This is a genomic window from Gemmobacter sp. 24YEA27 (assembly GCF_030052995.1).
In the GTDB taxonomy this organism is placed as follows: domain Bacteria; phylum Pseudomonadota; class Alphaproteobacteria; order Rhodobacterales; family Rhodobacteraceae; genus Pseudogemmobacter.
In genome coordinates, this window is record NZ_JASJPW010000002.1 from 396,795 (window position 1) to 454,465 (window position 57,671).

The following is a 57,671-nucleotide window of genomic DNA, read 5'->3' on the forward strand; positions in this document are numbered from 1 at the left end:
AAACATGGTTGCCATGGCCGGGATCGAGATCCCCCTGACAGCTTTGCGGCGCCAGGTCGCCAGCGCGGTCAACCTGATCGTGCAGGTCAACCGTTTGCAGGATGGCAGCCGCAAAGTGACCTCGATCACCGAAGTGACGGGCTGCGAAGGCGATGTCCTCACCATGCAGGAGCTGTTCTATTTCGAACATAGCGGCGTGACCCCCGATGGCCGTGTCGAAGGGCATTTCGCCGCGACCGGGGTACGCTCGGACTCGTCTGACCGCTTCCGCCGCTGGGGGATCACCCTGCCACCCGACCTTTACGGGGTGTGACGATGAGCCTTGCTCTCATTTTCTCGCTTTTGGTCGGAGCAGGGCTGGGGCTGATTGTCGTTGCAATTTTCTATAGCCGCGTGCTGCGCCGCCGCGCCTTTTTGCAAGCCGTCATCGCGCGCTTTTCAGGCCGGTCCGCAACCGGCGGGGATGAGCCCGCCCCGGATCATGTGGCACTGCGGCGCGACGGGCCGCCATCCTGGTGGCGTCCTCTGCTGCCCGGCAAATGGGACGACGTCAATATGGCGGCCTTCACCGCCGAAATGCGGCGGATTGCCCTTGTCCTGACGCTGACCATCACGACCCTGGTGATGATTTTGTTCAACGCGCTTCTGAACATCAATATCCTGATTGGCGCGGTGGCCGGGCTGCTGCTGTCAGCGGTCGTATGGTATTTCTGGATGAAGATGCGCAGCAACAAACGATTGCTCCGCATCGAGGAAGGAGTGCCAGAGGCGCTCGATATGATCGTGCGCTCGCTCCGGGTCGGTCTGCCGGTCAGCACCGCGCTCCAGGTTGTCGGCCAGGAGCTGATCGGTCCGCTGGCCGAAGAATTTGGCGAGACCTCGCGCCGGATCAGCTATGGCCAGGAGCCGGTATCTGCATTGCGCGAAATGGCAGATCGCTGCAGGAACCAGAGCCTGAGGTTTCTGGCTGCTGCTGTGGCGCTGCAATCATCGACAGGTGGCAATCTGGCCGAAGTGCTTGAGCGTCTTTGCTCCATCGCGCGGGGCCGGCAACAGTTGCAGCGCAAAGTACGCTCGATCACGGCCGAAGCGAAGTGGTCGGGACGGTTCCTGTCCTTCTTCCCGATCGGCGCCACGGTGATGCTGCTGGCCATCAACCCGGACTATTTCTCCGAGATCTCTGACAAACCCTTCTTCATTCCCATGCTCTGCGTTGTCGCCGGCCTGTTGTTCATGAACATGCTGTTCATGCGCTGGCTCGTGAAGATCGAGTAAGGCGGGTGGCGAATATGACAGAGGGCAATGAATGATCGCAATCAGCTCCTGGATCCTGTTGGGAAGCTTCATCGGCTGCGCGCTGATGTTCGCGATGGCCCTTCTGTTGTTGCAGCGTGCCCCTGCGGCACCGGCGGCGGCACCGGCGAAGCCTGTCCCGGATATGCCCCTTGTCATGGCCGAGTCAGAGTCCGACAATTCCGAGATCCGCAGACAGTTGTTCCAGGCCGGCTTTCACCATCCGAAAGCCGTGCGCTGGTTTCTTTATGCCAAGGTCGGTTTCACGATTGTCGCGCTGCTTCTTTCGCTGATCCTGCTGCGTGTGGTACCGCAGTTGCGGGATCTGGAGCCACTGCCACAACTGGGCTTCCAGCTGGTTATGGCGGTGCTGGGCTATTTCATCCCCGTGATGATCGTCGAGAGACGGCGCACCGCCTGGCTGAAGCGGATCGAGATCGCGCTGCCGGATGCGCTGGATTTCATGCTTATCTGCGTCGAGGCAGGGCAATCCACCGATATAGCGGTTATGCGTGTCGCAGAGGAGCTCGCCCCGGTCCACCCGGACCTCTCCGCAGGCCTCGTCAACCTGACCGAAGCGCTGGCCGCCGGGGCAGACCGCCAGGAAGCCTGGCTGAAACTGGTCTATGAAACCGGCAACCAGGATCTTCGACAGCTCGCAAATATCATTCTGCAATCCTCGACCATGGGCACGCCGGTCGCCCAGACCCTGCGCGTATTCAGCGCAGACCTCCGCGACCAGCGCGTCCGAAAAATTGAAGAACGTGCCAATGTGCTGCCGACCAAGATGACGCTTGGCACGATGATGTTTACCGTACCGCCGCTTTTGATCCTGCTGCTGGCCCCGGCCATCTACCGGATCGTCTCTTCATTCTGACCTGGACTGCGGACCTGACATAAATGCCAATGCCGACAACGCAAATCAGCCGCCACAAATTCCGCTGGGTATCCGCGCTCTGCCTGGTCCTCACGCCATGCCTCGGGGCCCAGCTTGTATTGGGCGGTCGCCCCATGCTTGCGGTCCCGGATCTGTTGCTGACCAGCGTCATGGTCTGGTCGACCATCGTCCATTTTGTTCTGGCCGGGCTTTTCACGGGACATGGTCGGGTGATCGGGGTCCCGACGATCCTTGCTTCCTTTATCGGCCTCGCCCTTTTGCCGGGAATGCCGCTTGTGCCATGGCTCAGTTTCCCCAATACATCGGCCTATTCAACCACCGATACCCTCACCGCCATATTCTTCTGGCTTTCCGGCATCGGGGCGGTGCTGATCAGCAGGTCGTCCTGGGCGCTGATACCAAACCGGCTCAGCGGTTTCAGCCTGGCGCTTCGCAACCCGGTGCATCTGACAGCGACAGCGCTGGTTCTGGCCTGCTGCTTCCTGCTGGCCACATCCTTGCGCCCGCTCATCGCCGGCGAGCTTCCACGGCTCGCCTCGGTCTCGGGGCCTTTGTTGACGCGCTTTACGCGCTGACCGCCGCGGCGCTGGCCCTGCAGGGGATGGAGGTTCTGCGCGAAACCGATTCCGACAACCGCCCGGCGCCACTCATGGTGGTGCTCGCCTTTCTGAGCGCCCTTGCCGCGCTTGCCTTTGTGATGGCGCTGCCCGAACTCGCGCCTTCCGGTCAGGTCGGGGGGGTCGGGACAGTGCTTCTCACCGCAACACTGGCAAGTGTGGTCCTGTTCCGCCGCCCTGCCCTGCTGCTCTGGGCCGGCATCCTTCTGACTGCCGCAACCCTGGCCTTCAACGCCTCGCAAACGGTTGGAGGCCCGGTTCTGCAATCCGTATTCCTGGTCCTGCTGATTGCGGTCCTTTTCAGCATTGGCCAGCCAACAGCCGGGGCAACGATCCTGTGGGCAATGCAGGCCTGCCTCCGGTGGCCGTTACCCGGCAGTTCCACAAGGCGGCCCAGGCCTGGATCGTCCGCGTCAATCTTGACGACCGCACACTGCGCTTTGCCGGTGGCAGCGGCGAGAGCCTTGGATATGGCGACCTCGTCCGGTTCGACGAGGCCTTTTCGGGGTCGGATTTCTCGGGCCTGATCGACCTGGTCCAGGTGCTGCGCAGCGACAGCAAGCGACCGGCTTCCCCGTCAGGATCCAGCTGACCCGTGGCGGAAAAGATCCCGAGAAGAACACAACGCCGCGGCTCATGACATTCGAAGCCCATGTGCTGAGCAAATCCGCCCCGGAAGCCTGGCTTGCACTGGTCAGCCAGGAGCGTGAAAAAGATCTGTCCGGCCGGCTCGCCCGTTACGAACAGCTGCTCGGAGAGGCGATCCTGCGTGAAGAGCGCCTGCTCTCCATCGCCTCGCATGAATTGCGCACCCCGATCGCCATCCTTTCCATGCTGGGCGAAGAGCTCAAATCCGGCACCGAATGGGAGGATATCGGCGCGGGTTACGAAAGAACCCTGGACCGGATTATCGCAATTCTTGATGATCTTCGGGCGGGCAGCGGTACGGGCGCCAGCCATATCGCCAATGCCGGCTTTACCATCCGTGAGATGGCGCAGCAGGTGCTCGACATCTTCTCGACGGTCGCGGTCAGCAATGGGATCAATCTGACATTCACCCCGGGAAGGACAGCGATACCCTTTTGCAAAGCGATCACAATCGGGTCTTCATCGCATTGTCAAAACTTGCCCATAATGCGATCATTCACTCCCGCGGCAGGGATGTAACGATCGACGCCTTCGTGACCAGGGGGACCGAAGACGAGCGTATCGTAACCTGGCAGGTTGCGGATGACGGAATCGGCGTTGAACCCGACCGGCGTGAGAAGATTTTCGAGCCCTTTGAATCCAGTGCAGACAATCCTGACGAACGGCCCGGTCTCGGGCTTTATACCGCCCGTAAAGCAATCCGGCTGATGGGCGGAGATCTGACCCTTAACGATGACGGCAATGGCAGCCGGTTTGTTCTGACCCATCCGGCCCGGATGGCACGCCAACTGGTACAGCCGGAGCAAAAGGTAATCTCAATGAATGACATCACTCCGCTCTATGAGGATCGCAGCGTCCTGCTGGTCGAGGATAACAAGCTGGTCGGCGAAATCACCGTAACCAGATTGCGCAAGCTGTTCAGACAGGTTGACTGGGCGGAAAGCGGTGATGCCGGGCTGAAGCTGTTCCGTGAAAACAAATATGACATGGTGGTCGTCGACCAGTTGCTGCCGGGCCTGATCGGAAGCGAACTGGTGCGCGAAATACGGCAGACAGAGAAAACCATGCCGATTATTGGGATCACGGCCTCGACGCTTGGGTCGGAATGCCGCGATCTGGAAGAGGCAGGCGCCAATTATGCGCTTGAGAAACCTCTGAGCTTCGGCCAGCTCAAAAGCCTCGCTGACGAGTTTTTCGGTGATGTGGCAAAGGCGGGGGCATGACCTGACCCCGGCTGGTCAGCCGATAGCAAAGCCGCAAACGCAGCTTTTTTCAGGAAAATATAAACTTAAGGTTGTATTCTGCAACTTTAAGCGTAGGACTTATTCGGGGGCGTAGATTTCGTGGTTTACGTGATGGCTGCGCTGAAACGATTTCTCACGGACGCCTCCGGCGCCCTGTCGATTCTTTTTGTCATTCTGATGCCTCTCCTGATGCTGATCGGTGGGGCGGCGACCGATGTTTCGCTTCTGAACGCGCAGAAAAGGTTTACCCAGTCTCAGGCCGACCTCGCCGCACTCAGTGCGTCGCGCTATCTCCCGGATCCGGTGGCAACCCGCCAGGCCGCGCGGGAGGTTGTTTTGCACAATGGCAAATATGGGCAGATCACCCTTGCCGATGCCGATATCCGCATCGGACGCTATGATCCGGTCAGCGGCGTCTTTACCCAGGCGCCAAATCAGGCGCGGCCGGAATTTGCCAGCGCGGTTCACGTCATTGTGCCATCACAGTTCCGCCCGTTTCTGCTGTCGCCGATCTTAAGTGACGAGAACATCATCATCAAACGCGCAGCGATCGGGGTGCAGCGGGGAGTCGTTGCTTTCACATTGCGCAACCGGCTTCTGTCTCTGCACACGGACCGCGCAGTGCTCGGGCGGGTGCTGGGGCCATTGGGCCTTGGGCTGAATACCGAAGTGCTGGGCTATATGGGCCTCGCCACCACAAAAGTCAGCCTCAACAACATGCTCGGCCTCATTGCCGGAACCGAGGTCGGGCTTGACGTGTTGAGCTTCAACGATGTTCTCAATCTCCAGGTCAGCCGTCTGGCTCTGCTGAACCATCTGGTGACGCTCGGCGGGCTTGCCAGGATCGACATTAATCCAACGGCGGTCGGGACCGGGCCGTTGACCCTCGGCCAGATCGTGGGGGCGTCACCGGGCCTGCTGGGTCTGACCGCCGGTGATATTCTTCCTGACATCAAGCTGAATGTCTTTGATCTTGTGATGGCAATGGCCGGGCTGGCCGCAGACCCGAAACAGCGGCTGAGTGTAGACCTGCCGATCAATCTCGGGAATCTGGCGAATATTTCCGTCTCGCTTGGCCTGATCAGACCGCCTGTGATTGCCGTGGGCTATGTCGGAGACACACCGCCGCCGAAGGCCTCGGTGGCACAGGTGGATGCGCTGGTCCTGGCAAATGTTCTGGACCTCGGCGGAACCGGTCTTCTGCGCGTCGCACTGAATGTTGCGGCCGCTACAGCAACGGCCGTGCCGGTCAGTCTGAATTGCAGCGCCACGGCGCCTTCGGACCAGCTGGCCGTGTTTTCGGTCCAGACCGCGCCTGCGGAACTGGCCCTTCGTGTGGGCCTGCTGGACAGCAGGGCCGGCGTAGACCCAAAGGATATGGAGAGGGTCAGGGTCGGCGGCGGAACACAGCAGGTGGCAATCCGGCTCAGCGAACTTGGCAAACCGGTCCCTGTCAAAAATCCGCTGACACTTTCCGGCTTGCTCAGGGATACGTCCAGCTTTCTTGAAACCGTAAGAAAGGATCTGCAGGATCAGGTGAAGAAGTGCAGCGCGCCGCTTGGCTTCCTGTTGTGTCCTCTGCTCGGGCTGGTCAACCTTACCCTTTCGGTGCTGCTCGGAGTCCTTGGCGCGCTTGTGGACAGCCTGGGATACTTTCTCGCAGCGCTCGGCGTCGACCAGTTCCTGCAAAGGCTGCTTGATCTCCTGGGCATAGGGGTCGCGCAGGCAGATATCATCCTCGACAGCTATGCCTGTGGCGCAGCCCTCGCCCGGTAACGCCCGGACCAGTCCAGCCAGAAAGTCCGTTTGACCGCCCGTGGAGACCACGCGGGCGGTCTTCCGTTTTGGCAGGGCGCCGCGGCGCCACATTCTTGACGCAATCGAAAAAAACCCGCCACAAAAAAGACAGACGACCCCAGGATACATACTTTAGATGTTCGAGAATCAAAAGATAATTAATGCTCCCATAAGGAGAGGTCCGTGCTGAGACTGATCAAAAGCCGTGCAGCAAGCGAGCGCCCGGCAGAGAGCGCGATGATTATGCGCGTTCCTCCTGCCGCGGAGACTGAATCAAATGTGGCTTACAGTCTGAAAACCTCGTCACTGATCGACGCGCCGCTCTGCCCCAAGGGTCTGATCCTGATGTGCGGCCAGATGGGCTCGCTCTCGCGCGATCTGAGTGAGTGGTCGGAAAGGATGCGGGCGGTGGTCATGGTGGTTTCAGAGAACAGCATGACATTCGACTGGTTGCGGGAATATGCGCCGAAGCTTGATTTCCTGCTGGTCGATTCTGATTACCTTGGCGACACCGAGGCCACGATTGATTTTTGCATGCAGGTGCGCCGGGCCACGCCGAGGCTGCCCCTGATCCTGGTCTCAAGCGAAATCCGGTCCCATGACTTTACCTGTGAGCGGATGATGGCCTGTGATGTGACGCTGAAACCTCCGCTGCTGCATACGGCCCTGACGCTGGGCGTACAGGCTGCGTATCAGAACAACGACTATTATCAGACATCGCGCTGAATGCTCGGTGCCTGAGGCCCCCCTCCATAAGGCGTCTCGGCGCGGGCGCCAGTGGGGCCGGGCAACTCCTGATCAGCAGACCCGGCATATTCCGACCCTGGACCCTGCCCGAGGCCCCTGGGAAAAAGCTCGCCACAAAAAGCCCTGCCGCACAGATGTCGGCAGGGCTTTCGGTTTCCTGATCCACGACAGTCAGGCAGGGTCTCAGACTGTTGTCACAGCCGTCTCACCTGCCGGATGATCCTATGCTTACCAACAGGCGAAGGCGAGCGAGGTTCTGGTCGGAGAGACTTCCTTCGCCACAACCCATTGAGCTTGCTGCTGCTTTTTCGCACAAGCCTGTGTTGCAAGCGGCTGAGCCGCAGTCACGAGCCGCTCGAACGAGGTCCTGGCAGGCGCTTCAACAGAGATCCTGATCAGGTCGGCGTCCTTTTCAGCAGGCATACTGGAGACGCATCCGGAAACAAACATGCACCCGATTATGGCAAGTTTATACTTCACTGTGCAGCACCTTTCTGATTACATACTATATGATATATCCATAGTTCTTTAGCGTCAATAACTATTGAATTATAGTCCGTTAGGCTGTATTGCCACTCTGCGAGGCCATGGTCTGCTAACGGCCAGATCGACGAAGACGAAGGAATTGTCTGCGGTTAGCAGCAGCGGCTTGCCAGGCGCCGGCCATTCTTCAGCGTGTCGGACCAGGGCGCAGCGGTCTATGGCCTGCCTCATCGGGCCCCTGCCCCGGCGTGACCCCGGTTCTCATCGGCAGGCCCGCGCCGTTTTCGATTGCCTGTCTCTTGTATGGCCCGCCTCCCCGTCGCATGATCGGGTGAACAGACCGGAGCCAAGATGACGTCTGACAGCCCCCGTGACCATATCTCTTGCCTGATCCTCAGGGTTGCTCTTCGGGACCGGGTTGCGTTCGATATGCTCTACAACTCAACCTCTGCGAAACTTTTTGGCACCTGCCTTCGTGTCTTGAAAGACAGGGCAGAGGCCGAGGAGGCGGTGCAGGAGGTGTTCATCAAGATCTGGCTCAGGGCGGACAGGTTTGCGGTGACCGGGCAAAGCCCGATGTCCTGGCTGATCGCGGTCGCCCGGCATCAGGCCATCGACCGGCTGCGCGTCAGGCGGGAAGCGGCCTCAGCGATCGATGATGTGGCGCTGGAAATCAGCGATCCGGCCCCGGGACCCGAGGCCCGCGCCGTTGCAGCCGGAGCGCGGCGGCAGCTTGACGACTGTCTGGGTGAACTGGAGGCGGGCCGGGCTGATGCGGTGCGCTCGGCCTATCTGGAGGGCGACAGCTATGCCGATCTGGCCGCCCGCCATGATGTGCCGCTGAACACGATGCGAACCTGGCTGAGACGCAGCCTTATGCGGCTGAAGGAGTGTCTGCAAAGATGAGCGACACCGATATGGACAAGGATTTCACCGAAGGCGGCGACGAGCTGCTGGCCGCCGAATTCGTGCTGGGCGGCTTGCCCGTTGCGCTGCAGGCCGAGCTTGCCCGCCGGGTCGAAACCGACACGGGTTTTGCCCGGCTTGTGGCGGAATGGGAGGAGCGGCTGTCTCCGATGGCCGAAGGGTTCGTCCCGGCCGACCTGCCGCCCGCCGTGAAACGCGCCCTGGATCTGCGGCTTTTCGGAAACATGCCCGCCCGGCCCGGGATCTGGGCAAGTCTCGCGCTCTGGCGCGGGCTCGCGGGGATTGCGACCGTGGCTTTTCTTGCCGCGGTGACCCTGCCGGCCCTTTCCCCCCAGTGGCAACGGACCGGCTTGCCGCGTCTCTGACCGCCGAAGGCAGCAGCGTGACCTATCTGGTGCTTTATGACTCAGCCACCGGCAGCGTCAGCCTTGCCCATATGACCGGCGATCCGGTCGAGGGGCGCGACTTCCAGCTCTGGATCGCGCGGGGGGCCGAAGCGCCCGTCTCGCTTGGTGTGATCCCGGCAGGCGTTTCTACCCGGGTCGGAACCACCGACCAGATCCGCGCCCTGATGACCACTTCCGCACATATGGCAATCAGTCTGGAGCCGCCCGGCGGCTCTCCCACCGGGCAGCCGACAGGGCCGGTGCTTGCCGTGGGCGACCTTCTCGACATCTGATACCGGTCGTCAGCGCGGGACAGATTTCAGGCCGGCATTCGGGCTTTTTTTAAAAAAAACGCACCGGCCTGAAACTTTCTGCAACCCGCATCCGTGACTTCCTGTGTCCCCCGATCACCGGGATCGACATTTCCGGGAGGAAGTCAGATGAAGACCCTTACCAAAGCAGTCATCGCCGGTTGTTTCGCGCTGGCAACAGCCGGGGCGGCACTGGCCCAGGACAATCCAAAAGTCGGCGGCGCTGCGATGTTCGCTGACAAAAACATCGTCGAGAACGCGATGAACTCGGCTGACCACACAACGCTGGTGGCCGCTGTGAAGGCGGCGGGCCTTGCCGAGACGCTGCAGGGCGAAGGGCCCTTCACCGTCTTCGCCCCCACCAATGCCGCTTTCGAGGCTCTGCCTGCGGGAACCGTTGAGACCCTGCTGAAACCCGAGAACAAAGAGATGCTGGTCAAGGTGCTGACCTGCCATGTCGTAGGTGCCAAAGCGCTGGCAGCCGATGTGCAGAAGATGGTGGCCGATGACGGCGGCAAGCATGTGATCGAAACGCTTGGCGGCTGCAAAATCACCGCCGAGGCCAAAGACGGCATGGTTACCCTGACCGACGAAACCGGCGGTGTGGCCAATGTCACCATCGCCGACGTGATCCAGTCCAATGGCGTGATCCACGTCATCGACAAGGTTCTGCTGCCGAAGGGCTGATCTCTCCGGCACAGCCCGGGCCATGTCTCGCGCGGTCTCTCCCTCCCGCACGGACATGGCCCGTTATCGCCGGGATGACCGGCAAACCCAAACCAAAGAAGGAATTTTTCGATGAATGCGATCAAATCGGTCACTGCGGGCCTCTTGCTCTCTGCGCTCGCCGCACCGGCCATGGCTGCGACAGTTGTCGGCCTTTCGGGTGAAAACGAGTTGCACTGGCTCGACACCGAAAGCTGGACGCGCACCGGCGGCGTCACCGTGACCGGCGTCGAGGGGCGTCTGCTCGGCATTGATGTGCGCCCGGCGGATGGGATGCTTTACGGGGTCTTTGCCGATGGCACCCTCGCCACCATCGATCCGCAAAGCGGCGTGGCGACCCGCGTCAGCACATTGGCCACCAGATTGGCAGATGGCGTCCCGGCCACCGTTGATTTCAACCCGGTTGCCGACAAATTGCGGGTGATGGGCAGTGACGGCACCAGCCTGCGCGTGACGGTCGAAACCGGCGAAGTGGTGACCGATGGCAGCCACGCTTATGCCGATGGCACTGCCCCGAACATCATCGCCGGCGCCTATACCAATTCCTACAAGGGCAGCGAGAAAACGCAGCTCTTCAACATCGACGGCGCTGCCGGCTGGCTGGTGCTGCAAGACCCGCCAAATGACGGCACGCTGAACCCGGTGGGGGAAATCGGCGTGAAGCCGACCGAGGCCGGGTTCGACATCGCCTCGGATGGCAAGGGCGGCAATGAAGCCTGGCTCGTTGTCGAAGGGGGCTTCCATTCGGTCAACCTGGAGACCGGGGCCACAACAGAGGCAGGCCGCATCGACGGCGCGAATGTCCGTGACATCGCCATCCTGCCCAGCATGTAAGTAACCAGTGCAAGAGTTCAGTACTGTATGAGTGACGCGGCCCGGAGCTTAAGGCTTTCGGGCCGCTTGCATTCTCCTGGATCGGCATGCCGGCACCATCCACGGTCCCGGCGTCACAAAAAAGGGCCGCATCAGATGCGGCCCAGGTCTCGGGATGCGCCTTGGTTACTGTCTTACCAGGTCCTCCATGCTCAGATTTCCGCTGCTGGCGCGCGCCTCTGCACGGGCCGCAACCAGAAATTCGCTGCGATCAGACGCACAGGCGAGGCAGATCGGCTCATGGCCGGCGGAAGGGTCTCGGTCCATCTCATGCGCGATATAGGCCTGATGGCAATGGTGGCAGCGAATGCGGGCCTGCCAGGGATCGTCGACCTCCTTGCGCGGATCACCTGGCCGTTCCTCGACAAACCAGTTGCGTTGCGCGACCATCAGCGAGGCGGCATAGATCACCACCGCGATCCCCAGCGTGACCGGAGGCGCCCAGACCCCGCCGAAACTGCCGCCGAAGACCATCATCAGGCAGCCGGTGGCCGAGGCAATGACCCAGGCGCCAAGGCCGCCGGGATTGACCATCGGCACCCTGCCCGGCCGGAACTCCAGCTGATCCGCCCTGATGCCGCGCAGACTGCACCAGGCGATATGGGTCATAGCGACGCCCACCCAGGCCACGATGATCACGCCCTGGAATTGCAGCGTCAGCAGCAGATAGCCAAAGACATTGGTCAGCATCACAAGGAAGATGACCACCGTCATGATTCCGACCCAGACCGTGCGCGGCCAGGAAATCTTGAAGGCCCGCGCGAAGAAGTTCTGCATATTGGTCGAGGAAAGATAGAAATTGATGGTGTTGATCCGGGTCTGACTGGCCCAGACCAGCAGCACGCCGAAAGGCCCCATCAGCGCGACAATGCCGATGATCGCCGAGGTCTCGCTCAACTCGCCTTCAATCGGGATGGTGAAGGTGATGAACATGCCGACCGCGCCATTGATCAGCAGCGTGACCACATAGAAGGGAATGCCAAAGGTGATACGTCCGTTGAAGGGCGCGTCTTCTTTGCGACCAAAGCGGGCGACATCCCAGGTCATCATCACCACGACCCAGACGCCCATATAGACCGTGAAGGCGAACCACCAGCCAGGGACACCGACATCGACGCCACCAACAGGCATCTGGGTCAGCCAGGCCCCGGAATATCCATGTTTCGCGGTCGCCCAGATCACACAGGCGACCAGCCCGAACACATAAAGCGGCAGCAGGATGCCATTGATCCGGTCAAGCCAGGTCCTGACACCGCGCATGACGAGGGGCGCGCTGTAAAGGCAGACGATGAAATACCAGAGGCTGATCGGCCCCCAAAGTAATCCTGCAGCGCGATAGCCACGATCGAGCCTTCGGCGATGGCATAATAGGTGATCGTGACCCCAAACAGCAGCGCGGCGAAGGTGGCGCCGACCTGGCCGAACACCGCGCGGGAAAACAGGGCGACGCTGGTGCCGCTGCGGGCGGCGAAGCGCGCTGCAATGCCGCAAAGGATGCCGTAGACGATGGTCGAAAGCGCGATCCCGATCAGGGTGTTGATGGTGCCGACCGTCAGCGCGACCATACTGCCGACCACCACCCAGAACATCGCGCTCATCAGCCCGAACCAGGCCATCGAGAGCGAGAAGCGTGAACTTCGCCACGAGGGCGGCACGATATGCAGCGAGAAATCTTCCGCTGCGGCCTCGCGCAGCACCTCGGGCTCGTCATGGAAGATGATATCGGGGGCAGGATATGTTCTGGCAGGGCTCATGAATTCCAGCTCCTCATGGGGTTTCTCTGAAATCGGAAAACCGGCTGTAAGCAGAGAAAAGGTGTCGCCTGACGGGTCGTCAGGCCAGGTGCCACAAGTCATTCGCGAGCTGCCCTGACCAGGTTTCGCCCCTGGTCACTCAGGGCGGGCAGACTGGCTAAATCCCCTGAGGCCGCAGCGGAAAACCGGTATCCGTCTGAATTTGGTGTCGTCTGGCAGATCAGGTCTAAAACAGGGCGGCGGATGATCCCGCCGCCCTGGGTAGTGATGCGTTTTTCAGGCGGCAGCTTTCAGCCGTTCGCCGGCCTCCTCGCTCAGCACGGCGAGCGTTTTGCCCCAATAGGGCAGGACGCGGCGCTTCATCATTTCGCGGAACTGGGCGGTTGTATTGGCGAGCAGCTCGCCATTGCCCCAGTCCAGGATGACGCCATATTGCCGGACACAGTCCATCTCGTTGAACTCGCCCGCGCGGTAGCGCGCCGCGACTTCGGCGGGATCGGCGTCGAGCCAGCCGGGGCGCTCGGCGGCGATCCGGGCGCGTTCGGCCTGAGTTGCGGCCTCGTCGACCTCATATTGCGCGAGATCGGCATCGACGACGCGGATGACCACGCCATAGTCGATCCGTGCCCGCCGGACGCTGACATATTCGTCGGCCACATCCTCGCAGACCAGTGCCGGATCGCGCAGCAAGGGGTCGCCCACGCCCCCTCCCCCGGCCGAAGGGCGGGTAAAGACATCATCAAGCTCGATCGGCAGGTTCGAGAAGATCGAGCCGAGATAGCGCTCGCGCTCTGTCCCCTTGTTCAGCCAGACGCCATGCGGGATCGAGGGCAGACCGCCCCACATCCCCCAGGTGACCGAGCGTTCGCGGTCGCAGCAATACGAGACGACGATGCGTTCGCCCTCAAAGACCGAGCCGCCTTTTTCGGCGCCAAGCCCGCCGCGGGATTCGCCGGGTCCGGCGGAATCCTGCACGAAATCATGGCATTTGGTCAGCACGGGGGCGAGGCGCTCCTGGCCCTCCAGCGGCTGGATGCCGTATTGCGCGCCAAAGACCGGAGCAGTGGCGTTAAAGCCGTCGCGCCCGTTGCGGCCGCCCCAGCCGCCCGCCATCCAGTCATACCACATGAAATAGGGCTTGCCCTCGATCCTGGTATCCCGCCCGCCGACCAGCAGATATTCAAGATTGAAGGCGCAGCCCATGGTGCGTTCGGGCATGATATCGGCCCAGAGCCCGAAGACCGAATTCATCAGCTTCTCGAACGGGCCGGAACAGAAACCGGCGCAGGGGCTGGGCCAGTTGGCATTCACCACCGTCCCCGGCTCGCCCACATTGACGGTGACCGCGCGGTAGAGGCCCGAATTCAGCGGCAGATCCGGGAACTGGTATTTCGTGCCCGCCACGATCCCCGCGAAAGACCCGCCATAGGCCGCGTTGAGGAAGGTCGAGATCTGCGGATGCGAACCGGAGAGGTCGTAATGGGCATGATTGCCCTCGATGGTGAACTTGATCTTGATCGGGATCAGCCCCTCTTCGAGCTTGGGATCCTGGTCGATATAATCCTCGGCATACCAGGTGCCGTCGGGCAGTTCGGCCAGGCGCTGACGCATCAGCACCTCGACCCAGTCCTGCACTTCGCGGAAGGCGATCTTGATCGTCTCGACACCATATTTGCCGCAAAGCCGCAGGATCTCGCGTTCGGCCACGGCGGTCGCCTCGGCCTGGGCCTGCATATCCCCGATCACATCACCGGGGTTGCGGGTGTTATTGGCGATCATCTTCGCCACATCTTCCAGCCAGACACCCTTGCTCCAGACGCGGGTCGGCGTGATGCGAAGCCCTTCGCCCATATGGTCAAGCGCGGTGATGTTGAACGAGCCCGGCGTCGCCCCCCCCATATCGGCCCAGTGACCATTGGCCTGGGACCAGCCGATCAGCTCGCCCTCATAAAACATCGGGCGCAGGATGCGGGTATCGTTGAAATGGCTGCCGCCGCGGAACGGATCATTGATGATGAAGACGTCACCGGGATGGATATCGCCCGCGAAATCCTCGATCACTGCCTTGCAGGTGTAATGCAGCGTGCCGACATGGGCCGCGATATCGCCGGTGCCCTGCATCACCAGATTGCCCTCGGGATCGCTGAGGCCGGACGAAAAGTCGCGGCAATAGATCACGAAGGAATAGCAGGTGCGCAAAAGCTGCTCGGCCATCTGGTCAACGATATTGACGAAGGCATTGCGCAGCACCTCAAAGGTGATCGGATCAAGCTGCGATTTGAACTCGGTCATCCGCTGTTCGGGTGGCGGCGGGAACTGGATGCCCTTGTCGGAAAGGCTGAGAGATTGTTTTTTGCCGGTCATGCCGGGATCCTCCTGATGTTGGGGTGGGCGGGCGCTTATGCCGCGCCGAGCCGGATCTGGATGTTGAGCCATTCGTCGATATAGGCCTCGTCACCGGGCGGGATGACGGTGGTCGAATCGAGCTGGTCGATGACGGCGGGGCCTTTGATGGTGACGCCGGCCGGCAGGGTTTCACGGTCGTAAAGCGCGGTGGTCAGCGCGGTCGGATGATCGTGGAACCAGGCCTCGCGGGTGCCTTTGGGAACTGCTTTCGCATTGGGATCGATGGTGATCTTCGGGAAAGACGGCTTCGGCGTGACGCCAATGGCGCGCACCGTCAGGCGGTAGATCTCGACCGGGAAATCCTCGCGGCGGAAGTTATGCGCCTTTTCATATTCGCTGTGGAAGATCGCCAGCGGCTCCTCAACCGAGGTGATTTCCCCCGGCACCGGCACCGCGAGCGAGCGCCACTGACCCCGGTAACGCATGTCGATAAAGCGCTGGAAGGTCATATCCCCCGCTTTCACGCCGTCCCTTTCCAGCCGGTCACGGCCTTCCAGCTCCAGCTTGCGGAACCCGGCCTCGACATCTGCGGGCTTCGCGCTGGCGGCATCCTCGAAATACATCTGGGTGACGTCATGCTGCACATCGACCAGCATACAGCCCACCGCCGAAGTCACGCCGGGATTGGGCGGCACGATGACCACGGGGATATTGAGTTCGCGCGCGATATCAACACCATGCAGCGGGCCCGCCCCCCGAAAGCCACCAGCGCAAAATCGCGCGGGTCATGGCCGCGGGCAATCGAGATCAGCCGCACCGCATCGGCCATATTGGCATTGGCAACGCGCAAAGTGGCAAGCGAGGCCTCGACCAGATCCAGCTTCAGCGGATCGGCGATCTTGTGCATCGCCGTCAGTGCTGCATCGCGGTTGAGGGATTTCTTGCCCCCCGCCAGCGTGGTGCCGACCCGGCCAAGGATGATATTGGCATCCGTATTGGTCGGCTCAGTTCCGCCCGCCGCATAGCAGGCCGGCCCCGGCACAGAACCCGCCGATTGCGGCCCGTTGCGCAAAGACCCCGCCTTGTCGAGCCAGGAGATCGAACCCCCGCCCGCGCCGATGGTCAGCACTTCGATCGAGGGGAAACAGATCGGATGGCCCCAGTCGACCTCCCATTTATCGGTCATGCGGATATTGCCGGCCTCGGCCAGCGAGATATCCGCCGAGGTGCCGCCCATATCGAGCCCGATGGAGTTCTGATAGCCGCAAAGCTCGGCGAAATATTTGCTGGCGATGGCGCCGGCGGCAATGCCCGAGGCCGCAAGCCGCGCGGCATATTTCTCGGCCGTGGCCGGCGTCATCACCCCGCCGCCGGAATGGAGCAAAAGCACATCCGCCTCATAGCCCGCTTCCGAGGTTCTGCGCGCAATATCGCGGGCATAGGGGCGGATGATCGGGGCAAGAATGGTATTGGCGACCGTGGTCGAGAACCGGTCATCCTCAAAGATCTCGGGATGGGTTTCATGCGAAGTCGAGATTGCAATATCCGGCCCCAGAACTTCGGCAAGGATCTCCGCCATGCGCAATTCATGCGCGCCATTCACATAGGCATTGATGAAACAGACCGCGACCGCATGAACCTCGCGCTTTTTCAGGATGCGCGCAATTTCCCGGGCGCGGTCCTCATCCAGAGGTTCCAGAACCTCACCACGGAAATTGATCCGTTCTTTCACCGCAAACCGGTCACGGCGGCGCACATAAGGCGGCGTACCCTCTTTATAGGCATCCCAGGGGTCTTCGCGGGTGCCTCGCCCGATTTCCAGAACATCGCGGAACCCTTCGGTCGTCACCATGGCCACCGGCTTGAAATTGCGGGTGATCAGCGCGTTGGTGGCCACCGTGGTGCCATGGGTGAAAAGCTCGACATCCGCCCAGTCGATATTGGCGGCCTCGGCGCCATTCATAATCGCGTCAATCGGGTTCTTTGTGCTGGGAACTTTCGCAACTGTCTGATTTCCGTTCTCATCCAGAACAAAAACATCCGTAAATGTCCCGCCAACATCAATGGCAAGGCGCGTGCGCGCCCGTTGCGGTGCCGGGCCCGCGCCCGCTCCGTCCATGCTCATCATGCAATTCCTTTGATCTGAGCCCCGCAATACGGTCCGCGTCATGCGGAATCGCAATGCGAATGGCTGCATCTGAGTTTTATTCTGAGAGGGAGATTGTCACCCGCCGCATCCGGCATCTGGTGATTTGGCATTCTTTGTTGAATGCGCCCTATAAGACTACGCGATGAATATATGCATCTCCAAGTGATTTTTTACGAGGATGCAGTGGCAAAACAAGATTTGATTAATGCAGTTAAAACAAAGAGGTGATTTCTGGCGAACCGTGCTGCACTGCAAAAACCAGCCTGGGTTTTCGAATTATACAGACGCATATTTCCGGCATGGGTAAGTCATCGCATCGCCGGCCGGCAGCTCAGGAGGAAAAAACGAATCAGGCAGATTTATCGGTCAGGCTTTCATCATGCGCAGCCGCCCCGGCAAGACAAAGCGCCTGCCAGTCCGGCTTGTCGGAGAGCCTCATCGCGGCACCGCTGTCGCTCCAGCCGAGGCGGATGAGAACCTCGCTGGAGATGGCTTCGACGGTGGTCCGCCGCTTCATCGCAAGTTCCCGCAAGACGGCGTAAGCCACTTTTTCCGGGTAACCCTCCGCCAGCATGACCGCCAGTTTCGCGCGCTCGACCACACGGCAGGATTCCAGCTTTGCCTGCGCCCGTTCAAGGTTGAGACTTATGCGCTGTTCGCGCCGGTGATTGTTCACCGCAGCCAGCAGGTTTGTAAGAATCCCGAAGGGCCGTATCGGCAATCCGATCACGGCATTGACCCGCATATGCAGCAGCCGGTCGATGGAAAGCGGGTTCTCGTAGTCAATGACCGCAATGAGAACGGCAGAGGGGGTGTCGGCCTGCCAGTGAAATGTCTGACCGCTCTCGGTGACACGGTCGACCATCACGAAAATGATATCAATATCAGTTGGATAGTTCTGCGGCGGCGGCCATATCTCCTGGACCTGACAGCCTATTCTTTCCAGGTGCGATTTCAGCGCGAGGCCATCACTGTCCTGGGGCTGAACAAGCAGAAAGCTCAGGGATCTCAGATCCCTGATCAGAAAGGGCTGCTCTTTTTCGCTGGCAAAAGGCTCGCTTCGTCCAGGCCGCATTTCAGATCCTCTTCCCCGAAGAACGTTCACTGAATACGATTGTACAAGATCACTTGTCACCCACCGGCTGGCCGGCTCATTGCCTCAGGCCGGAGATCCGGGGCAAAGGTGTTGAGGGCGGTGCCGTATCGGAGAAAACGCCAGCGTCACCGACAAATTCATAGGTCGTACGATACGGGTCCGGGCGGACGGCGCAATTGGTCTCGGCAACGATATCGAACTGGCCATCGTCGCGTGCCACCCCAACCTTTGGCCAGACATAGCAATGCGCATTCAGGGCGTCGAGGCTGACAAGCCCTTGCGGCGCGTCAAACGAGGCGCCAAGGATCCCCGACCGGATCGAACCGAGATTGTCCGGATCGCCGCCACGCATGGCCTGGGCCACCACATGCGCCTGGGTATAGGCCGCATCCCAGCACATATTCGCATAGGGCTCCTCATTGCGCCGCGTCCTGAAACGCGCAAGGCAGGACTGGTTGGTCACATTTGCCTGCGACGCGAAATAGCTTGCGGCAGTGATATGGCCAGCTGCTGCCGATGCTCCGATGTCCCGTAAATCCGCCTCACTCGTCGTCAGGCTCGCAACCATCATTCGTCTGGCATCAAGGCCACTCCCGACATAGGCCTCGTAGAAATTCCGGTTCGCCTCGCCAACGAAATTATTGAAGATTATATCAGGGCTGGCTTTCCTGATCCTTCTGATAAGGGCGTCAAAGTGAATAGGGGTGGCCATATCGTCAAGATAGGTTTCACCCACGATCTCGCCACCTCCGGATCGGATCAGATCGCCCATGATACGTCCGGATTCACGCGGCCATACGTAATCTGAACCAACAATGTAAAGCCGGGGCGCCGGATCTTTCAGAAGATAACGGGCCAGAAAAACGCTGTTCTGGTTTGGGACGGCGCCAAAATACACGATGTTCTCAGAATACTCAAAGCCCTCATATTGTGCGGCATAGCACAAAAGGGCCGACTGTCTGTCCACCACGCTCAAAACCGCTTTCCGCTGGCTTGATGTGTAGCACCCCAGAATGACCCGGACCTTATCTTCTGAAACAAGTCCCTCCGCCAGTTGCTGATAGGCCGCTGGATCGCCCATAGGGTCACGAATTACGGGGCACAGCTCACGGCCATTGATACCGCCGCTGGCATTAATTTCCTCTATGGCGAATTCCGTCGCTGCAAGCATGCTGCGCTCGGTTACGGCGGTGCGCCCTGTTCCGGAAAACAGAACACCTATATGAATCGGCTGGTCGCTTGTCATTCGGAGCAAACCTTTCCGGGGGGGAAACGGGCGATCTCATGCAATCATAAGCCCGCGGAACCGGGCAATGCTGGCCGGTTAAATGCAAGTGTAGGGGAGCGCAGCAGATGGGTCAATATAACTTTGACGCACTGCCGCGCATGAAGAACACCGGATGTGCCGGAGACTGTTCTTTATTGGCCGAGGCTGTGTCAAAACTCAGCGGTGGGATCTGTCTGAGGATGGCTTTCCGAGTTGCCCAGCTTTTCGTCGTCAGTTCTTCCTTTTTCGCGGTTGCCGGCCTGATGGGCCTCTCCAGACGCATCGCTGCGCCTGGAAGTGGGACATCTGAACCCCGATCAGGCCGGGATAGCCTGCATCAGTTGCCGGATGCCGATCAGGGAGACGACCCGCTTGATGTTATAGGCCAGAACGTTCAGGGTCATTTCGGTGCGGACGTTTTTCAGCGTTCGGGTCAGGAAATGGGTGTGCCCCATCCATGCCTTGATCGTGCCGAAGGGGTGTTCGACGGTGCAGCGGCGCAGGGTCATCGGATCGGTGTCCCGGCTCAGCCTTTCGCGCATCGCGTCGATCAGATGCTCGTGCTCCCAGCGGGTGATGCGGCGTTCCGTGCCGGTGGTGCATCTGCTTTGCAACGGGCAGGTCTGGCACTCGTTGATCCAGTATCGCCGGACCTGAACGCCACGCTCCTCGGTGGTGTAGCGGTAGATGAGCTCTTCGCCAGCCGGGCAAACATAGACGTCGCGTTCCGTGTCATAGGCAAAGTCGGCCTTCACATACATACCCTTAACCGCATTTCCCGAAGTGGTTGGGCGCGGCACGGTCGTGGTGATGCCCGCCTCATGGCAGGCGAGGATCTCGGGGCCGCTGAAGTAACCCTTGTCGGCGATGGCATGCAGATCGTCGCGGTGGAGGGCCTCCCTGGCTGCGATCACCATCGGGCTGAGCTGGTCGCGGTCGAAGCCCTGATTGGTGACTTCATGCGCAACAATGATGTGGCTCTCTGTATCGACGGCGGTCTGGACGTTGTAGCCCACCATACCGCTGTGCCGGGCGCTGGTCGCCATGGCGCGGGCATCGGGGTCGGTCAGGGAAATCTGGCCATCCGGGACATCGGCCAAGGCCTTGTCCATTACCTTCAATCGAGCGATCTCTTGCCGGATACGGCCATATCTGCGGGCAAGGTGCAGTGCTTTCGCGGCGTGGGCCTCGCCCTCTTCCTGCCGGTCAATGCGCTCCATCTCATTGATATAGCGGTCTACATCTGCCTCAAGATGGGCGAGACGGCTCGCGATCTTGTTCTTCGTGAAGTTCCTGTCACGATTGTTGACGGCCTTGAACTTGCTCCCGTCGATGGCCACGCAATCGCCCTTCAGCACCCCGATCCGGCGACACAATTCCACGAACTGGGCGCAGGTCCTGCGGATCGCGGGACCATTCGTGCGGCGGAACTCGGCGATGGTCTTGTGGTCTGGCACCAGCCTGCCGATCAGCCACATCACCTCGACATTGCGTCCCGCCTCGCGTTCCAGTCGACGGCTCGACGGGATCCGGTTCAGATAGCCATAAATGAACAGCTTCAGCGGCACCGCAGGATGATACCCCGGTCGACCTGTGCGTGCCGAGGTCGAGCGCACGAAACCAAGGTCAGACAGATCAAGCTCATCGACGAACAGATCTACAACGCGGACAAGATCATCTTCGCCGATCCAGTCCTCCAGCCGCTCCGGGAAAAGCACTGTCTGGCTGCGCTGAACGCCCTCGATGAAACCCGCCGTGCTGATCCCCCGCTACCGAGAAAGCATAGCATGCCACCGAGTTTTGACACACCCTCGGTCCATGTCTCAAAGCCTGGCGGGAAAGGGTGTATTCGGCGACATAGCCCCTCCCTCCGGCATTGTACCCGACCGGTATTGTTGCCGAAGCCCCCCGCAGGGGCCCCTGCCCTTCTAAAAAACTCCATTTATTATCAATCTGTTAATTATCACCCAAGTGCCCGCGCCATCTCGCGCATCACCCGTTCGACAATCTCACGCGAGGCCGCGCGGCCTCCAAGCCGGATTGACCAGCCTTTCGCGTCCTCCTGCGCCTCTAGCCGGAACCCGGAAGGCGACAGCACAGGCGCCAGCACGTCGCGCTTTGGTCGTCCGCCGCGTTTCGGATCTGCCACCTTGGGCGCAAGACCGGCCAGAGCCCGATCCAGCAGCGTCGCCTCTTCCTCGGGATTGGCTGGCGTGGTCAGGGCGAGTGCCTCGCGCAAGGCGCCCTCTGCGCCCTCGCGCAGCGCCGTGGCGAGCCGCAGCCCGTCCTTCTCACGCAACTGTTCGGGGAAGGAAAGCATATCGCCGAGCTCTTCGAAGATCAGCGCGAAGGAGCGGATCTTTGACCGTTTTCCCTTCGAGGCCACCGGGAACAGGGCCTCAACCGCCGCCTCTACATTGGGGAAAGCACCTTGCTGCGCCGCCAGCACCGCGATGCGACCGCGCTCGAACTGGCTGAGACCGGCGCGGACCTCATTCTCTTCGACCATGGCGGCAATCGGCCCGCCGAGGGTCTCGGGGTCACGCAGCACCGCGCGGATGCGGTCGTAACGGGGATCACCGCTCAGCGCCCGGAGCGCCCGGACCGCCATCAGACGCCGATAGCCCGACAAAAGCCCATAGCCCCCGGAGGGCAGCGCGAAGACCTCGACCGGCAGGCGGAGCCCGTTCTTCGCGATTGAAAGCTTCAGCTCCTCCATCTCCTCGGCCCCGATCGAGCTGCGGTCGCGCACCAGGGCATCGGCCTCGATCCCGTCGGTCGCAAGATCGAGCATCACCAGCCCCTGCCCCTGCGCCTCTCGCCAGGCGCTGGCGTCCTGCCGGTCCCGCGCGACCTCGGCCCGCTCGGCCGCCGGTCGTGGATCCAGCGCCGCCGCCGCTTCGGCCGCAACCGTGGCAATCGGGGCTACTGTCGGCCGCGGCAGCGAGGTTTCGCGGCGAAACTCTTCTTCGACGCGGTTGATGTCTTCGGCCGATGGCGGCACAAGCGTTCTGCGTTTTGCCATGGTCTTAACCCTCCCCATCCGCAGTGGTGCCCGCTTTGGCCAGCTGTTGATCCCTCCACCAGGTGCCAAGGATCAGCTCTTTCACCTCGGCCCAGGTGCGATCGAACGTCTCGCGCCCGCGCACCCAGGTGTCACGGTTATAGTCGCGGTAATCGGTCTCATAGATGCCCGAAACCTGCTCGCCGGCCTGGCCGACCATCGCCGTCACCTCCTGCCGGTAGGTGGTCATAAAATCGCCAAACCAGGCCTGAACGACATTCGCGAGATCGGTCTGTTGCGCTGCATCGAACCGGGTGATCAGCGCCCGGACGGCATCCCATTCGAACCGCATCTCGGGCAGGCCAGAGCCACGTCGCGCCCGGTTCTCGCCCTCTTCGATCGAGGCGAAGGTGGAATAGATCATGTCAAAGAACCGCCCCGTCGAATCGAATTCGAGGAAGGACGCCCCGAGCGGCACCAGAAGGATATCGGCGGCGGCAAGGGCATTGATCGTCAGATAACCAAGCGCCGGCGGGGTATCGAGCAGCACGAGATCATATTCATCCAGCAACCCGCCTTCCGTAAGCGCGTTCGACAGCGCATCCCAAAGCTGCCAGGATCTGAGCTGCATCCGCCAGACCGGCACCTGGAACTCGGCCCAGTACAGGTTCAGCTGCGCGCCAATCAGGTCGATATTCGGCCAATGGGTCTTTTGCACCAGGTTTCGCGGCGAAACCTTCAGCGCCTCGGTCAGGGTTTCATCAAAGGTAAACGGCGCGTCCCCATTGGCAACACGCACCTCGTTTTCCTCCTGCAGCCGCAACGCATAGTCACGGGCGAGCAGCGGGAAGACCGTCTTCCATTCATCCTCGACCTTACCGCCCATGATCGAGGTCATCGAGCCCTGGCTGTCGAGGTCGATCACCAGAACCTTATAGCCATCGAGCGCGGCTGACATGGCCAGATGCGCGGCGGTCGAGGTCTTGCCGACGCCGCCCTTGAAATTCGCAATTGCGACGACTTTGGCGGGCAGGCCCTCGGGGCGCCAGGCGCGGTATTCACGACCCCGCGCGCCTTCAGCTGCGAAATGGTCGCGCAGCGCCAGCACCTCTTCGAGCGTGAACCATTTGGAACCACCCTCCCCTTCGCCCTGCGGCAGTTCCGGGTTCAGCCGCAGGACGCGCCGCAGATGGGCAGAATTGACCGGGATCAGATAGCGGCAGACTTCCCAGGTTGAGAACCGGCGCAGTCGCTTTTTGCCATCCGGCGCATAGCCCCGCTTCGCCAGATCATCGCGACCCCGGCTGGCGAAAGCGGCAGCCTTGGCAAAGCGCGCGGTATCGATTGGATCCGCCAGCCTTGCCGCGGCCTGGGCCGGGTCGATGTTGAAATAGGGGGGAGATCCGTCTTGCCCGGAAGCACTGGTTTCTGTGCCATTCTTTGCCTGTATGTTCGCAGTTTATGCTGATATTGCCCGAACTATGGCACATCATGGGTGAGAAGGGAATCATTCCTGTCCATCTGATCACTGATCTTTCTGGATTTTATCGAAAAGAGAGAACAAAGCGGTCTCTGTTTCATGATCTTTTTTCGCTTTAGAGTCTTTACCAGGTCACTAATCCTGCAAAAACAGTGTCTTCTGGCAGGATGGGTGCCCCTATACGGGGTGATGGGTATCCGGTTTCAGGACATTAGGTATCCGTTTGCGGGAAGAGAGGTGCCGATTCTCGGGCGAGGACGGAGTTTTGTGGATAAGTGACCCATAAATGGCAGGCATAGAGCCTGTTTCTCCGAATCATCCACAGGCCGGACGTCATCTGGCAGGGATGCTTCCTGCAAACGGATACCTTTCCGGAAGCGGCAGGATAGCTCAGGTTCCCGTTTACGGTTCGGCCTTCCGGCTTGGCCTGAGGGTTCCCGTCCGGTTCTTGCATTTGGATACCTTTTGCCGGATGATCCCGCCATAACAATAGCGACAGACGGGATTCGGCGATGGGCCGGGCGTCTGCGCAATGACCGGATTACAGATCCGGCGCTGAGCGAGGGCAGGCCGATGCAGATCCCGGAACGGGTCACAGAAGACAGGGTTTCAGACAGGACTGGACCAGAGGACATTCCGCGTGACCGGCTGAGCGGTCCGCTCAGGCGTGGCGCGGTGAAGAAGCATGTGGCGGCGATCCATGTCTCGGGGAAGCTGAGCCTGCTTCAGCGCAAGCTGTCGAACGTGCTCCTCCTCAATGCCTATGACACCCTGACCTCGCAGCCGCGCCATCAGATCGATGCGCGCACGCTGTGCCTGATGATCGGCTATAATTCGAATGATATGGAGACGCTGAAAGCGTCTCTGCGCGGGCTGGCCGAGACGGTTGCGGAATGGGACATGCTTGACGCCGATGGTCAGCAGGAATGGGGGGTCTCGGCGCTGCTGGCCTATGCCAAGCTCAAGGGCGGCATTTGCGAATATGCCTATTCGCCGGCGCTGGCGGAAAAGCTGCATGACCCCAAGGTCTTCGCGCTGATCAATCTCAACATCCAGCGGCGGTTCACCTCGGGCCATGCACTGGCGCTCTATGAGAATTGCTACCGCTTTATCCGCACCGGTTCGACCGGCTGGTGGTCGCTGGATATTTTCCGCCGGCTGATGGGGGTGGCGGACAGCCCCTATTATGATGAGTTCAAGCATCTGAACGCCAAGATCATCAAGCCTGCGGTGAGTGAGGTGAACAAGACGTCGAATATCGTGGTGACCCCGGATTTTCGCAAAATGGGCCGCCAGGTGACGGAGATCCGGTTTCTGATCGCCGAAAACCCGCAGCTTGCGATCCTTGATATGGATGACGGCGAGGGGCATCGCAATTCAGATGCCTATGCGCGGCTCAGGGCGCTTGGGGTCTCGGACCGACTGGCGCGGCAATGGATACAGGAACATGGCGAGGATCATCTGCGCCAGAAGCTTGACTATGTGGCGGGGCAGGGGGGCGTCAGGAACGCGGTCGGCTATCTGTCGAAAGTGCTGAAGGAAGGCGCCGCGAAAGATGCGGCGGAGGTTTCGCCGCGAAACCTTACCGCAGCGGGCGCGCTTTCGCCGAGGGCGCAACGGCTCGCGAGGATCCAGGCGCTGGCCCAGGCGCGGACACCGACGCAGCGTGATGCGGACCGCCGGCTGTTTCAGGCGCGGCTTGACGGTGCTGCCCGAGATGATTTTGAACGTCATGGCTGGATGTCGGCGCTGAACGCTGCTGCTATTCTTGTGTTTTGGGAAGAGGTCTCGCCCGGGGCCTTTGACGGCATCGCAGGAGGGGCAGAGTGAGCGCACGGTCTTTCATCTCGCGCGGGGTGGCCCATATCGACGTGCCGCATCAGGGGGCGCCGGTCTCGGTCGGGTTTGTGCTATTGCCGCAATTCACCATGCTGGCCTTCACCTCGGCGGTGGAGCCTTTGCGGGTGGCAAACCAGCTGGCAGGGAAGACGCTGTTCGAATGGGCGGTCTGGTCGTCTGAGGGCGAGCAGGTCACGGCGTCGAACGGGATGCGGGTCGGGGTCGATGGCGGGCTGCCGCCCGAGGCCCCTTCGGGCTATGTGCTGATCTGCGCCGGGACCGAGCCGGAGATGACGACGACGCGGCGGATGTCTGACTGGATCCGGGTGCAATGGCGGCGTGGCCGGACCGTGGGGAGCCTGTGCACCGGGGCCTATACGCTGGCGAAAGCGGGGATCCTCAAGGACCGGCAGTTCACGCTGCATTGGGAAAACATTCCCGGGTTTGTCGAGACCTATCCGGAGCTGGAGCCGCTGCGCCGGGTATTTTGCATCGACAACCGGGTGATCACCTGTGCCGGCGGCATCGCCTCGGCTGAACTGGTGGTCAAGCTGATCTCGGAACATTACGGGCCGGCTTTGGCGCAGGCGGTGATGGATATGTGCCTGCTGACCCATATGCGGCGCGAAAGCGATGATCAGATGACCTCGCTCGCGTCGCGTCTGGGCACGCGGAACGAGCATGTCGTCAAGGCCGTGGCCTGGCTGGAGGGGCGGCTGTCAGAGGATTTCCTGCTGGAGGAATGTGCCGATCATGTGGGTGTCACGCCGCGCCAGATCCAGCGGTTGTTCCGCCGCTATCTTGGCGTGACGCCGGTGCAATATCTGAACGGGCTGCGGCTGTCGCATGGCAGGCTTTTGCTGTCCGAGACCAATATGACGGTGATGGAAGTGGCCGTGGCCTGTGGCTATGTTTCCTCGTCGCATTTCGCGCGCAGCTTCCGTCAGAAATATGGCGTTTCGCCGAACAAGTATTCACATTTCCCGGCGGGGCGCGCAGCGAACTGCCGGTATAGTCCGGGGCTGCACCCGCCACAGGGGGCGGAGGGCGGAGGGAAAAATCTGCTAAACCCGGTGATTACCTGACAGGGGTCGCAATTCTGCCACTGGTGTCGTAAATTGCGCTGTGACCTGGCAGAATATGCGCTGACTTCAGGAAAAAGGACTCACCGGCCGACAGAAGGGCAGGGCGGGAAACCGTCAGCATCCGGGACGACGTCGGACGGCATTATCCAATCTGCAGACATGAGCGGTATCGTCTGGAGATCCTTCAAACAAACCGCAACCGGGAGATGACCATGAAAAAATCCGTCGCAACTGTCGCGCTGTCGCTGGGGCTCGGCCTTGGCGCCACGGCGGCTTTCGCTGATTGCGGTGATGTGACCATCGCAAGCATGAACTGGCAAAGTGCCGAAGTGCTGGCAGCACTGGATGCGATCATCCTGTCCGAGGGCTATGGCTGCAACGCGACCGTGATTTCGGGCGATACCGTGCCGACCATCACCTCGATGGTGGAACGCGGCCAGCCCGATATCGCACCCGAAGGCTGGGTTGATCTCGTCCCGGAAGTGATCGAGCGCGGCACCGAAGAGGGCCGTCTGGTGAAAGGCGCGCTGGCACTGTCGGATGGCGCGGTACAGGGCTGGTGGATCCCGAAATATCTCGCGGATGCGAACCCGGATATCAAGACCATCGATGATGCGCTGGCGCATCCGGACCTGTTCCCCGATTCTGAAGACCCGTCCAAGGGTGCGGTCTTCAACGGCCCGCAGGGCTGGGGGGGTACGGTTGTGACCACGCAGCTTTTCAAGGCCTATGGCGGCGAAGAAAAGGGCTTCAAGCTGATCGACACCGGTTCGGCGGCAGGGCTCGACGGCTCCATCGCGCGGGCTTACGAGAACAAGCAGGGCTGGGTCGGCTATTACTGGGCCCCGACCGCGCTCTTGGGCAAATACGAGATGGTCAAGCTGGAGCATGGCGTCCCTTATGACGCCGAGGCCTGGACGTCGTGCAACGCGAATGCCGATTGCGCCGATCCGCAAAAGAATGACTGGCCGGGTGATACCGTCCAGACCATCATGACCTCGAAATTCGCCGAAAGCGCTCCGGCCGAGGTGAAGGCCTATCTCGACACCCGCTCCTGGTCGAATGCGACCGTCAACGGGCTGATGGCCTGGATGACCGACAACCAGGCGACCGGCGATGACGGCGCGCGTCATTTCCTCAAAGAGAATGAGGAGATCTGGACGAAATGGGTGAGCCCCGAGGCTGCGGAAAAGATCAAGGCCGCGCTCTGAGCCTCTGACCGGCGGCCGTGATGCCGCCGGATCCTGCCCGCGCCGGTTAACACCGGCGCGCGCGCATTCATATCTTTTAAGATCAACAGGTCCGCTAAGGACCGGCCACCCGTTAATCACGGCATCTGACAGGGACACCAGGATGGATTGGCTGACCAAATTCCCCACCATGGAAACAAGCGCGCTGCGAGATCTGCGCAAGGGGATAGACGAGAATTTCCGCGCCTTTACCCGCGCATGGGGCGATACATTCGAATGGCTCTTCGAGCCGCTGCGGCTGTTCCTGATCTGGTCGGAAAACCTGATGCTGAAGACACCCTGGCCGATTGTGCTGCTGGTGATCGCGCTGATCGCCTGGTTTGCCAGCCGCAGCTGGAAGATCACGGCTTTTGCTGTGGTCTCGCTGCTGGCGATCGGCTGGTTCGGCATGTGGGATGACACGATGCGGACCATCTCGATGATCTTCGTCTGTACGGTGGTGGCGATTGCGGTCGGGATCCCGGTCGGGATCCTGATGGCGCGCTCGAACCGGATGCAGGCAGTGGTCAACCCGGTGCTGGACGTCATGCAGACCATGCCGAGTTTCGTCTATCTGATCCCGGTCGTCATGCTCCTGGGGATCGGGCGGGTGCCGGGGGTGATCGCGGTGGTGATCTATGCCATCCCGCCGATCATCCGCCTGACGAACCTTGGCATCCGCATGGTCGACAAGGATGTGCTCGAGGCGGCGGATGCCTTTGGCTCATCTTCCTGGCAAAAGCTGAAAAACGTACAGATGCCGCTGGCCCTGCCGACCATCATGGCCGGGATCAACCAGACGATCATGATGGCGCTGGCCATGGTGGTGATCGCGGCAATGATCGGGGTACAGGGGCTGGGTCAGCCGGTGCTGCAGGCGATCAACAACCAGTATTTCTCGATCGGGCTTTTCAATGGTTTTGCCATCGTCTGCATCGCCATCCTCTTCGACCGCGTGAGCCAGGCTTACGGGCGCCGTCTGCAAAAGCATCTGGAGATCGTTCATGGGTGATACTTCTGCAATCGGCATCGAGATCCGCAAGCTTTATAAGATCTTCGGCCCGCATGCGGCTGATATGGTCGCCCGGGTCGAGGCGGGCATGACCAAGACCGAGCTGAATGAGAAACACGGCCATGTTCTGGGGCTGAAGGATATCAATATCTCGATGCCCGCCGGCGGCATCCAGGTGATCATGGGGCTTTCAGGGTCGGGGAAATCGACGCTGATCCGCCATATCAACCGGCTGATCGACCCGACTTCGGGCGAGGTGGTGGTCGGCGGCGATGATGTCGTCAAAATGAACCCGGATCAGTTGCGCCGGTTCCGGCGGCACCAGACGGCGATGGTGTTTCAGAAATTCGCGCTGCTGCCGCACCGGAATGTGCTGGAAAACACCGTCTACGGGCTCGAGGTTCAGGGTCTGGACCGCGCGGATCAGGTGAAATCCGCGACCATGTGGCTGGAACGCGTCGGGCTGAAAGGGTTCGAGAAAAAATACCCCAACCAGCTTTCGGGCGGCATGCAGCAACGCGTGGGCCTCGCCCGCGCGCTGGCAAATGACGCGCCGATCCTTCTGATGGACGAGGCGTTTTCTGCGCTCGACCCGCTGATCCGGGTGGATATGCAGACGATCCTGCTGGATCTGCAAAAGGACATCCGCAAGACCATCGTCTTCATCACCCATGATCTTGATGAAGCGCTGCGGCTAGGCGACCGCATTGCGATCCTGCGCGACGGCAATATGGTGCAGCAGGGCACGGGCCAGGAGATCGTGATGACCCCCGCCGATGACTATATCGAAAGCTTCGTCGAACACGTCAATCGCGGCAGGGTGATCCGGGTCGAAACCGTGATGCAGAAGGGCGCGGAAACCGGTGGCCTCGCGACCATCCCGGCCACCGCGCTCCTCGAAGATGCGGCAAAGCAGCTGATCGCCGGCAATGCCGCCCGCCTCGCGGTCACCGACCCGTCAGGGCGCCCACTCGGCACTGTCGATATGGCAGCGATCACCCGCGGCATGTTCCCGACCCGGGCCGCCGCCTGAGCTCTTTCATCTGTCCTTAAATATCCCGGGGGAGGGGGCCGTAAGGCCCCCCGGGGGCAGAGCCCCCGAACCCGGCTTCCAGACCCGCCCGGCTCAGCGGAAGACATCAACCGAGATGTAACTCCCGACACCGCCCTGGCCCCAGATCTGCACCTGGACCACCGCGCCGCCATTAACGATGGCCGCGCGCGCGCCTTTGGTCATAGTGCCGCCCATCAGCATCTTCTCCATCGCATCGCGGTTCTTCACATCGCCGAAAAAGCTGTCCCATTCATCGCCGGGATCGCCCTTGCCGAATTTGTGGAAATTGGCGCGGTCCTGGCGCAGGATCTGCCAGGGCTGGGTGAGCCGCTTGCCTTTCGAATTCACCAGATCGGCCGGGCCGATAAAGGCGGTATATTCCTCCAGGAGATCCTGGGCGGCGACTGGTGCGGCGAGGCCAGCCCCGAAAAGGGTCGCCACGACGGCAAGTGCAGGGAAACGCATCTTAGTGCTCCTGTCAGAAGGGGATCAGCTCAAGGTAGGGGTCAGTCCGGTCGCCCGCCCGTAAGCCGGGCGTAAACAATCAGTTCGGGCCGGTATTCGAAATGCATACCATCGAAATGGTGCCATTTGCCGCCCCAGATAAAGCCATAGCGCTCCATCTCGCGCACCAGCGCCTCGGGATAGCGGTTGTCATAGGGCCCGACCTTGCCCTCGCGCGCACCCGACCAGCGCCAATAACCGCCAAGCTCGGTGTTGAAATCGACCGCCATGCCGAAACTATGGCCCGAAAGCCGCGTGGTGCCTGCGATCACGCGCCAGTTGAAACTGCCGCCGATGGTCTGGAAATAGACATTCATTTCTGGCCCGAGCGCGTGGATCGCGGCCAGTGCGGCGCGCAGCTGCGTGGCCGCGCAGGTCTTTTCGGACATCATGAAGACGGCTTTCGCATCCCCCGGCCAGCGCACCTCTTCAAGCCCCGCCGCCGCCTCGGCTTTGCTGTTGCCGTAAAGCGCGCGGAAGAAGGGCTCATTGCGCGCGCGGCCCGGGTCGAACCAGGGCGCCTCGCGCAGGGCCAGATCAAAGGCCAGCGGATAGGTCTGCAGGAACTGTTCGGTGATGCTGGCATCTTCCAGCCGTTCCTGCGGAGAAAGCGGCACGTCACCGAAGCCGGTCGGCAGCTTCCGCCCGTCAGCGAAGATCAGGGTCTGACGGTTCGCGCTGACCTCTGTGCCAGGATAAGCCAGTTCCAGCGCGTCAATCCAGGGCAGGTCGGCTTTTGCAGGCAATTCGGTGCTCAGGAAGTCCCTGACCTCACAGGCCCCGGCCGGCCCGGCTGCCAGCAGGGCCAGAACCAGAAGATTGCGCAAAGTCACCATAGGACCATCCCTTCCTCTGCCTGGATCCTGATACCAGGCGAAACCTGATCCGAACCGCACATCGCGGCAAGTCCGGAGAGCCGGACCTTACTCTGCTCCGGGATTGGTGCGGTTCCAGCGGATCGACGACCAGAGCGAGACCCCGATCAGCACCGCACCGCCAAGCCCGGTGATCACTTCGGGAATATGCACGATGGCCTGAAGATACATGATGACCGAGAGGATCAGGATCGCCCAGAAGGCGCCGTGTTCGAGATAGCGGTATTCCGCCAGGGTGCCTTTCTCGACCAGCATGATGGTCATCGAGCGCACATACATCGCGCCGATCCCAAGGCCGATGGCGATGACAAAAAGGTTTTGCGACAGGGCAAAAGCCCCGATCACCCCGTCAAAGGAAAAGCTCGCATCCAGCACTTCGAGATACAGAAACGCGCCGACGCCGCCCTTGGCCGCGCCTTCCAGCATCTCCTGGCTGCGGTCAAGAATGCCCCCAGAACCTCGACCATCAGGAAGGTCAGAAGCCCCCAGATCGCAGCATGGAAGAAGGTATTCGACGCCGCAGGCCCAAGCGCGGGATCATTCTCGATGATCTTCGAGAAAATCAGCATGATCACCAGCACGAAGGCGATCTCAATCCCCTTGATCGAAGAGAAATTCGCGGCTTTCTGCTCGATCCAGCGTACCCAGTGTACGTCTTTTTCACTGTCGAAAAAGAAAGACAGGCCGACCATCATCAGGAAGGTGCCGCCAAAGGCCGCGATGGGCAGATGGGCATCATGCATGATCTCGGCATAGCGTTCGGGCTGGCTTGCGGCCATCACAAGCGCGGTCCAGGGGCCGACATTGGCGGCGATCACCACGATCAGCAGCGGGAAGACGATCCGCATTCCGAAGACGGCGATGATAATGCCCCAGGTCAGAAAGCGGCGCTGCCAGAGCGGCGTCATATCCTTGAGCTTATTGGCATTGACGATGGCATTGTCGAAGGAAAGCGAGATTTCCAGCACCGCCAGAACCGAGACGATGAAGAAGACCTTCAGCGCCCCGAGCGTGGTATGTTCGGTGGAAAAGCCCAGCCAGAGCCCGAGCCCGAGCCCGATTGCCGTGACCACGAAAGCTGCGGTGAAATAGGACAGGGTTGTGCGTTCGGAAATGCCTGGGGCCGCCATCGGAGTCGCTCCTGAGAAAATCTCACATGTCTGTTAGCGCGGTGGCTGTAGACGGGCCAGTGGCATTTTGCAGAGGCAGCATTGGAGATTCGTGGCCCAGGCAGCTTTGCGCCGGCGATGGGGGCGGGCCCGTAGGAAGAAGGGGGCCACGGAAAAGGGGGCCTGGCGGCCCCCTTATGTCAGTCTTGCAGTGGTGGGATCAGCCGACGATGGTCGCCTCGGTCGCGGCGCGCAGTTCGGCCTCGCTGATGCCCGGGGCGCATTCGACGATCTTCAGCCCGCCCGGCACCACATCCAGCACCCCAAGGTTCGAGATGATGCGGTCGACCACCGATTTGCCGGTCAAGGGCAGGGTGCAGGCTTTCAGCACTTTCGACTCGCCCGCCTTATTGGTGTGGTCCATCACCACGACCACACGGCCCACGCCCGCGACAAGGTCCATCGCGCCGCCCATGCCCTTCACAAGCTTGCCCGGGATCATCCAGTTGGCGAGATCGCCGTTTTCCGCGACCTCCATCGCGCCAAGGATCGCCATGGCGATCTTGCCGCCACGGATCATCGCGAAGCTGGTGGCGCTGTCGAAAAACGCGGTTTGCGGCAGCTCGGTGATGGTCTGCTTGCCGGCATTGATCAGATCGGCGTCTTCCTCGCCCTCGAACGGGAAGGGGCCCATGCCAAGCATGCCGTTTTCCGATTGCAGCGTGACCTCGACGCCCTCGGGGATGTAATTCGCCACCAGCGTCGGAATGCCGATGCCGAGATTCACATACCAGCCGTCCTGGAGTTCCTGCGCCGCACGGGCGGCCATTTGGTTACGATCCCAGCCAGCCATTATGCCTGCTCCTTCTGGCGCACAGTGCGTTGTTCGATCCGCTTTTCATGGGCGCCCTGCACGATCTTTGTCACGTAGATGCCGGGGAGGTGGACGCTGTCGGGGTCCAGGGCGCCAAGCGGCACGATTTCCTCGACCTCGGCGATGCAGATGCGGCCGCAGGTGGCGGCGGGGACGTTGAAATTCCGCGCGGTCTTGCGGAAGACGAGATTGCCCGAAGGGTCGGCCTTCCAGGCTTTCACAATCGCCAGATCGGCGACGAGGCCGCGTTCCAGGATATAGGTCTGGCCGTCGAAATCGTGATGCTCCTTGCCTTCGGCGATCACGGTGCCGACGCCGGTTTTGGTGTAGAAGCCGGGGATCCCGGCGCCGCCGGCGCGCATCCGCTCGGCCAGCGTGCCCTGCGGGTTGAATTCCAGCTCCAGCTCGCCCGAGAGATACTGGCGCATGAATTCGGCATTCTCGCCCACATAGGACGAGATCATCTTCTTCACCTGGCGGGTTTCGAGGAGTTGCCCGAGGCCGAAGCCGTCAACGCCCGCATTATTCGAGGCGACGGTCAGCTCTTTTGTGCCCGCGTCGCGGATCGCGGCGATCAGCAGTTCCGGAATGCCACAAAGGCCAAAGCCACCGGCGGCGATCAGCATCCCGTCTTTCAGATGTCCGTCCAGCGCTTCGGCGGCGGTATTGTATATCTTGTTTCCCATGATCCCTCTCCGGACTCTGGTCCGATCCCCGGTGATGCTGATGGATTGCAGGCCGGGCCGGAATCCGTAGAAATACGTAGGTGCCCAGGTATAGCGAGACACCGATGCCGTCTTCTGCCCCCGATGACCTTGCCGCACTGGCCTTTCTGCATGCGCCGGAAGCCACGCTGGTGCTGCGCGAGCGGGTGATCCGCCGCGCCAATCTGGCGGCGGGGCGGGTGTTCGGCTGGGACCCGGGCGCGCTCGAGGGCTGTTCGATGCGGGTGCTTTACCCTGGCGAGACCGATTTCGAGCGGCTGGGCCAACGCGCGGAAGAGGCGCTGCGGCTGAAGCCGATGATCCGCGATGAACGTTTCATGCGCCGCCAGGACGGCCAGCTGGTCTGGATGGAGGGCAGGGGGGTGACGCTGACCCCGAAAGCACCGCATCGCCTGGCGATCTGGACCTATCGCGTGATCGAGACGGGGGCGGCGCCGGGCCTTCTGACGCCCGCCGAGATGCGCGTGGCGCGGCATATGGTCGGCGGCATGACCTCGAAGGAAATTGCGCGGGTGCTGGACTGCTCGCCCCGCACGGTTGAGGTGCACCGGGCCTCGATGATCCGCAAGCTCCGGGTCAGAAACAGTTTCGAGCTGATCCGGAGCCTGCTGGATTCCGGAGCGGCGCCGGTCGAGACGAGATCAGAGGGTGGCCCTGAATCGTAAGAACAGTCCGGCCTGGCTGGAAATCGCGAGCCTGGGCCAAGCCTTGTTGCGATGGTCCTTCACCGCGCCTTCGCTGATTGCCAGGCGCAAAGCCAAGGCGGGGGGCGATCTTTGGCGATGTCTTCATCGACACAAATGTCAGGGCGCGTCGCGGCGAGGATGGGGCCAGGCGCCGCCATGTCACCGCCTGGGAGCCGGAGCGCTGTGCCGGGGTGGTCGGACCCTGCTGCGCGCCCTCTTGCGCCAGCGGCGCTTTCTGGCATCTGATCGGGCAACAGTCTGACAGGAGTTGCCGATGCCCGTGGTGCCGAAGAACTGGTTCATGCCCGCCGAGACCGCCCCCCAGGACCGGATCTGGATGGCCTTCCCGCGCGAAAGTGCCACGCTGGGCGAGGGCACGGTCGCGCGCGAGGCGGGCTACCGCGCCTGGGCCGATGTCGCATTGGCCATTGCGCCGTTTCAGCCGGTGACGATGATCGTCGATCCGACAGAGACCGCACGGGCGAAAGCGATGCTTGGCTCTGCCGTTGACCTGGTTGAGCGCCCCATTGAGCATTTCTGGACACGTGATTCCGGCCCGACTTTCGTGCAGGCGGCGGATGGCTCGATTGCGGCGGTCGATTGGATGTATAACGCCTGGGGCTCTGATGACCCGGCGGAATGGCAGAATGACCGGGGCCTCGCGCGCTTTATCGCCGGGCTGGCCGGGGTGCCGGTGGTGTCATCCCTGCTGGTCAATGAGGGCGGCGGCATCCATGTCGACGGCGATGGTACCATGTTCGCGACGGAAACCGTGCAGCTGGATCCGCGCCGCAATCCTCTGGCCGACCGCGTGCGGGTAGAGGCGGAATTCGCGCGCACGCTGGGCGTCGAAAAGGTGATCTGGCTGCCGCAGGGGCTCACAGGCGATTACTGGGAGTTCGGCACCAATGGCCATGTCGATATCGTTGCGACTTTCCCGAGCCCCGGCAAGGTGCTGCTGCATGATCAGCGCAATCCGGGCCATCCGGATCACAAGGTGATGGCCGATATCCGCGCGATCCTTGAGGGCGCGACGGATGCGAAGGGACGCCGGCTCGAGATCATCGCGGTCCCGGCGCCGGAAGCCATCACCGATGCGCATGGGTTCAACGACTGGTCCTACATCAATCACCTGGTGCTGAATGGGGCCGTCATTGCCTGTGGCTTTGGCGAGCCGCGTGCCGATGCTGAGGCGGCTGAGATCCTTGGCGCCGCCTATCCCGGGCGCAAAGTGGTGACGGTCGACGCCCGCGAGATCTTTGCGCGTGGCGGTGGGGTGCATTGCATCACGCAGCATCAGCCCGCCGCCCTTCAGGCCCCGGCACGGGCATGAACCTCCACGGCGCAAGCATCGCCGGTCTGCGCGCGGGCCTTGAGGCCGGCAAGCTTACTTCGGTCGCACTGGTCGCAGGGTATCTGCGCCGCATTGCCGCCTATGATCGCAGCGGCATTCGTCTGAATGCCGTGCCGGTGCTGAACCCCGCGATGTTTGACGAGGCCCGCGCCTCTGATCTGCGCCGCGCGCGCGGCGAGGCGCTCGGGCCGCTCGATGGCATCCCCTATACCGCCAAGGACAGTTACAAAGTCAAAGGCCTGACAGTGGCCGCAGGTTCGCCCGCCTTTCGGGATCTGGTCGCGGGGGATGATGCTTTTGCGATCGGGCGGCTGAAAGCGGCGGGGGCGGTGCTGATCGGGCTGACCAATATGCCGCCAATGGCCAATGGTGGTATGCAGCGTGGCGTTTACGGGCGGGCGGAATCGCCCTGGAATGCCGCTTACCTGACAGCGGCGTTCGCCTCCGGCTCGTCAAACGGGTCGGGCAGCGCGACGGCGGCCTCTTTCGCGGCCTTCGGGCTGGGCGAGGAAACCTGGTCTTCGGGCCGCGCGCCGGCGGCGAATAACGGGCTTTGCGCGCTGACACCGTCGCGCGGGCTGATCTCGGTCCGGGGCAACTGGCCGCTGGTGCCGACGATGGATGTGGTGGTGCCACATGCCCGCAGCATGGCGGATCTGCTGGAAGTGCTCGACGTGATCGTGGCCGATGATCCCGAGACGCGCGGCGATCTGTGGCGGGCGCAGGACTGGGTTGCGCTGCCGCGCCCGTCAGAGATCCGCCCGCCATCCTATCCGGCGCTGACCGCCGCGCTGACGGGCAGGCGCTTTGCGCTACCCGCAATGTATGTGAACCAGGACCAAGAGGCCGGGACCGGGGACAGCCCGGGGATCGGCGGGCCGACCGGGCAGCGGATCGAGACCCGCGCTTCGGTCATTGCGCTGATGGACAGGGTGGTCGCGGCGCTGCGCGCGGCGGGGGCAGAGGTGGTGATCTCGGATTTCCCGCTGGTTTCCAATTACGAGGGCGACCGGAGGGGTGCGCCGAAGATCGGGACGCGGGGGCTTGTCTCGCCGGAATATCTGCGGCGCGAGATTGTCGATCTCTCGGTCTGGGCCTGGGATGATTTTCTGGCCGCCAATGGCGATCCGGGCCTCAACCGGCTGTCGCAGGTCGATGGCGCGGCGATATTCCCGCAGCCCGACGGCGCGCTGCCCGACCGCTATACCGGCTTTGGCGATGATATTGCCGATTACCCCGCCCATGCGCGCGTGCATCCGGTCACGGATTTCCGCGAGATTCCGCATCTGGAAGATGGGTTTCGTGGGCTTGAGGAAACCCGAAAGCGCGATCTGGAAGACTGGATGGACAGGCATGGCTATGATGCGGTGATCTTTCCGGCGGTGGCGGATGTGGGACCGGCGGATGCCGATGTGACCGCGGCCTCGGCGGATCTGGCCTGGAGGAACGGCACCTGGGTCGCGAATGGCAATCTCGCGATCCGGCATCTGGGTGTGCCGACGGTGACGCTTTCGATGGGCGTGATGGCGGATACCGGGATGCCGGCCGGGCTGACGCTTGCCGGCCGGGCCTGGGAGGACAGCAGGCTGCTGGCGCTTGCACGCGCGATGGAACCGCTCCTGCCGCCGACCGGCCTCGCGCCCCGCATACCCGAATTGCCGCCGCTGCCGGTGCCGGGCCCCGCGCAGCGGCTGAAGCTGAGCGTTGCGGCCAGCGCCAGCGGGGCGGGGGAGGTGCGGCTGGAGATCCGCATCGAAACCGATGCGCCCCGGCTGCGCCTGACCGTCGATGGCGCGCAGGTGGAGCCCGTGGCAGTGCCGGATGGCTTTGCTGCCCTGGTCATCCTGCCCGAAAACACCCATCGCCACAGCGTATATGAGCCGCCCCATGGCCCCCTGGTGATCGCCGAGACGGCGACGCTTGCGGCCTTTGTCAGCGCTGGCTGAAAGCACCACTTTTTCAGGAAAATCCGCCTGGCCGGACTGCGAATAGCATTTTGGTCAGAATTGCGGTTTTCTTCTGTGATTACCGATGATAATTGTCAGGATAGGTTTTGCGACAATTCGCGACAGATCCACGATCCGGCCTGTGCCGGAGATCCGGCCCATCCGCAGGCGCAGAACGCGCGGGCGGCGGGGCATAATGGAGGAGGCCTTCTGATGACATTCGCGCCCGGAAAATTTGCGGCTGGCATTGCGCTTGCGCTCGGGATCGGCTCGATGGCGGCGGCGGATACGCTGACCATCTATTCCGGCCGCGGCGAGGCGCTGGTTGCGCCGCTGATCGCACAATTCGAGGCAGAGACCGGCATCAAGACTGATGTGCGCTATGGCTCGACCTCGGAAATGGCGGCCTTGCTGCAGGAAGAGGGTGCCAACAGCCCGGCCGATCTGTTCTGGGCCCAGGATGCCGGCGCGCTTGGTGCTCTGGCCCCGGTCTTCGCAGAGCTGGCGGCGGGCGAGAATGAAAAAGTGCTCGAGGTCTTCCGCGATCCGTCGAACAAATGGGTGGCGACATCGGGCCGGACCCGGGTGCTGGTCTACTCGACCGAGCGGGTCGAGCCGGGTGCGCTGCCCGCAAAGATCACCGATCTGACCGATGCGAAATACAAGGGCCGCGTTGCCTGGGCGCCGACCAATGGTTCTTTCCAGGCCTTTGTCACGGCGTTCCGTCTGACCCATGGCGATGAGGCAACCAAAGCCTGGCTGGAAGGCATGATCGCCAATGACACCAAGGTTTACAAAAACAACGGCACCCAGATCGAAGCCATTGCCGCGGGCGAGGTCGATTATGGCCTGGTGAACAACTACTACCTGGGCCGCTATACCGCCAAGGATGACGCCTTCCCCGTCGATCAGGCACATTTCGAAGCCGGTGATATCGGCAACCTGGTGCTGGTTGCGGGCGCGGGGATTGTCGGAACCTCGGCCAATAAAGAGAATGCGCAGAAGTTCATCGATTATCTGCTCTCGCCCGCCGCGCAGCAGTTCATCACGCTGCAGGGCTATGAATATCCGGTTGTCACGGGCGTGATCCCGCATGCGACGCTGGAAAGCCTTGAGGCTGTCCAGGCGATCAGCCCGAAGGTCGATGTGAACCAGATCGGCGATCTGGAAGGCACGCTCGCGCTGCTGCGTGAGGTCGGGCTGCTCTGAGCTTGTCGGGCATCGTGACATCATCAGGGCGGGCGGGGCGCAGGCCCCGCCCGCCGCTTGCCTTGCTGCTTGCAGCGGGGCTTGTGGGCGTCGGCACCTGTCTGCCGGCGGCCTATCTGGTGATACGCGCCTTCGGGGCCGAGCCGGCACAACTGGCGGAAATCGTCTTCCGGTCGCGCAATCTGCTGCTTTTGGGCAATACACTTTCGCTGGTGGCGCTGGTCCTGGCGATCGGCACACTGATCGCGCTTCCCATGGCCTGGCTGGTGACGCGCAGCGACTTGCGGGCGAAAGGGCTCGTCACATTTATGATGGCGCTTCCGCTGGCGGTGCCGGGCTATGTGATGGCCTATGCGCTTTTGGGACTGTCGGGTTATTACGGGTTTGCGCGGGAATGGTTCGGGGTCTCGCTGCCGCCCCTGCACGGGCTTTGGGGGGCGGCTCTGTCGCTGGCGCTTTACACCTTCCCCTATATCTTCCTGAACCTGCGCGCGGCATTTCTGGGGATGGATCCGGGGCTTGAGGAAAGCGCGGCCTCGCTGGGCCGTTCGCGCTCCGAGGTCTTGCGCCATGTTGTGCTGCCGCAGCTCTGGCCGGCGCTGGTCTCGGCCTGGCTGGTCGTGGGGCTTTATGTGATCGGCGATTTCGGAGCCATCGCGCTGATGCGCTATGAGGTGTTTTCCTACGCGATTTATACGCAATATGCCGGGGCTTTCGACCGGACCTATGCCGCCTGGCTGTCTTTGATGCTGTTGGGCGTGGCGGGCGTGGCACTTTATGCGCAGGCGCGACTGACGCGGAGCCGTCGCTTTGCCCGGGTCGGGACCGGGGTGCAGCGGCGCGGCGTGCCGGTGCGGCTGGGTCTTTGGGCGGTTGCCGCCTGGGGCTGGGTCGTTCTGGTAAGCCTCGCTGCGCTCGGATTGCCTCTGGCGGTGCTGGGGCACTGGATGCGGCGCGGGATTGGCGAGATCGACTGGGCGATGCTGGGGCAGGCGGCGCTGAATTCGGGTCTGGCGGCGGCGGTGGTCGCCGGGCTCACCGTCGCGCTGGCACTGCCGGTGGTTTTGCTGACGCTGCGCTGGCCCGGCTGGTTTGCGAGCCTGACTGACCGGCTGGCCTGGATGGGCTATGCGACGCCGCCGCTGGCCTTTGGTCTTGCGATGGTGTTTTTCACCCTTGCGGTCATCCCCTTTGCCTATCAGAGCCATGGCGTCCTGATCTTCGCCTGGGTGATGACCTTCCTCGCGCTGGCGCTCGGGCCTTTGCGGCTGGCGCTGATGCAGATCGGGACCAGGCCGGAAGAGGCGGCGCGGGCGCTCGGGGTCTCGCCGTTCCGGGCTTTTGCGCGCGTGACGCTGCCGCGTCTGAAAGGCCCGATGGTCGCGGCGGGCCTTTTGGTCTTTATCGCCGTGGTCAAGGAATTGCCGCTGAACTGGATGCTGGCGCCCACCGGCTGGCGCAGCCTTTCGACCACGGTCTTTGGTCGCACCGTCGAGGGCATGATGACCGAGGCCGCGCCATTCGCGTTAGCGATCATCCTTTTTTCGGCGTTTTTCGTCGGGCTGATCCTGAAATATGAAGGCGCCGGCCGTAAGGAATTGGGAAGAAGATGACGGTTGAGCCCCTGCTGTCGCTTTCACATCTGAGCCGGTCTTTTGGCGCGGGCCAGGCCGTGGTCGATGATCTGTCACTGGATCTGGCCGCGGGCGAGATCCTTGCGCTGATCGGGCCTTCGGGCTGTGGCAAGACCACGACGCTCCGGATGGTTGCGGGGTTCGAGACCCCGGACCGGGGCAAGATCCGGCTGGCGGGGCGCGATGTCACCGGGATTGCGCCGGAAAAGCGCGGCATCGGCATGGTGTTCCAGGACTATGCGCTCTTCCCGCATATGACCGTGGCGCAGAATGTGGCTTTTGGCGCCGCAGACCGGGCGCCCGCTACGGCGCAGCGCTTCCTCGATATGGTCGGGCTGTGCGATTTCGGGCTGCGTTACCCCGATGAGCTTTCCGGCGGCCAGCAGCAGCGCGTGGCGCTGGCGCGCAGCTTTGCCGCCGCGCCGGCGGTGATCCTGCTGGATGAGCCGTTCTCGAATCTTGATGCCGCGCTGCGCGCCCGGACAAGGCGCGAGATCCGGGCGCTTTTGAAGGCGAGCGGCATCGGTATCCTCTTCGTCACCCATGACCAGGAAGAGGCGCTCAGTTTCGCCGACCGCGTCGCGGTGATGAAAGACGGGCGCCTGTTGCAATGTGGCCCGGCGGCTGAGGTCTATGACCGCCCCGCCGATCCCTTTGTCGCGGGCTTTCTGGGCCGCACCAATCTGATCACCGGCGAGGCGAGGGGCGAGAGTTGCGAAACCGTGCTGGGCCCGATCGCGCTGGAACGCCCGGCCAGCGGCCCGATCGGATTCTCGCTGCGTCCGGAACAGATCACTATTCGCGAGGCCGGGGCAGGCGAGGCCGCCCGGGGCCGGGTCACCTCGGTCGAATTCAAGGGGCATGATCTGACCTATTGGGTCGATTGCAACGGAACCGAGATCCAGGTCGATCAGATGGGCGGCCCGCGCCTGCCCGAGGGGGCTCCGGTGATGCTCTCGGTCGCGGGCAGGGTGGCGGCTTTCGGCTGAGAGGTCTTGACCATTCGGCGCTCCGGGTCCAGGCCATATCTTTGCCCCGAAGGCTGACAGAGTGAGACATGCTGCGTGATTTCCTGAGCTACTACCGGCCCTGGAAGACCCTGTTCTGGGTCGATTTCGGCTGTGCGGTCCTGTCGGGCCTGTTGGAGCTGGCCTTTCCGCTGGCAGTCCGGGGCTTTATCGATGTGCTGTTGCCGGCGGGGAACTGGTCCCTGACGCTGATCGCGGCGGCGGTGCTGATGGTGGTCTACCTCGTCAATACCGCGCTGATGGCAATTGTGACCTATTGGGGCCATATGCTCGGGATCAATATCGAGACCGAGATGCGCAGGCGCGCCTTTGACCATATCCAGAAACTCTCCTGGAGCTATTTCGACAAATCGCGCACCGGCCATCTGGTGTCCCGCGTGACCCGCGATCTGGAGGAGATCGGCGAGGTTGCGCATCACGGGCCCGAAGATCTGTTCATCGCGATCATGACCTTTATCGGGGCCTTCGCGCTGATGCTCTGGCTGCATCCGCCGATGGCGATCATGACGGCGGTGATCGTGCCGGTGGCGGTGCTGATTGTCTCGGTCTTTGGCGGGCGGATGACGGCGACCTGGCGCGCGATCTACAGCCGTGTGGCGAATTTCAACGTCCGGATGGAGGAGAATGTCGGCGGTATCCGCGTGGTTCAGGCCTTTGGCAATGAGGAACATGAGAAAGCGCGCTTTGCGCATGACAATGCGATGTACCGGCGCACGAAACTCGATGCCTATAAGATCATGGCGGCAAGCCAGGCGCTGAATTATATCGGGATGCGTGGGGTTCAGGTGCTGATCATGGTCGCGGGCGCGGGCTATGTGCTGGAAGGCAGCCTGACAGCGGGTGGTTTCGTCGGTTTCCTTTTGCTGTCCTCTGTGTTCTTCCGGCCGCTGGAAAAGATCGCTGCTGTGCTGGAAACCTATCCGAAAGGTATCGCGGGGTTCCGTCGTTATCAGGAGCTGCTGGCGAATGAGCCTGATATTGCCGACCTGCCCAATGCCCGCCCGGCGCCTGCGCTGTCCGGCGCGATGCAGTTCAATGCTGTGAACTTCGGCTATGATCCCGCGCGCCCGGTGCTGCGCGACATCACCTTTGACGTGAAGCCCGGCGAGACGCTGGCCTATGTCGGCCCGTCAGGCGCGGGGAAGACCTCGCTTCTGGCGTTGCTGCCCCGGTTCTACGAACCGGCCTCGGGCGCGATCACGCTTGACGGCCATGACATCACCAGATTTACCCTCGACAGCCTGCGCCGTCAGATCGGGATCGTGAGCCAGGATGTTTACCTCTTTGGCGGCACGCTGCGCGAGAATATCGCTTACGGTCGGCTGGATGCGACCGAGGCCGAGATCATCGCAGCCGCCGAACATGCGCAGCTTTCCGAGATGATCGCGCGGATGCCGCAGGGGCTGGATACCATTGTGGGCGAACGCGGTGTCATGCTGTCGGGCGGCCAGAAGCAGCGCGTCGCCATCGCCCGGGTCTTCCTGAAGAACCCGCCGATCCTGATCCTCGACGAGGCGACCTCGGCGCTGGATACCGAAACCGAACGCGAAATCCAGGCCGCGCTGGAGCGCCTGGCCGAGGGCCGCACCACGCTGGTGATCGCGCATCGCCTGGCGACGATTCGCGATGCCGACCGGATCATCGTGATGGAGGAAGGCCGGATCACAGAAACGGGCACACATGCCGAATTGTCGGTCAGTGGCGGGCGCTATGCGCGGCTTTCGGCGGCCTGATCGCGCCCCGGTGCCTTGTCGCTGTTGATCGCGGAAAAACAGTGGCGTATTCCTTTTGTCGACATGAAGGGGATGCGCGCCGATGACTGCCAGCGAAACGCCTGCGGGGCATGACCGCAAACGCGGCTCCGGCGTGCGGATGGTCTACGAATTGTTGCGCGACCAGATCCTCGATCTGGAACTGCCGCCAGGCTCTATCGTCGATGAGATCCAGCTTGCCGACCGCTTTGGCATGTCGCGCACACCGATCCGCGAGGCGCTGGTGCGGCTTGCGGCGGAAGGGCTGATCGACACGCTGCCGAACCGCTCGACCATGGTGTCGCAGATCGACTTCGCCAATCTTCATACTTTTTTCGACGCGCTGACGCTGATGTATCGCGTCACCACACGGCTTGCGGCGGAATATCACACGGCCGAAGACCTCGACCGCATCCGCGCGCATCAGCGCGCCTATGAAGAACGCTGTGCGGCAGGGGACGAGATCGGCATGATCGCGACCAACCGCCAGTTCCACCAGACCATCGCCGAGGCCGGGCGCAACCGCTATTACCTATCGCTCTTCAGCCGCTTGCTGGATGAGGGGCGCCGCCTGCTGCGGCTTTACTATTACAGCAGTTTCGAAGGCGATATGCCGGCGCTCTGGCTGCGCGAACATGAGCAGATGGTCGCGGCGATTGCCGCCCGCGATATCGGCGCCGCCGATCAGGTTGCGCGCGCCCATGCCGATCAGATCATCCGGCAGATCCAGAAAGCGATCACCCGCGACCGCCGCCAGGACATCTCCATCTGATCTTTCCGGGGGAGGCCAGGCTGCGCGCGGATCTCCGCCTGAACGGAATTTATGTCGACAAATAAAATACAAACTCTATACTCACGGCTGAACCACGGAATCGTGCCGCCAGACCTCTCGCGCGGCCCCAACAGAGGAACCAGCCAGATGAGCGATATCTTCACCGGCACCATCCCCGCCCTGATGACGCCCTGCAAAGCCGATCGCAGCCCCCATTTCGATGCGCTCGTGAAAAAGGCGAAAGAGCTCGTCAGCCTTGGCATGTCCTCTGTGGTCTATTGTGGCTCGATGGGGGACTGGCCGCTCCTGACTGACGCGCAGCGGATGGAAGGCGTCGAGCGCCTCGTGCAGGCCGGTGTCAAAGTGATCGTCGGAACCGGTGCGATCAATACAGCTTCGGCTGTGGCCCTGGCAGAACATGCCGCAAAGACCGGTGCGCATGGCCTTATGGTGATCCCGCGCGTCTTGTCGCGCGGCTCGGTCGCGGCGGCGCAGAAGGCGCATTTCAAGGCGATCCTTGCGGCCGCTCCGAAGCTGCCGGCCGTGATCTATAACAGCCCCTATTACGGGTTCGAGACCAAAGCCGATCTCTTCTTCGCGCTGCGCGCCGAACACCCGAACCTGATCGGCTTCAAGGAATTCGGCGGCGATGCCGCGATGACCTATGCCGCCGAAAACATCACCTCGGCCGATGACGACGTGACCCTGATGATCGGCATCGATACCTCGGTCTTCCATGGCTATGTCAATGCGGGCGCGACTGGCGCGATCACCGGCATCGGCTGTGTGCTGCCGCGCGAGATCCTGACGCTGGGCAATCTTTGCAAGGCCGCCGCCACCGGCGATGTCAAAGCCCGCCGCCTTGCCAAAGAACTCGACACCGCTTTCTACGAGCTCGCCCGCGTCGATGGTGGCGCGGATCTGGTCCTCTTCTTCAAACATATGATGGTGCTGAAGGGGAACCCTGAATACGCGCTCCATTTCAACGAAGATGACAAACTGTCGCCGAGCCAGGCCGGTTTCATCGAAAAGCAACTGGTGCTGTTCGACACCTGGTATGCCGGATGGTCGAAACTCGACGAAGTCAAACCCTGGCTGGCCTGAACCGGCCCGGCTTCACAAATCAAAGGGCGCTCCCATAAAAGGAGCGCCCTCGCTGTTTTCATCTGTCCTTAAATATCCCCGCCGGAGGCCTCCGGCCAGTCATGGCCGGACCGGCTGTCCTCAGCCCATCCGCTCCGAGGCATAGGATCCGGGCGAGGCCGGGAAGACGACCGTCTTCTCGCCATTGATGAAGACCCGCCCATGGACATGGGCATGGATCGCGCGGCTCAGAACCGAGGCCTCCACATCGCGGCCAAGGCTGACATAATCCTCGCCCGACTGGGCATGGGTGATGCGGACAATGTCCTGCTCGATGATCGGGCCTTCATCCAGATCGGCAGTGACGTAATGCGAGGTCGCCCCGATCAGCTTCACGCCGCGTTCAAACGCCTGCTTGTAAGGATTGGCCCCTTTGAACGAGGGCAGGAAGGAGTGGTGGATATTGATGATCCGCCCCGACATCTCGCGGCACATCTCATCCGAGAGCACCTGCATATAGCGCGCCAGCACGATCAGCTCGGCCCCGGTTTCGCGCACCACCCGCATCTGCTCGGCCTCGGCCTGGGGTTTGTTCTCTTTGGTGACCCTGATGCAGTAATAGGGGATGTCCTGGTTCACCACGACCTTCTGGTAATCCATATGGTTCGAGATCACCGCGACGATCTCGATCGGCAGCGCGCCGATCTTCGAGCGGTACAATAGGTCATTCAGGCAATGGCCAAAGCGCGAGACCATGACGATGACCTTGCGCCTGGCTTCCTCATCGAAGAACTCCGCTTCCATATCGAAGGGCCTGGCGACCGCGGCAAAGGCCTCGCGCAGGTCTTTCAGCGTTTTGCCCTCTTCGCTGCGAAAGCTCACGCGCATGAAGAAGCGGCCGGTATGGGCATCATCGAACTGGCTGGAATCGGTGATGTTGCAGCCCTGACCGGCGAGGAAGGACGAGATGGCGGCAACGATGCCGCGGGTCGAGGAACAGGTGACGCGGAGGGCGAGTTTGGACATTGTCGATCTTCATGCCTGGAATATGGGAGGAGGGACGGCGGCAGGCCGCTGGGTGAAGGAGGGGCGGCGACAGGTCTCCGGGAGGGCGCCGGGAATGGGGGTCAGCCTATGCCCCGGGAGGCAGGGAATGTCATGCGAACATTCCGCTTTCCTGTATCAGAAAAGCGAAATGCCCAAAAAACAGTCTGAAAAAATGTCGAAAGAAACCATCCGGGTAAAATTAGTTTCACCTGGATATGTGCGGCGCTGAGCCCCTACCGTGCCAGGGCCGCAAGGTTTCAGACCGCGTCGAGGCCAAGGCGCTGGAATCGCTCCAGCTGGGCGATTTCATCGGCGCTGAGCGTGATGCCTGCCGCGGCTGATTCCGCCCTTGCGCGGAAGCGGCGCTGCGAGGGCAGGCGGGCGCCCTGACCGATGATCGCTTCAAACAACGTCTCGGCACGGGCAAAGGGATCGCCGGGGCGGCCTTTCGCAAAGGCCTCGGGCGAGAAGGCAAGGATCAGTTCACCATGGCGCGGTGCCAGCGTCGTCGAGCCGAGGTAGTCGAGGACTTCGGGGCTGGTCAGGTCGCCGATCATGATCCCGGCGAGAAGCTCGATCATCGTCGAGATCGCCGAACCCTTATGGCCACCAAAGGGCAGCATGGCGCCGGCAAGCGCCGCTTCGGGATCGGTGGTCGGATTGCCGTCTTTGTCCAGCGCCCAGCCCTCGGGCAGGGCTTTGCCAGCGCGGCGATGGAGTTCCACTTCGCCGCGTGCCGCGACCGAGGTGGCGAAATCGAAGACATAGGGGTCGCCTGCGGGGCGCGGCCAGCCAAAGGCAAAGGGGTTGGTGCCCAGAAGCGGATCGGTGCCGCCGGTGGGCGCGACGGTCGCATAGCTCGGGCACATCACCATCGCGGCAAGGCCATGGGCGGTGACCGCCTCGACCTCGGGCCAGAGCGCGGCGAGATGGGTGCAGTCATTGATCACCATCGCCGCCATGCCGAGCTTTTTCGCCCGGGCGGCAAGTTCCGGCAAAGCCAGCTCGAAGGCAGCATTGGCAAAGCCGCCCTGCGCATCGACCCGCACAAGCGCGGTGCCATCATCGGGTGCCAGCACCGGCACGGCCTGCGGGTTCACCTTGCCCGCCTTCACCGTGCGCAGCGTACCTTCGATCCGGTAGATGCCATGCGATTTGCATTGGTCGCGTTCGCCCGCCGTCAGCACCCGTGCCATGGCGCCGGCCTGCGCCGGATTCATGCCGGCATGGGCAAAGACCTGCTCGATTCGGCTGCCGAGATCCTCGATCGAAAGGGGGGTGGTGGTCATCTCTGCTCTCCGTTTCGGGCCGTGATCTCAGGGATCGCGGGACAGCTCCTGGCTGTGCTGTTGGTCATGCCGATGGTCATTCTGGGCGGCTTTCGCGAGAATCGCCATCCCTGCAGGCAGGCATTCCGGCGGCCCATCACCCTTGTTGCGTGTCAAAAACCCGGTCAGACGCGTGGGTTTTCAGGAAGAATGCCTGAATTGGCCCGAAACGCAGCCGGATCGCCTTCCAATCCCTGCTCTGACAGGTCTCTTGTATACTAATTGTATTTTTGATTTGCGTCGAGACCAATGACACATGATAGTGTCACGACGTGAATCAACAGCAAGAACAACTCAGGGAGAGCCTGCATGAAATCCAAAGTCCTCGCCTTTGGCCTTACGGCGGCCACTGCTTTCGCCGGCCCGGCCATGGCCGACAAGCTTGACGACATCATCGCATCGGGCACGCTTCGCTGCGCAGTTGTCCTCGACTTCCCGCCGATGGGGTCGAAAGATGCTGACAATAATCCGATCGGTTTTGACGTCGATTACTGTAATGACCTTGCCGCCGCGCTTGGCGTCACCGCCGAGGTTGTCGAAACCACCTTCCCCGAGCGTATCCCGGCTCTGATGTCGGGCCGCGTTGATGTGGCCGTTGCCTCGACCTCGGACACGCTGGAGCGCGCCAAGACCGTTGGCGTCTCGGTTCCCTATTACGCTTTCGAGAATGCCGTTGTGGCCCGCCCGGGTCTGGAAATGGCATCCTGGGAAGATATGAAGGGCAAAGTCGTCGGCGCCACCGCCGGCACCTATGAGGCGATCTGGCTGGAAGGTCAGGTCAAGGCATGGGGCGAGGGCGAGTTCCGTCCGTTCCAGAACCAGGCTGACGTCTTCCTTGCGCTGAGCCAGGGCCAGCTGGATGCGACGGTCGGCACGATGGAAGTCGCCAATGCCAACGTCGCTTCGGGCAATTTCGGTGACATCAAGGTCGTCGACAAGGCGCCGATGGTGCCGGACTATGTCGCGCTGGTCACGCTGCGCGAAGAATATGGCCTGATCAACTACATGAACCTCTTTATCAACCAGCAGGTCCGCACCGGCCGTTACGCCGAGCTTTACAAAAAATGGGTTGGCGAGGGTGAGCCCGCCAATCTGACGATCAACGGCGTCTATCGCTGATCTATCCGCTGATGCGGCGGCGCGGAGGGAAAACCCTCCGCGCCGCTTCTCCGTTCAAAGATCCCGTTCAGAAACTGGGAGGCGGATATGTTCAATTACAGCTTTCGCTGGAATCAGGCGTTCCAATCGCTGCCTGATATGTTGCAAGGGGCGCTGGTGACTCTGGAAGTCGCGGTGTTTTCGATGATCCTCGGGATCCTTTTTGCAATTCTTCTCACCGCCTTCCGGCTCTCGGGCAACCGGGTGCTGCGCGGCATCACGACCACCTGGGTCGAAGTGGCGCGCAATACGCCTGCACTTTTCCAGATCTATATGGCCTTTTTCGGCCTTGCGGGGCTTGGCATCGCGATCACGGGCTGGACGCAGCCGCAGCTGGGCTTTGCCGTTGATCTGCGGCTCTCGCCCTATATCGCGCTGCTCGCCGGGATCACGTTCAACAATGCCGGCTACCTGCATGAGAATTTCCGTGGCGCGCTGAAGGCGATCCCGGACACCCAGACCCGTTCGGCGCGGTCGCTGGGCATGAGCGCGCCGCAGGCCTTTGGCTATGTGGTGATGCCGCAGATGCTCAGGATTTCTTTCCTGCCGATGACGAACCAGTTTGTCTGGGCCATCCTGATGACCTCGCTGGGCGCGGTGATCTCGATGAATTCGGATCTCTTTGGCGTCACCGACAATCTGGTGAAGATCAATTTCCGCACCTTCGAGATGTTCGCCATTGCTGCGGTCATTTTCTATGTGATGACCAAGATCGTCACGCTCTCCGCCCGGCTGATTGCAGCCCGGCTGTTCAGATATTGAGGGGCGCGGGACATGTTTGAAACAGCAATGACCGCCAAAGACTTCTGGATGCTGGTCCAGGGCGCCGGGATGACACTGCTTGTCACCGCTATCTCGGTCGCGATCGGGACCGTGGTCGGGGTGATCTGCGGCATCTTCCGCTTTCAGGTCGGGCCCTGGTGGGCCATTCCGGTGACCTTCGTGCTGGATGTGTGCCGTTCGGTGCCGCTTCTGATCCAGCTCTCGCTGGCCTTTGCCTTTGTCACGGCGGTGCTGAAACTGCGGGTCTCTGGCTTCTCGGTCGCCTGCGGAGTTCTGTCGCTTTATACAGCCGCCTATTGTTCGGAAATCGTGCGCGGCGCACTGGAGTCGGTGCCGCCGAATACTCGGCGCGCCGGGCGCTCGCTCGGGATGAGCTGGCTGCAGGATATGCGCTATATCGCGCTGCCGCTGGCCAGCCGGGTCGCCCTTCCGTCCTGGATCGGGCTTTCGCTTGGCGTTATGAAAGACTCGGCGCTGATCTATGTGGTCAATGTGTCCGAGCTGATGAAAAGCACCAAAGATCTGATCACCCGCCTGCAGGAGCCGCTTTTCCTGCTGCTCCTGTGCGGTGTGTTCTACTTTGTGATCAGCTTCCCCGTCGCCCGCTTCGGCAGCTATCTTGAAAAACGGTGGTCCAATGATTGAGATTGAAAAAGTCCGCAAAAGCTTTGGCCCGCTGGAAGTGCTTAAGGGCATCGACCTGACGGTGGCCAAAGGCGAGGTTCTGACCGTGATCGGTGGATCGGGGTCAGGGAAATCGACGCTCTTGACCTGTATCAACGGGCTGGAGCCAATTGATTCCGGGCGTATCCTCGTCGACGGGGTCGAGGTTCATGCAAAATCCACTAATCTCAACAAGCTGCGCCAGAAGATCGGCATCGTGTTCCAGCAATGGAATGCCTTTCCGCATCTGACCGTGCTGGAAAACGTCATGCTGGCGCCCCGGAAGGTGCTGGGCCGTTCCAAAGCCGAGGCCGAGGCCGAGGCTGAGAAACAGCTGAAACATGTGGGCCTGGGCGATAAGCTCTCGGTCTATCCGGCGCGACTTTCGGGCGGGCAGCAACAACGGATGGCAATTGCCCGGGCGCTCGCGATGGGGCCGACTTACATGCTGTTCGATGAGGTGACTTCGGCGCTGGATCCGATGCTGGTGGGCGAGGTGCTCGACACGCTCCGATTGCTGGCCTCGGAAGGCATGACGATGATCTGCGTCACCCATGAGATGAAATTCGCGCGCGAGGTTTCCGACCGCGTGGCCTTCTTCCATCAGGGCATCATGGCCGAGATCGCGCCTCCCGAAGAGCTGTTCGGCGCACCCAAATCCGCCGAATTGCAGAAGTTCCTCGCCGCCACTCATTAAGGCAGACGTAACATGCAGAACGAGACCGATGTGATTGTCATCGGGGCGGGCGTCGTGGGTCTTTCCGCGGCGCTGGCCATTCAGGCGCGGGGCCTGCGCGTCACGGTGATTGACCGCGAAGGTCCGGCGGCGGGTGCATCGGCCGGGAATGCCGGGGCTTTCGCCTTTACCGATATCCTGCCGCTGGCAAGCCCCGGGATTCTGAAGAAGGCGCCGAAATGGCTGCTTGACCCTTTGGGGCCTCTGTCGGTGCCGCCGTCTTATGCGCTGAAGATCGCGCCCTGGATGTTTCGCTTCTGGCGCGCCTGTTCGCCCGCGCGGGTGAAGCAGTCGACGGTCGCACAGACCGCGCTGATGGATCTGTCAAAGGCCGAGCTCGAGCCGTTTCTGACCCTTTCCGGTACGCTGTCGATGCTGGAGAAGAAGGGCAATCTTCAGGTCTATGAGAGCAAGGCCGAGCTTGACGCGAGCCTGCCTGGCTGGCGCGCGCGCGAAGAACACGGGATCGAATTCCGCCATATGGACGCGGGCGAGATGGCCGGGATCCAGCCCGGTCTCAGCCCTCGTTTCACCCATGGCACTTTCACGCCGGGCTGGTTCTCGATCTCGGATCCGAAGCTCTACACCCTGGCGCTGGCCGACCGGTTCCGCGCCAATGGCGGTGTGCTGGAGCGCGACGAGGTCACCGGGATCAGGCCCCTGACCGAAGGCGCCGAAGTGCTTTCGCATGGGAAAATCCGCCATGCGGGCCATGTCGTGCTCGCGGCAGGGGCACATTCGCATCTGATCGCGCGTTCGGTCGGCGACCATATCCCGCTGGAAACCGAGCGTGGCTATAACACCACCTTGCCGCGCGGCGCGTTTGACCTGCGCACGCAAGTGACCTTTGGCGGCCATGGTTTCGTGGTTTCGCGCCTCTCCACCGGCATCCGTGTCGGCGGTGCGGTGGAATTGGGCGGGTTGCACCGGCCGCCGAATTTCAGACGATCAGAGGCGATGCTGAAAAAGGCCGAAGCCTTCCTGCCCGGGCTGAAGCCCGAGGGCGGCGTGCAATGGATGGGCTTTCGCCCGTCTTTGCCGGACAGCCTGCCGGCGATTGGCCGCTCGAAGAATTCTGCCCGCGTTGTTCACGCATTCGGTCATGGCCATCTCGGGCTGACGCAATCGGCCGGCACGGCGCGGCTGGTTGCCGACCTTGTGACTGGAAACGCGCCCGCCATCGACATATCTGCCTTCTCTCCCCAACGCTTCTGAGGCTCATGATGAGTGTTCATACTTTCTCCTGCCTGGATGGTCATACCTGCGGCAATCCGGTGCGTCTGGTCTCGGGCGGCGGCCCGCGTCTGATCGGCAAGGACATGCTTGAGAAGCGCGCGCATTTTCTGCGCGAATTCGACTGGATCCGCACCGGTCTGATGTTCGAGCCGCGGGGCCATGACATGATGTCGGGCTCGATCCTCTATCCGCCGACCCGCGACGATTGCGATGTGGCGGTCCTGTTCATCGAGACCTCGGGCTGCCTGCCAATGTGCGGCCATGGCACGATCGGCACGATCACCATGGGGATCGAGAACGGGCTGATCCAGCCGCGCTCGCCCGGCAAGCTGTCGATTGATGCACCTGCGGGCAAGGTCGATATCTCTTACCGCCAGGAGGGTCGTTTCGTCGAAGAGGTGCGGCTGACCAATGTGCCGGGTTTCCTTTATGCCGAAGGGCTGACAGCCGAGGTCGAGGGTCTGGGCGAGATCGTGGTCGATGTGGCCTATGGCGGCAATTTCTACGCCATTGTCGAGCCGCAGAAGAATTTCCGCGACATGTCCGATTTCACCGCCGGAGAGCTGATCGGCTTCTCGCCGAAGCTGCGGGCGGCGCTGAATGCGAAATATGAATTCGTGCATCCCGGCGACGCGCGGATCAACGGCTTGTCGCATATCCTCTGGACCGGGGTGCCGACGGTCGAGGGCGCCCATGCCCGCAATGCCGTATTCTATGGCGACAAGGCGATTGACCGCTCGCCCTGTGGCACGGGCACCTCGGCCCGGATGGCGCAGCTGGCGGCAAAGGGCCGACTGAGCGTCGGCGATGAATTCTGGCATGAGAGCATCATCGGCTCGATCTTCAAGGGTCGGGTCGAGGCGACTTCTGACGCGGTGCCGGGTAAATCCGCGATCATTCCGTCGATTGGCGGCTGGGCGCGGCAGACCGGGATCAACACGATTTTCATCGATGAGCGTGACCCCTATGCGCATGGATTTGTGGTGAAATGATGGGCTCGCGGTTCATTCTTGAGGGCACGGCGAAGGGTCGCGTTCTGGCATCCGATGAACCGCTGAGCTTCTGGGGCGGTGTCGATCCCGCGACGTCAAAGGTGATTGACGCGCATCACCCGCTGCATGGCGAGACGCTTGCCGGGCGGGTGCTGGTGATGCCCGGGACGCGGGGCTCCTGTACCGGGTCAGGGGTGCTGCTGGACATGGCGCTGAACGGACTTGCGCCTGCGGCGCTGGTGTTTCGCGAGCCGGAAGATGTTGTGACGCTGGGCGCGATGATTGCCGCCGAGATGTTCGGCGTGGCGCTGCCTGTCCTGCGGCTGGAGCGCGCGGCATTCGACACCGTCTCGCGTCTGGAGGAGGTGGCCGTCATTCCAGGGGCCATCGAGGCCCCGGGAATGACCCTGCCGGTCGCCTCTGCCGCGGGATCGGCGCTGGCCCTGACGGCGGCAGATCTGGCGATGCTGTCGGGCGCGGAAGGCGAGGCCGTGTCGCAGGCGATGCGCATCCTTGTTGCAATGGCGGCAAACCAGGGGGCGAGCCGGCTGATTGATGTGACCCAGGGCCATATCGACGGCTGCATCTATGCGAGCCCCGCCAATCTGACCTTCGCGGCAAAGATGGCGGATATGGGGGCACTGGTGCGGGTGCCTACGACGATGAACGCGATTTCGGTCGACCGCGAGAACTGGCGTGCCCAGGGGGTGCCGGATCTGTTCGGCGCCCCGGCGCAGCGGCTTGCCGATGCCTATGTGGCGATGGGCTGCCGGCCGAGTTTCACCTGCGCACCCTATCTGCTGGAGAGCGCTCCGGCCGAAGGCGAAGCCATTGGCTGGTCGGAAAGCAATGCGGTGATCTTTGCCAATTCCGTGCTGGGCGCGCGGACGGCGAAACACCCGGATTTCCTGGACCTTTTCATCGCGATGACCGGGCGTGCGCCACTGGCCGGCGTCTGTCTGGACGAGAACCGGGCGGCGCAGCGCATCATTGACGTGGCGGCGATTCCTGACACGGATGATCTCTTCTGGCCTTTGCTGGGCTGGCTTGCGGGCCGCGCCTCGCCGGACCGGATCCCCTTGCTCAGAGGTGTGGGCGCGGCATCCCGCGAGCAGTTACAGGCACTGTGCGCGGCCTTTGGCACCACCTCGGCTGCACCGATGCTGCATGTCGAAGGGGTCACGCCCGAGGCGCATCTTATCGCACCCGATGCCGACAATGTCCGGATCACACGCAGCGATTTCGCCCGCGCCTGGGATGAGCTGAACCAGGGCGGCGAAGCGATCGACCTTGTCGCCATCGGCAGCCCTCATGCCTCGCGCGAAGAATGCCGTGCTTTCGCGAAAGCGCTGAACGGTGGGCGGGTGCAGGTTCCGACCATCATCACCGCCGGGCGCCAGATCATTGCCGATCTGGCGGGCGAGGGCACGCTCGCAACCCTCGAAGCCGCCAGTGTGCAGGTGTTGCCTGACCTCTGCTGGTGCTCGATCTCCGAGCCGGTCTTCCCGCCCGCGACCCGCACGCTGATGACCAATTCCGGCAAATATGCCCATTACGGGCCGGGGCTTTCGGGCCGGCAGATCCGCTTTGACAGTCTTGAGACCTGCGCCCGCGCTGCCCTCACCGGCCATGCTGCCAAAACCCTTCCCCCCTGGCTTTCCTGAGGCCCGATATGCGCTCGATCAAGACCATCCATGTGATTTCCGCCCATGCCGAGGGCGAGGTGGGCGATGTCATCGTGGGTGGGGTCCGCCCGCCGCCGGGTGACACGATCTGGGCCCAGTCGCGCTGGATCGCCGAAGATCAGACGCTCAGGAATTTCGTACTGAACGAGCCGCGCGGCGGCGTCTTCCGCCATGTGAACCTGCTCGTGCCGCCAAAAGACCCGCGCGCCGATGCCGCCTTTATCATCATGGAGCCCGAGGATACGCCACCGATGTCCGGCTCCAATTCGATCTGTGTCTCGACGGTCTTGCTTGATGGCGGCATCATCCCGATGGTCGAGCCGGAAACGCGCATGGTGCTGGAGGCGCCGGGCGGTCTGGTCCATGTCCGCGCCGAATGCCGCAATGGCAAGGCGGAACGGATCTTTGTCGAAAACCTGCCCTCTTTCGCCGAACGGCTGGATGCAAAGCTTGAAGTCGAGGGCATTGGCACATTGACGGTCGATACCGCCTGGGGCGGCGACAGTTTCGTCTTTGTCGATGCCAAAGCGCTCGGCTTCAGCCTGACCCCCGACGAGGCGCATGATATTGCAAAGCTCGGGGTGAAAATCTCGGATGCCGGGACGGAACAGCTCGGTTTCCGTCACCCGACAAACCCGGACTGGAGGCATTACTCCTTCTGCCTTTTCGCGGGCGAGGTCACGCGCGAGGGCAATGACCTGCGCGCCGGTGCCGCCGTGGCGATCCGGCCCGGCAAGGTTGACCGCTCGCCCACCGGGACCGCGCTTTCCGCGCGGATGGCGGTGCTGCATGCGCGTGGCCAGATGTCTGAGGCCGACCGTCTGACCACCGTCTCGCTGATCGGGTCGGAGTTTCAGGGCCGCATCCTCGGCACCACCGATCTGGCGGGCACGGCGGCGATCCGGCCGGAAATCTCGGGGCGTGGCTGGGTCACCGGCATCCATCAGCATATGCTCGACCCATCTGACCCCTGGCCCGGCGGGTATCGGCTGTCGGACACCTGGGGCGCGCGCTGATCCGCATAACGCGATGCTTTGCCATTGAAGCGGGACGGGTTTGCCCATACTCAGGGCAGGTCGGTTTCCGCAAGGAATTGAAAGGGAATCCGTCATCCGCCTTTACAGGGGGATGAACCGGAACTGCCCCCGCAACTGTAGGCGGCGAGGGTCCGCGCGACAATGCCACTGTGGGAGAGCCCATGGGAAGGCTGCGCAGACCCAGTGACCCGCCAGTCAGGAGACCTGCCGACTCCTGTAACCAACTTGACCCGGACGGGGCGTCCGGGGAGGCGAGATATGATTTTGACCCGCAGATGCGCCACCGCATCCCGTGCCGCCAGCCTGCGCCAACCGCGCCGGGCCAGCTTTGTGCGTCGCGGTTTTCACGCTCTCCATCCGCTCCATCCCCCATCCCTCACGGAGATCCCGGATGCGATATTTCCCCAATACCCGTTTCTCACTGGCCGTCTCACTGGCCGCGCTCTGCTTTGGCATGCCTGCTTTGGCCGAGACCGGCTATCCGCTCAAGCTGCAGAATTGCGGGCTTGAGCTGAGCTTTGACAAGGCGCCGGAAAGCGCTGTGACGGTCGGCCAGGCGACGAGCGAGATCCTTTACACGCTGGGGCTTGGCGACAAGGTCGCGGGCACTTCGGTCTGGTTCACCGAAGTCCTGCCGGAGTTCAGAGAGCTGAACGACGGCATCGAACGGCTGGCCGATAATGACCCTTCATTCGAAAGCGTCGTCGCCAAACGCCCGGGGATCGTGACCGTGCAATATGAATGGCATGTCGGCCCGCAAGGCATCGTCGCAACGCGCGAGCAATTCGCCGATCTCGGCATTCCGGCCTATGTCCTGCCGTCCGACTGCATCGGGAAGGACAATACCGCAGGCTCGGACGGCACCCGGCTGGAACCCTATACGATGGCGGGGATCTATCTCGGCATCGAAGAGCTGGCGACGATTTTCAACATCACCGACAAGGGCACAGAGGTGGTCGCTGACCTGAAAGCGCGCGAGGCGGCGGCGGTCGCGGCGGCGAAGGCGCTTGATCTGAAAGAGGCCTCGGCGGTGTTCTGGTTCTCGTCGGCCGAGATGGATATCGACCCCTATGTTGCCGGAAACGGCGGTGCTCCGGCCTGGATGATGGCGTCTCTGGGGCTGAAGAATGTGGTCGAAAGCCCCGAGGAATGGCCGGTCGTGTCCTGGGAAACCATCGCGCGGGCCAATCC

General features: G+C 62.1%; 53 protein-coding genes, 1 pseudogene and 1 riboswitch (2 of these 55 cut by a window edge). Of the genes and pseudogenes, 37 read left to right on the forward strand and 17 right to left on the reverse strand.

The window, feature by feature from the left end; genetic code table 11:
* The 14 genes from QNO18_RS19445 to QNO18_RS19510 form a co-directional block, all read left to right on the forward strand.
* A protein-coding gene (locus QNO18_RS19445) for a CpaF family protein (protein ID WP_198834990.1) crosses the window boundary here: on the forward strand, window positions 1-313 show its final stretch. It extends 1,085 nt beyond the left edge of the window; only the last 313 of its 1,398 coding nucleotides appear in the window; its start codon lies off the left edge, out of view; it ends in the stop codon at window positions 311-313.
* Window positions 314-315: 2 nt separating this feature from the next.
* Window positions 316-1,275: a type II secretion system F family protein gene (locus QNO18_RS19450; RefSeq protein WP_283179182.1), complete on the forward strand. Its 960-nt coding sequence runs from the start codon at window positions 316-318 to the stop codon at window positions 1,273-1,275.
* Between the two features lie 31 nt (window positions 1,276-1,306).
* Entirely contained in the window at window positions 1,307-2,170 is an 864-nt protein-coding gene (locus tag QNO18_RS19455; protein ID WP_283179183.1) for a type II secretion system F family protein, read from the forward strand.
* 134 nt (window positions 2,171-2,304) lie between these two features.
* Window positions 2,305-2,766 carry a hypothetical protein gene (locus tag QNO18_RS19460; RefSeq protein WP_283179184.1) on the forward strand — a complete coding sequence of 154 codons (462 nt, stop codon included), beginning with the start codon at window positions 2,305-2,307 and terminating at the stop codon, window positions 2,764-2,766.
* Between the two features lie 403 nt (window positions 2,767-3,169).
* A complete protein-coding gene (locus QNO18_RS19465) occupies window positions 3,170-3,400 on the forward strand; it encodes a hypothetical protein (protein ID WP_283179185.1) in 231 nt (76 codons plus the stop codon).
* Between the two features lie 44 nt (window positions 3,401-3,444).
* Window positions 3,445-3,975 carry a histidine kinase dimerization/phospho-acceptor domain-containing protein gene (locus tag QNO18_RS19470; RefSeq protein ID WP_283179186.1) on the forward strand — a complete coding sequence of 177 codons (531 nt, stop codon included), beginning with the start codon at window positions 3,445-3,447 and terminating at the stop codon, window positions 3,973-3,975.
* A complete protein-coding gene (locus QNO18_RS19475) occupies window positions 3,924-4,679 on the forward strand; it encodes a response regulator (RefSeq protein ID WP_283179282.1) in 756 nt (251 codons plus the stop codon). Before QNO18_RS19470 ends, QNO18_RS19475 begins: the two co-directional genes overlap by 52 nt.
* Before the next feature lie 132 nt (window positions 4,680-4,811).
* Window positions 4,812-6,476, forward strand: a complete 1,665-nt coding sequence (locus QNO18_RS19480) for a pilus assembly protein TadG-related protein (protein ID WP_283179187.1) — start codon at window positions 4,812-4,814, stop codon at window positions 6,474-6,476.
* A 300-nt stretch (window positions 6,477-6,776) separates the two neighbouring features.
* A complete protein-coding gene (locus QNO18_RS19485) occupies window positions 6,777-7,223 on the forward strand; it encodes a hypothetical protein (protein WP_283179188.1) in 447 nt (148 codons plus the stop codon).
* 855 nt (window positions 7,224-8,078) lie between these two features.
* The gene (locus QNO18_RS19490; protein ID WP_283179189.1) at window positions 8,079-8,633 is read left to right on the forward strand and encodes a sigma-70 family RNA polymerase sigma factor; all 555 of its coding nucleotides are present in this window, start codon (window positions 8,079-8,081) and stop codon (window positions 8,631-8,633) included.
* A complete protein-coding gene (locus QNO18_RS19495) occupies window positions 8,630-9,019 on the forward strand; it encodes a hypothetical protein (protein ID WP_283179190.1) in 390 nt (129 codons plus the stop codon). The genes QNO18_RS19490 and QNO18_RS19495 overlap by 4 nt, the downstream gene beginning before the upstream one ends.
* A 17-nt stretch (window positions 9,020-9,036) precedes the next feature.
* Window positions 9,037-9,333 (forward strand): anti-sigma factor, encoded by a 297-nt coding sequence (locus tag QNO18_RS19500; RefSeq protein ID WP_283179191.1) that lies wholly within the window; start codon window positions 9,037-9,039, stop codon window positions 9,331-9,333.
* 147 nt (window positions 9,334-9,480) lie between these two features.
* The gene (locus QNO18_RS19505) at window positions 9,481-10,038 is read left to right on the forward strand and encodes a fasciclin domain-containing protein (protein WP_283179192.1); all 558 of its coding nucleotides are present in this window, start codon (window positions 9,481-9,483) and stop codon (window positions 10,036-10,038) included.
* A gap of 111 nt (window positions 10,039-10,149) precedes the next feature.
* Complete coding sequence (locus tag QNO18_RS19510) at window positions 10,150-10,911, forward strand: DUF4394 domain-containing protein (RefSeq protein WP_283179193.1); 762 nt, start codon at window positions 10,150-10,152, stop codon at window positions 10,909-10,911.
* A gap of 165 nt (window positions 10,912-11,076) precedes the next feature.
* Here QNO18_RS19510 and QNO18_RS19515 read toward each other — a convergent pair whose 3' ends face one another.
* From QNO18_RS19515 to QNO18_RS19560, 10 genes are all read right to left on the reverse strand, one after another.
* Window positions 11,077-12,210, reverse strand: a complete 1,134-nt coding sequence (locus QNO18_RS19515) for a hypothetical protein (protein WP_283179194.1) — start codon at window positions 12,208-12,210, stop codon at window positions 11,077-11,079.
* Complete coding sequence (locus tag QNO18_RS19520) at window positions 12,129-12,704, reverse strand: cytosine permease (RefSeq protein ID WP_283179195.1); 576 nt, start codon at window positions 12,702-12,704, stop codon at window positions 12,129-12,131. Before QNO18_RS19520 ends, QNO18_RS19515 begins: the two co-directional genes overlap by 82 nt.
* Before the next feature lie 276 nt (window positions 12,705-12,980).
* The gene (locus QNO18_RS19525) at window positions 12,981-15,068 is read right to left on the reverse strand and encodes a hydantoinase B/oxoprolinase family protein (RefSeq protein WP_283179196.1); all 2,088 of its coding nucleotides are present in this window, start codon (window positions 15,066-15,068) and stop codon (window positions 12,981-12,983) included.
* A 35-nt stretch (window positions 15,069-15,103) separates the two neighbouring features.
* Window positions 15,104-15,754 carry a hypothetical protein gene (locus QNO18_RS19530; protein ID WP_283179197.1) on the reverse strand — a complete coding sequence of 217 codons (651 nt, stop codon included), beginning with the start codon at window positions 15,752-15,754 and terminating at the stop codon, window positions 15,104-15,106.
* The gene (locus QNO18_RS19535) at window positions 15,724-17,175 is read right to left on the reverse strand and encodes a hydantoinase/oxoprolinase family protein (RefSeq protein WP_283179198.1); all 1,452 of its coding nucleotides are present in this window, start codon (window positions 17,173-17,175) and stop codon (window positions 15,724-15,726) included. Before QNO18_RS19535 ends, QNO18_RS19530 begins: the two co-directional genes overlap by 31 nt.
* Window positions 17,176-17,548: 373 nt before the next feature.
* Complete coding sequence (locus QNO18_RS19540; RefSeq protein WP_349293898.1) at window positions 17,549-18,274, reverse strand: ANTAR domain-containing protein; 726 nt, start codon at window positions 18,272-18,274, stop codon at window positions 17,549-17,551.
* Between the two features lie 76 nt (window positions 18,275-18,350).
* Window positions 18,351-19,541, reverse strand: coding sequence for a transporter substrate-binding domain-containing protein (locus QNO18_RS19545; protein WP_283179200.1), 1,191 nt, complete (start codon window positions 19,539-19,541; stop codon window positions 18,351-18,353).
* 338 nt (window positions 19,542-19,879) lie between these two features.
* On the reverse strand, window positions 19,880-21,325 hold the full coding sequence (locus QNO18_RS19550) for an IS1182 family transposase (protein ID WP_283179283.1): 1,446 nt from the start codon (window positions 21,323-21,325) through the stop codon (window positions 19,880-19,882).
* 200 nt (window positions 21,326-21,525) lie between these two features.
* Window positions 21,526-22,587: a ParB N-terminal domain-containing protein gene (locus tag QNO18_RS19555; RefSeq protein ID WP_283179201.1), complete on the reverse strand. Its 1,062-nt coding sequence runs from the start codon at window positions 22,585-22,587 to the stop codon at window positions 21,526-21,528.
* Window positions 22,588-22,591: 4 nt separating this feature from the next.
* Window positions 22,592-24,016 (reverse strand): AAA family ATPase, encoded by a 1,425-nt coding sequence (locus QNO18_RS19560; protein WP_283179284.1) that lies wholly within the window; start codon window positions 24,014-24,016, stop codon window positions 22,592-22,594.
* Window positions 24,017-24,619: 603 nt separating this feature from the next.
* Between QNO18_RS19560 and QNO18_RS19565 the strand changes: the two genes are divergently transcribed.
* From QNO18_RS19565 to QNO18_RS19585, 5 genes are all read left to right on the forward strand, one after another.
* Complete coding sequence (locus tag QNO18_RS19565) at window positions 24,620-25,876, forward strand: replication initiation protein (RefSeq protein WP_283179202.1); 1,257 nt, start codon at window positions 24,620-24,622, stop codon at window positions 25,874-25,876.
* A complete protein-coding gene (locus QNO18_RS19570) occupies window positions 25,873-26,970 on the forward strand; it encodes a GlxA family transcriptional regulator (RefSeq protein WP_283179203.1) in 1,098 nt (365 codons plus the stop codon). Before QNO18_RS19565 ends, QNO18_RS19570 begins: the two co-directional genes overlap by 4 nt.
* Window positions 26,971-27,182: 212 nt before the next feature.
* A complete protein-coding gene (locus QNO18_RS19575) occupies window positions 27,183-28,181 on the forward strand; it encodes an ABC transporter substrate-binding protein (RefSeq protein WP_283179204.1) in 999 nt (332 codons plus the stop codon).
* A gap of 142 nt (window positions 28,182-28,323) precedes the next feature.
* Window positions 28,324-29,211: a proline/glycine betaine ABC transporter permease gene (locus QNO18_RS19580; RefSeq protein ID WP_283179205.1), complete on the forward strand. Its 888-nt coding sequence runs from the start codon at window positions 28,324-28,326 to the stop codon at window positions 29,209-29,211.
* Window positions 29,204-30,244, forward strand: coding sequence for a betaine/proline/choline family ABC transporter ATP-binding protein (locus tag QNO18_RS19585; RefSeq protein WP_283179206.1), 1,041 nt, complete (start codon window positions 29,204-29,206; stop codon window positions 30,242-30,244). The genes QNO18_RS19580 and QNO18_RS19585 overlap by 8 nt, the downstream gene beginning before the upstream one ends.
* 93 nt (window positions 30,245-30,337) lie before the next feature.
* Here QNO18_RS19585 and QNO18_RS19590 read toward each other — a convergent pair whose 3' ends face one another.
* The 5 genes and pseudogenes from QNO18_RS19590 to QNO18_RS19610 all read right to left on the reverse strand — a co-directional run bounded on the left by QNO18_RS19590 (window position 30,338) and on the right by QNO18_RS19610 (window position 34,313).
* Entirely contained in the window at window positions 30,338-30,730 is a 393-nt protein-coding gene (locus QNO18_RS19590; RefSeq protein WP_283179207.1) for a hypothetical protein, read from the reverse strand.
* A gap of 41 nt (window positions 30,731-30,771) precedes the next feature.
* Window positions 30,772-31,605 (reverse strand): M15 family metallopeptidase, encoded by an 834-nt coding sequence (locus QNO18_RS19595; protein ID WP_283179208.1) that lies wholly within the window; start codon window positions 31,603-31,605, stop codon window positions 30,772-30,774.
* Between the two features lie 87 nt (window positions 31,606-31,692).
* Window positions 31,693-32,774, reverse strand: a pseudogene (locus QNO18_RS19600) (DUF475 domain-containing protein).
* 199 nt (window positions 32,775-32,973) lie between these two features.
* Complete coding sequence (locus QNO18_RS19605) at window positions 32,974-33,606, reverse strand: 3-oxoacid CoA-transferase subunit B (RefSeq protein ID WP_198835010.1); 633 nt, start codon at window positions 33,604-33,606, stop codon at window positions 32,974-32,976.
* Window positions 33,606-34,313, reverse strand: a complete 708-nt coding sequence (locus QNO18_RS19610) for a CoA transferase subunit A (protein ID WP_283179209.1) — start codon at window positions 34,311-34,313, stop codon at window positions 33,606-33,608. The genes QNO18_RS19605 and QNO18_RS19610 overlap by 1 nt, the downstream gene beginning before the upstream one ends.
* 104 nt (window positions 34,314-34,417) lie before the next feature.
* Here QNO18_RS19610 and QNO18_RS19615 point away from each other — a divergent pair, with 104 nt between their 5' ends.
* The 9 genes from QNO18_RS19615 (at window position 34,418) to QNO18_RS19655 (ending at window position 45,836) form a co-directional block, all read left to right on the forward strand.
* Complete coding sequence (locus QNO18_RS19615) at window positions 34,418-35,017, forward strand: LuxR C-terminal-related transcriptional regulator (protein ID WP_283179210.1); 600 nt, start codon at window positions 34,418-34,420, stop codon at window positions 35,015-35,017.
* A 295-nt stretch (window positions 35,018-35,312) separates the two neighbouring features.
* The gene (locus tag QNO18_RS19620) at window positions 35,313-36,371 is read left to right on the forward strand and encodes an agmatine deiminase family protein (RefSeq protein WP_283179211.1); all 1,059 of its coding nucleotides are present in this window, start codon (window positions 35,313-35,315) and stop codon (window positions 36,369-36,371) included.
* On the forward strand, window positions 36,368-38,338 hold the full coding sequence (locus QNO18_RS19625) for an amidase (RefSeq protein WP_283179212.1): 1,971 nt from the start codon (window positions 36,368-36,370) through the stop codon (window positions 38,336-38,338). Before QNO18_RS19620 ends, QNO18_RS19625 begins: the two co-directional genes overlap by 4 nt.
* A 213-nt stretch (window positions 38,339-38,551) precedes the next feature.
* Window positions 38,552-39,547, forward strand: a complete 996-nt coding sequence (locus QNO18_RS19630) for an iron ABC transporter substrate-binding protein (protein WP_283179213.1) — start codon at window positions 38,552-38,554, stop codon at window positions 39,545-39,547.
* A 62-nt stretch (window positions 39,548-39,609) separates the two neighbouring features.
* Window positions 39,610-41,160 (forward strand): iron ABC transporter permease, encoded by a 1,551-nt coding sequence (locus QNO18_RS19635; protein ID WP_283179214.1) that lies wholly within the window; start codon window positions 39,610-39,612, stop codon window positions 41,158-41,160.
* Complete coding sequence (locus tag QNO18_RS19640) at window positions 41,157-42,170, forward strand: ABC transporter ATP-binding protein (RefSeq protein ID WP_283179215.1); 1,014 nt, start codon at window positions 41,157-41,159, stop codon at window positions 42,168-42,170. Before QNO18_RS19635 ends, QNO18_RS19640 begins: the two co-directional genes overlap by 4 nt.
* A 68-nt stretch (window positions 42,171-42,238) precedes the next feature.
* The gene (locus QNO18_RS19645) at window positions 42,239-43,942 is read left to right on the forward strand and encodes an ABC transporter ATP-binding protein (protein ID WP_283179216.1); all 1,704 of its coding nucleotides are present in this window, start codon (window positions 42,239-42,241) and stop codon (window positions 43,940-43,942) included.
* An 82-nt stretch (window positions 43,943-44,024) separates the two neighbouring features.
* On the forward strand, window positions 44,025-44,732 hold the full coding sequence (locus tag QNO18_RS19650) for a GntR family transcriptional regulator (RefSeq protein WP_283179217.1): 708 nt from the start codon (window positions 44,025-44,027) through the stop codon (window positions 44,730-44,732).
* Between the two features lie 147 nt (window positions 44,733-44,879).
* On the forward strand, window positions 44,880-45,836 hold the full coding sequence (locus QNO18_RS19655) for a dihydrodipicolinate synthase family protein (RefSeq protein ID WP_283179218.1): 957 nt from the start codon (window positions 44,880-44,882) through the stop codon (window positions 45,834-45,836).
* 120 nt (window positions 45,837-45,956) lie between these two features.
* Here QNO18_RS19655 and purU read toward each other — a convergent pair whose 3' ends face one another.
* Both purU and QNO18_RS19665 read right to left on the reverse strand, forming a co-directional pair.
* The gene (gene purU / locus QNO18_RS19660) at window positions 45,957-46,841 is read right to left on the reverse strand and encodes a formyltetrahydrofolate deformylase (protein ID WP_283179219.1); all 885 of its coding nucleotides are present in this window, start codon (window positions 46,839-46,841) and stop codon (window positions 45,957-45,959) included.
* A 278-nt stretch (window positions 46,842-47,119) separates the two neighbouring features.
* The gene (locus tag QNO18_RS19665; RefSeq protein ID WP_283179220.1) at window positions 47,120-48,151 is read right to left on the reverse strand and encodes an Ldh family oxidoreductase; all 1,032 of its coding nucleotides are present in this window, start codon (window positions 48,149-48,151) and stop codon (window positions 47,120-47,122) included.
* Window positions 48,152-48,499: 348 nt separating this feature from the next.
* Here QNO18_RS19665 and QNO18_RS19670 point away from each other — a divergent pair, with 348 nt between their 5' ends.
* The 9 genes from QNO18_RS19670 to QNO18_RS19710 all read left to right on the forward strand — a co-directional run.
* Window positions 48,500-49,309, forward strand: coding sequence for a transporter substrate-binding domain-containing protein (locus tag QNO18_RS19670; protein ID WP_092902917.1), 810 nt, complete (start codon window positions 48,500-48,502; stop codon window positions 49,307-49,309).
* 87 nt (window positions 49,310-49,396) lie between these two features.
* The gene (locus tag QNO18_RS19675) at window positions 49,397-50,110 is read left to right on the forward strand and encodes an amino acid ABC transporter permease (RefSeq protein ID WP_283179221.1); all 714 of its coding nucleotides are present in this window, start codon (window positions 49,397-49,399) and stop codon (window positions 50,108-50,110) included.
* 12 nt (window positions 50,111-50,122) lie between these two features.
* Window positions 50,123-50,776, forward strand: a complete 654-nt coding sequence (locus QNO18_RS19680) for an amino acid ABC transporter permease (protein WP_092902913.1) — start codon at window positions 50,123-50,125, stop codon at window positions 50,774-50,776.
* A complete protein-coding gene (locus tag QNO18_RS19685) occupies window positions 50,769-51,491 on the forward strand; it encodes an amino acid ABC transporter ATP-binding protein (protein WP_283179222.1) in 723 nt (240 codons plus the stop codon). Before QNO18_RS19680 ends, QNO18_RS19685 begins: the two co-directional genes overlap by 8 nt.
* A 12-nt stretch (window positions 51,492-51,503) precedes the next feature.
* Entirely contained in the window at window positions 51,504-52,745 is a 1,242-nt protein-coding gene (locus QNO18_RS19690) for an FAD-binding oxidoreductase (RefSeq protein WP_283179223.1), read from the forward strand.
* A gap of 8 nt (window positions 52,746-52,753) precedes the next feature.
* On the forward strand, window positions 52,754-53,758 hold the full coding sequence (locus tag QNO18_RS19695) for a 4-hydroxyproline epimerase (protein ID WP_283179224.1): 1,005 nt from the start codon (window positions 52,754-52,756) through the stop codon (window positions 53,756-53,758).
* Window positions 53,758-55,422 (forward strand): aconitase X, encoded by a 1,665-nt coding sequence (locus QNO18_RS19700; RefSeq protein WP_283179225.1) that lies wholly within the window; start codon window positions 53,758-53,760, stop codon window positions 55,420-55,422. Before QNO18_RS19695 ends, QNO18_RS19700 begins: the two co-directional genes overlap by 1 nt.
* Window positions 55,423-55,430: 8 nt before the next feature.
* The gene (locus tag QNO18_RS19705; RefSeq protein WP_283179226.1) at window positions 55,431-56,459 is read left to right on the forward strand and encodes a proline racemase family protein; all 1,029 of its coding nucleotides are present in this window, start codon (window positions 55,431-55,433) and stop codon (window positions 56,457-56,459) included.
* Window positions 56,460-56,503: 44 nt separating this feature from the next.
* Window positions 56,504-56,707: riboswitch (cobalamin riboswitch) on the forward strand.
* A gap of 227 nt (window positions 56,708-56,934) precedes the next feature.
* Window positions 56,935-57,671, forward strand: partial view of an ABC transporter substrate-binding protein gene (locus QNO18_RS19710; RefSeq protein ID WP_283179285.1) — the 5' portion only. It continues 223 nt past the right edge of the window; only the first 737 of its 960 coding nucleotides appear in the window; it begins with the start codon at window positions 56,935-56,937; its stop codon lies off the right edge, out of view.

Coding starts and splice junctions, on each gene's coding strand:
- QNO18_RS19655 (WP_283179218.1), top strand. CDS start 44,880: ATGAGCGATATCTTCACCGGCACCATCCCCGCCCTGATGACGCCCTGC.
- QNO18_RS19640 (WP_283179215.1), top strand. CDS start 41,157: ATGACGGTTGAGCCCCTGCTGTCGCTTTCACATCTGAGCCGGTCTTTT.
- QNO18_RS19540 (WP_349293898.1), bottom strand. CDS start 18,274: ATGCGGCCTGGACGAAGCGAGCCTTTTGCCAGCGAAAAAGAGCAGCCC.
- QNO18_RS19580 (WP_283179205.1), top strand. CDS start 28,324: ATGGATTGGCTGACCAAATTCCCCACCATGGAAACAAGCGCGCTGCGA.
- QNO18_RS19480 (WP_283179187.1), top strand. CDS start 4,812: ATGGCTGCGCTGAAACGATTTCTCACGGACGCCTCCGGCGCCCTGTCG.
- QNO18_RS19705 (WP_283179226.1), top strand. CDS start 55,431: ATGCGCTCGATCAAGACCATCCATGTGATTTCCGCCCATGCCGAGGGC.
- QNO18_RS19555 (WP_283179201.1), bottom strand. CDS start 22,587: ATGGCAAAACGCAGAACGCTTGTGCCGCCATCGGCCGAAGACATCAAC.
- QNO18_RS19525 (WP_283179196.1), bottom strand. CDS start 15,068: ATGACCGGCAAAAAACAATCTCTCAGCCTTTCCGACAAGGGCATCCAG.
- purU (WP_283179219.1), bottom strand. CDS start 46,841: ATGTCCAAACTCGCCCTCCGCGTCACCTGTTCCTCGACCCGCGGCATC.
- QNO18_RS19590 (WP_283179207.1), bottom strand. CDS start 30,730: ATGCGTTTCCCTGCACTTGCCGTCGTGGCGACCCTTTTCGGGGCTGGC.
- QNO18_RS19685 (WP_283179222.1), top strand. CDS start 50,769: ATGATTGAGATTGAAAAAGTCCGCAAAAGCTTTGGCCCGCTGGAAGTG.
- QNO18_RS19505 (WP_283179192.1), top strand. CDS start 9,481: ATGAAGACCCTTACCAAAGCAGTCATCGCCGGTTGTTTCGCGCTGGCA.
- QNO18_RS19460 (WP_283179184.1), top strand. CDS start 2,305: ATGCTTGCGGTCCCGGATCTGTTGCTGACCAGCGTCATGGTCTGGTCG.
- QNO18_RS19495 (WP_283179190.1), top strand. CDS start 8,630: ATGAGCGACACCGATATGGACAAGGATTTCACCGAAGGCGGCGACGAG.
- QNO18_RS19690 (WP_283179223.1), top strand. CDS start 51,504: ATGCAGAACGAGACCGATGTGATTGTCATCGGGGCGGGCGTCGTGGGT.
- QNO18_RS19595 (WP_283179208.1), bottom strand. CDS start 31,605: ATGGTGACTTTGCGCAATCTTCTGGTTCTGGCCCTGCTGGCAGCCGGG.
- QNO18_RS19455 (WP_283179183.1), top strand. CDS start 1,307: ATGATCGCAATCAGCTCCTGGATCCTGTTGGGAAGCTTCATCGGCTGC.
- QNO18_RS19615 (WP_283179210.1), top strand. CDS start 34,418: ATGCCGTCTTCTGCCCCCGATGACCTTGCCGCACTGGCCTTTCTGCAT.
- QNO18_RS19650 (WP_283179217.1), top strand. CDS start 44,025: ATGACTGCCAGCGAAACGCCTGCGGGGCATGACCGCAAACGCGGCTCC.
- QNO18_RS19680 (WP_092902913.1), top strand. CDS start 50,123: ATGTTTGAAACAGCAATGACCGCCAAAGACTTCTGGATGCTGGTCCAG.
- QNO18_RS19700 (WP_283179225.1), top strand. CDS start 53,758: ATGGGCTCGCGGTTCATTCTTGAGGGCACGGCGAAGGGTCGCGTTCTG.
- QNO18_RS19625 (WP_283179212.1), top strand. CDS start 36,368: ATGAACCTCCACGGCGCAAGCATCGCCGGTCTGCGCGCGGGCCTTGAG.
- QNO18_RS19675 (WP_283179221.1), top strand. CDS start 49,397: ATGTTCAATTACAGCTTTCGCTGGAATCAGGCGTTCCAATCGCTGCCT.
- QNO18_RS19610 (WP_283179209.1), bottom strand. CDS start 34,313: ATGGGAAACAAGATATACAATACCGCCGCCGAAGCGCTGGACGGACAT.
- QNO18_RS19665 (WP_283179220.1), bottom strand. CDS start 48,151: ATGACCACCACCCCCCTTTCGATCGAGGATCTCGGCAGCCGAATCGAG.
- QNO18_RS19520 (WP_283179195.1), bottom strand. CDS start 12,704: ATGAGCCCTGCCAGAACATATCCTGCCCCCGATATCATCTTCCATGAC.
- QNO18_RS19645 (WP_283179216.1), top strand. CDS start 42,239: ATGCTGCGTGATTTCCTGAGCTACTACCGGCCCTGGAAGACCCTGTTC.
- QNO18_RS19695 (WP_283179224.1), top strand. CDS start 52,754: ATGAGTGTTCATACTTTCTCCTGCCTGGATGGTCATACCTGCGGCAAT.
- QNO18_RS19490 (WP_283179189.1), top strand. CDS start 8,079: ATGACGTCTGACAGCCCCCGTGACCATATCTCTTGCCTGATCCTCAGG.
- QNO18_RS19450 (WP_283179182.1), top strand. CDS start 316: ATGAGCCTTGCTCTCATTTTCTCGCTTTTGGTCGGAGCAGGGCTGGGG.
- QNO18_RS19510 (WP_283179193.1), top strand. CDS start 10,150: ATGAATGCGATCAAATCGGTCACTGCGGGCCTCTTGCTCTCTGCGCTC.
- QNO18_RS19515 (WP_283179194.1), bottom strand. CDS start 12,210: ATGCGCGGTGTCAGGACCTGGCTTGACCGGATCAATGGCATCCTGCTG.
- QNO18_RS19545 (WP_283179200.1), bottom strand. CDS start 19,541: ATGACAAGCGACCAGCCGATTCATATAGGTGTTCTGTTTTCCGGAACA.
- QNO18_RS19620 (WP_283179211.1), top strand. CDS start 35,313: ATGCCCGTGGTGCCGAAGAACTGGTTCATGCCCGCCGAGACCGCCCCC.
- QNO18_RS19575 (WP_283179204.1), top strand. CDS start 27,183: ATGAAAAAATCCGTCGCAACTGTCGCGCTGTCGCTGGGGCTCGGCCTT.
- QNO18_RS19585 (WP_283179206.1), top strand. CDS start 29,204: ATGGGTGATACTTCTGCAATCGGCATCGAGATCCGCAAGCTTTATAAG.
- QNO18_RS19470 (WP_283179186.1), top strand. CDS start 3,445: ATGACATTCGAAGCCCATGTGCTGAGCAAATCCGCCCCGGAAGCCTGG.
- QNO18_RS19535 (WP_283179198.1), bottom strand. CDS start 17,175: ATGAGCATGGACGGAGCGGGCGCGGGCCCGGCACCGCAACGGGCGCGC.
- QNO18_RS19565 (WP_283179202.1), top strand. CDS start 24,620: ATGCAGATCCCGGAACGGGTCACAGAAGACAGGGTTTCAGACAGGACT.
- QNO18_RS19605 (WP_198835010.1), bottom strand. CDS start 33,606: ATGGCTGGCTGGGATCGTAACCAAATGGCCGCCCGTGCGGCGCAGGAA.
- QNO18_RS19630 (WP_283179213.1), top strand. CDS start 38,552: ATGACATTCGCGCCCGGAAAATTTGCGGCTGGCATTGCGCTTGCGCTC.
- QNO18_RS19670 (WP_092902917.1), top strand. CDS start 48,500: ATGAAATCCAAAGTCCTCGCCTTTGGCCTTACGGCGGCCACTGCTTTC.